Origin of the sequence: Sphingosinicella terrae, from assembly GCF_003347635.1 — a bacterium.
In the GTDB taxonomy this organism is placed as follows: domain Bacteria; phylum Pseudomonadota; class Alphaproteobacteria; order Sphingomonadales; family Sphingomonadaceae; genus Allosphingosinicella; species Allosphingosinicella terrae.
Map to the genome: position 1 here is coordinate 54390 of NZ_QDFY01000011.1, position 55287 is coordinate 109676.

Consider the following 55287-nt stretch of genomic DNA (forward strand, 5'->3'; position numbering starts at 1 on the left):
TCGTCGACGGCCATATCGTCCTTTCAAGGACCCTCGCGGAGCAGGGCGTCTATCCGGCGATCGACGTCGGCAAGTCGCTGAGCCGGGTCATGGCCGACATCGTCACGCCCGAACATGGCGCCGCCGCCGCCGCGCTGCGGCGGCTCTGGTCCGCCTTCGAGGAGAATCGCGATCTCATCCTTATGGGCGCCTATGCGCCCGGCAGCGATCCGCTGATCGACGAGGCGATCGTCCGGCGGCCGGAGCTGCTCGACTTCCTGCGCCAGGCGCCGGGCGAGCGGATCGGCTTCGAGGAATCGGTGGCGACCCTGATCGGGACGATGGCGCCATGAGCCGCCTCCTCCAGCAGCGGACGCGGATCCTCAGGGTGAGGCGGCTCCAGCACGACATGGCCGCCGGCGCGGCCGCCGAGGCCGCCGGCAAGGTCCAGCAGCTCGAGACGAGCCGGCGGCGGCTGACCCAGATGCGCGACGAGCTCCGGCCGGCGCCGGGGGCCACCGACGGTTCCGGACTCGCCCGCATCGGCGAGCTGGCCATGCGTCTCGAGGCCGCTCGCCAGGGTCTCGGCCAGACCATCGATCATGCCCGCGCCGCAGCCGCTCAGAAGGAGCGGGTGAGGATCGGCAAGCGGCGCGACCAGGAAAGCGCCGAGAAACTCCAACAGGCGGCCGCAGCGGCCGCGGAGGCCCTGGCCGAGCGCCAGCTGGCCCGAGCGCCGCTGCGCAAGCCCCGATTCACCCACGAGGGAGGTGACCAGTGATGGCAAGCGTTCCCAATATGCGCCTGATCCCGATCATGAGCCCCGGTCCCGGGGACGGGTCCGGGGAGGCAGGTGCGGCCGCCGGCTTCGCCCGTCTGCTGTCGACCCTGCCCTCCGAGGCGGGCGAAGCGACGATCCTTCCCGTCCAGGGCGACGCGGCCGAGCCGGAACGCGGCGCGGACGAGGCGGAGAGCCTGTCGCCGGCCGACGCGATCCTGAGCCTGGTCGGCCTTGCCGTTCCGGCCCCGCCGGCATCTCCGTCAACGGTGGCTCCACCCGCCGCCGGCGGCGCCTCAACCTCCGCCCCCGCCTCGGCGGGGCCGATCGGCGAGACGCCCGGCAGCGACGTCGCCGAGCTTCACCCCCAGGACCTTGCCGGCATCGTCAAGGCGACAGCGCCAGCGGCTGCCCCGGCCGCGCCGGCGGCGGCGCCCGATGGCACCGCGCCCAGCGCCGAGGAGGCCCCTGGCACGATGCCGGTGCCTGCCGCGCCGCCGACCGAGACGGCGCGCGCGGGCCCCGGCGACAGGCCGATCCTCGCCGCCCAGGGCACTGGTTCGGCCCTATCCCGCATCGGCATCGACCCGCAGGCGGTACCGCTTCGTCCTGGCCATGCCGGCTCGCCGGTCACGGACACCCGGGGCGAAACCCCCGCCGATTTCCAGCCTAGGCCGGACGTCGTCGTCGGTGTCCTTCGGCCGGAACTCGCGTCCGGCCCGGCGGGCAGGCTTGCCGGCCGCCGAGCCGCCGAAGCCTCGGACGCGCCGCCGCCGAGCACGGCGGTGGACGCGAAAACGCCCGCCGGTCCCGCTATCGCCGATCCGGTCGAGACGCCCGGTCCCGGCCGGATCCACGCGACGACCTCGTCCGTCTTCATCCCGGCGACGGTCGCGGAGCCGGCATCCCCGCTCTCGCCGACGGCTCCGGCCCCGGCGGCGGACCTGCCCGCTCCGGGCGAGGCGGCGATCGAGCGCCAGCTCGACGTCGCGGCCGACGGCGAGTGGCTCGACCAGCTGGCACGCGACATTGCCGGATCGGGCAGCGATGGGAAGCTGCGCTTCCGGCTCAATCCCGAGACGCTGGGCAGGCTCCAAGTCGAGCTCACCCAGACCGAGCAGGGGGCCAGCATCCGCCTGACCACCGAGAGCGAAGCCGCCCGCGCCCTGATCGCCGACGCGCAGCCCCGGCTGATGGCGGAGGCGCGCGCCCATGGGGTGCGGATCGCCGAGACCCATGTCGACCTCAGCGGCGGCCAGACCGGCGACCCCCGTCGCCACGACCCTGAGCGGCGCGATCCGGCGATCCGGACCGCCGGCCGAGACTCCCATCCTGCCGAGACGGCAGATCCCCGGAAGCCGTCCGGGGACCGCTACGCCTGAAGGGAATGAACGATGAGCGATACCGCGCCACCGAAAAAGTCCAAGTCGAGGCTGAAGAAGATCCTCATCCTGTCGCTTGCCCTGATCGTCCTCGCCGGCGGTGCCGGCGGCGGCATCCTCTATGCGACCGGCGGGATGATGCGCCATTCCGGCCCGGCCGCCGATCCCAACGTCCCGCAGCTGGTGCCGCGCGACGGCGTGAGCAGCTATGCGGTCGATGCCGCGCGCGTCGAGGCGGCGCGCGGACGGATCGATCCGCGCCTGTTCCAGGCGACCTATCTGCCGCTCGAGAACGTGTTCACCTCGAACCTGCAGGCCGGAGACGCCTTCGTCCAGATCGGGATCGGCGTGTCGACCTATTACGACCAGCGCGTGATCGACAATGTCCAGCGCCATGAAATGGCGATCCGGTCGGCGATCCTGATGACGCTGGCGGAGCAGGATCCGGCCCAGATCACCACCCTGCGCGGCAAGCAGGCGCTGAAGATCGCGTTACGAAACGCGATAAATAACGTGTTAACCAATCGGGAAGGGTTCGGGGGTATCGACGAGGTCTACTTTACGAGCTTCGTCACGCAATGATCGAACAGCCGACCCTATCAGGAGACGAGATCGCGGCGCTCATGAGCGAGCTCCACGATCATCCTGCCAAGGATGAAGGGACGCCGGCGACGCCGCGTCCCTTCACGTTCGGCAGCGACGCCGCCCGCCCGATGAACGCGCTGCCGGCGCTCGACCGTCTGAACGAGCGGATGTCGCGCCGGCTGCGCGACGTGCTCGAGCCGTTCGCGCGCGGCAAGCCGGTCCTGTCGGCCGAGCCCTCGACCATTCGCCTCTACGGCGACTGGAAGGCCGAGCAGCCCGAATTCGTCAGCCTCAGCCTCTACGCCTTCAAGCCGATGAAGGGCACGATCCTGCTGGCGGTGCGGCCCGAATTCGTCAGCCGGCTCGTCGACATCTTCTACGGCGGCAGCGGCGCCCTTCCGACCGCGGTCTCGCATGAATTCACCGGAACCGAGGAGAGCCTGGTCGCTCGCCTCGCGGACGCCGTGGTCGGCGCGCTCGCATCGGTCTGGGCGGAGGTGATCGCGGTGCGGCCGCAGCTGCGCTCGCGCGAGACCAGCGTCGGTTTCGCCAATCTCGTCCGTGGCGACGAAAGCGTCGCGGTGACCCGCTTTGCCGTCCGCATCGGCGAGGGCGCACCCTCCGAGATCCAGATCGTTTATCCGGTGTCGGCGCTTCGCTCGATCGAGCACGAATTGATGGCGACGTCGCCCGAAGACGTCAGCGCACGCGGCGAGGAATGGCGCGAGAGGCTCGCCGCCGCCCTCGGCCAGGTGCGCGTGCGCGCCCGGACGGTGCTGGCGCGGCCGGAACTGTCCCTGGCCGAGCTGATGCAGCTTCGCCCCGGAGACGTCATCCCGATCAGCCTGCCGGCCCAGGTGCCGCTGCTGGTGGAAGGCCGCCCGTTCGCGCTCGGCACGATCGGCGAGCATGACGGCCGCGCAGCGCTCAAGATCGAGAAGATCGAGAAGATCGAGAAAAGGAGAATGGTCCAGTGAAGGAGGCCCAGGAGATATTGGAGGGCGAGGCGATCGAGGACGAGGGCTTCAGCCGCCGCAACTATGCCCTGCTCGCGGACATCCCGGTGCGGATGTCGGTCGAGGTCGGCAGCACGGCCCTGCGCCTGTCCGAGCTCATGGACCTTGCCGAAGGCAGCGTCGTCGAGCTCGACCGGCAGAGCCACGAGCTGCTCGACATCATGGCCAACGGCACTCTGGTCGCCAAGGGCGAGGTGGTCACCGTCAATGGCCGCTTCGGCATCCGCGTCGTCGAGGTGGTCGCGGCCGGCAACGGCCTCGGCGGGATCGAGCGCCGCAAATGATGACCGCCTACATCCTGCGCCTGCTGGTCCTGGTGCCGCTGGTCGCCGGAATGGCCTGGCTGGCGCTGTGGCTGTGGCGCAAGGTCCAGCCCGGAATGGCGCTCGGCCAGCGCGAGCGGCTGGTGTCGCTCGTCGACGCGGTGCCGCTCGGCGCGACCGGCCGGCTCGCCGTCGTCGAATTCGAAGGGAAGAGACTGTTGCTCGCCGTCTCGCGCGGCCAGATCCAGCTGCTCACCGAAGCCGCGATCGGCTCGAAGGCGGCTACCGATGCTTGAATCGCGCAAGGCCTGGCTGATCGCGGGTCTCGGCGCTGCCGCCGCGGCGCTGCTGGTCGCCAGCCCCGCTCTGGCCCAGGCCGTCCAGACGCCGCCGTCCGCGGGCGGACAACCCGGGGCGCTCGACCGCGCGGTGAACACCATCGCCGGGGACGGACGGCCGCTGTCGCTTTCGCTGCAGATCCTCATCCTGATGAGCCTGCTGACGGTGCTGCCGTCGATCCTGCTGATGATGACCAGCTTCACCCGGATCATCATCGTCCTGTCGATCCTGCGCCAGGCGATCGGCCTTCAGAACACGCCGCCGAACCAGGTTCTGGTCGGGCTCGCCCTGTTCCTGTCGCTGTTCGTGATGCGGCCGGTGGTCGATCAGATCAACGAGGTCGCCTACACGCCCTATGGCGACGGCACGATCTCGATCGAGGAAGCGGTGAGCCGCTCGGGGACCGTGCTCCACGGCTTCATGATCCGCCAGACGCGCCAGACCGACCTCAGGCTGTTCGCCGAACTCGCCGGCGCCGGAAATTTCGCGTCGCCGCGCGACGTCCCGTTCTCGATCCTGCTGCCGGCCTTCGTCACCAGCGAGCTGAAGACGGCCTTTCAGATCGGCTTCCTGATCTTCCTGCCCTTTCTCATCATCGACCTGGTGGTATCGTCGACCTTGATGGCGCTCGGCATGATGATGCTGTCGCCGACCATCGTGTCGATGCCCTTCAAGCTGCTGCTCTTCGTGCTGGTCGACGGGTGGGCGCTGACCATGGGGTCGCTCGCCGCCTCCTTCGCCGGCGGCGGCTAGGGAGCGGGCGATGGAAAGCGCCGATTACTTCATCGGGGTGGCCCAGCAGGCCTTGTGGATCCTCGCGCTGGCGAGCGCGCCGATCCTGATCCCCGCCTTGTTGGTGGGCCTCCTGCTCGGCATGGTCCAGGCGGCGACCTCGATCAACGAGGCGACCCTGACCTTCGTCCCCAAGCTGATCGTCGTCGGCATCTGCCTTGCCCTGTTCGGCACCGCGATCCTGATGTTGCTCGTCGACTTCACCCAGGACGTGTTCGCGCGGATCCCAGAGCTGGTGCGATGATCCCGACCGGGTTTGCCGGGGTCGAGGCGCAGCTCTGGCTGTGGCTGGTCGCGATGATCCGGCCCGGCGCGATGTTCGTCGCCGCGCCGATCTTCGGCGCCGCCTTCGTTCCCCTCCAGGTCCGCTTCATCCTTGCCCTGGCGCTCGGTATTCCCGCGCTCAGCGCGACCAGTTTCGTGCTTCCCGCCGAAGGGCTCGTCTCGTTCGAAGGCGTGGCCCTCGTCGCCGGCGAGGTGATGGTCGGCCTCGCCATCGGCTTCGCGGTCCAGATCGGCTTTTCCGCCGCTTTGGTCGCCGGCGAGCTGATCGGCAATGCGATGGGCCTCGGCTTCGCCGCGATGGTGGATCCGGCGACCGGACAGCAGAATCCGGCGCTTTCGCAGTTCCTCTCCATCATGGGGACCTTCCTGTTCCTCTCGATCGGCGGCCACCTCGCGCTCGCGGCGACCGTCGTCGAAAGCTACCAGGCACTGCCGCCGGGCCAGGCGTGGATCTCCGCCGAGAGTCTCGGCGGACTCGTCCGCTTCGGCGGCGTCCTGTTCGCCGCCGGGCTGTCGATCGCGCTGCCGGTCGCCTTCGCCATCGTCCTCGTCCAGCTGGTCATGGGCATGCTCTCCCGCACGGCGCCGCAGCTCAACCTGTTCGCGGTCGGCTTCCCGGCCGCCCTGCTCGCCGGCATGGTGCTGCTCGCGATCGCCGCGCCGATGATCGGCGAGGGCATCATCGGCGCGCTCCAGCTGGGGCTCGAGGAAGCGCGGCGGATCGCGACGGCGAGCTGACATGGCCGACACCCCCGACAACGACCAGAAAACCGAAGCGCCGACTCCGAAGCGCCGCCAGGACGCGGCGCGAAAGGGCGATGTCCTCCAGTCGCGCGAGCTCGGCACCGCCCTGGTCGTCCTCGGCGGCGCCGCGTGGCTCGCTTTGGCGGGGCCGATGTTCATCGACGCGCTCGAGACGATGGTGATCGACGGGCTCAGCTTCGATTCCGCCGATCTGCGCGAATTCGATCCGGGCAGCGTGATCCTGCGCCTGATCGGAATCGTCGCGCTCCCGCTCGCATCCCTGTTCGCGATCACGCTCGTTGCGGCGATCGGGACGCCGGCAATGCTGGGATCGCTCGGCTTCCGAAGCGAGGCGCTCGGCTTCAAGGGCAGCAAGCTCAACCCGTTGAGCGGCCTCAAGCGCATGTTCGGCACACAGGGCCTCATCGAGCTGGTCAAGTCGATCGCCAAGGTTCTGCTGCTCGGATCGATCGGCGTCTGGCTGCTGCTCGACCAGTCCCGTCTGCTGCTCGGCCTGTCGGCGCAGGATATCGGCGCGGCCCTCGGCAATGTCGGATCGACCTTCGTGCTCGCCTGCCTGATCATGGCGATGGCGCTCGTCCTCATCGCGATGATCGACGTGCCGGCGCAGATCGTCCAGCGCGTCCAGCGCCTGCGGATGACCAAGCAGGAGGTGAAGGACGAGCACAAGCAGACCGAAGGCTCGCCCGAGCTCAAGAGCGCGATCCGCCGTCGGCAGCACGAGGTCCTGCGCAATTCGGCCCGAAGCGCCGTCGCCGAGGCGACGGTCGTCCTCACCAATCCCACTCATTTCGCGGTCGCGCTCCGCTATCAGCCCGGCCGAGATTCGGTGCCCGTCGTCGTCGCCCGCGGCCGCGGCGCCACCGCCGATGCGATCCGCTCGATCGCGGCCGAGCAGCAGGTGCCGATGCTGAGCTATCCTCAGCTCACCCGCGCCCTCTATTTCACCACCCGCACCGGCCAGGTGATCCGCGAGGATCTCTACATGGCGGTCGCGACGATCCTCGCCTTCGTCTTCAACCTCGAGACGGCGCTCGCCACCGGCGCGGCGCAGCCGGCGGTCGATGTGCCTGCGCAGGCGCGTTTCGACGCGCGGGGCATGCCGGAAGGCTGAAGCCCGCTTTCCGCCGCAACGACGTCGAGTCTGCTAAATCTCTTCGTTTCGCCGCCGTTAATCCGTGGTCAGGAGGAATTCGTCGGTGACCAGGGAGCGGCAACAAACCGTCGTGCGCGTCGCGCTGCACGAGATCGAGCGCCTCTTGACCCGCGCCGATGCCAGCGGCGCCCCGGTCGAGGACTGGCTCGAGCAGATGGCCGCCGAGCTGCGAACGGCGATGCCCGAGCTCGACCCGGAAGCGGCCCGCCGCATCGCTCGCTTGATGCTCAGCGAACCGCGACGATCGATCGCCGCGCAGGGCCGCGTCGGCAACGCATCGCTGGCGGCGCTGAAAAGGTGAGAAACAGCCTGCTTTCCCTATAAATCCGCGCCGGCTTCTGCCGTTCTTAGGAAGGACGGAAGGAAGCCGCGATGACCACTTCGATCGGATATGCGCTGGGCATCGGCTCGGGCCTCGACATCAAGGCCCTCGTCGAGGATCTCGCCGGAGCCGCCAAGGCGCCCAAGGAAGCGCTGATCGCGAAGCGCGAGCAGACCAACCAGGCGCGCATATCGGCGCTCGGCGAGATGAGCGGCGCGATCGACTCCTTCGCCGCCGCTTTGTCCAGCCTGATCTCCGGCGGCAGCCTGTTCACGCAGCCGAGCGTCTCCGATTCGTCGATCGTCTCGGCCTCGAGCGTCGCCGGCACGCGGCTCGGCGTCCTCTCCGCCGAAATGGAGGTCGTCCAGCTCGCCAAGGCGCAGACGCTGGAATCGGCCGCGCTGGCCGCGCGCACCGATGCCGTCGGCCAGGGCGATCTCACGCTCGTCACCGCGTCCGGCAGCTTCACCATCACGATCGGAGCCGGCAATGACAGCCTCGACGGGCTCGCCGAGGCGATCAACGCCGCCGGCGCCGGCGTCCAGGCCAATGTCGTCGTCGACACCACCGGCGCCCGGCTGGTGCTCAAGGGCGCCACCGGTGAAGCCAACGGGTTCACGCTCGGCGCCCCCGGCGGGACCACGAGCGGCCTCGAACGCTTTGCCTTCGGGCCTTCGGTGACCGGCGGAATGACCCAGGCCCAGGCGGCCCAGGACGCCATCCTCAATCTCGACGGGGTCGTCGTGAAGCGGCGGACGAACAGCTTCAGCGACCTTGTCCCGGGCGTGCAGATCGACCTCAAGAAGGCAGCGCCGGGGACGATCGTCTCGCTCGGCATCACCCGTCCGACGGGCGCGATCAGCCAGGCGGTGGGCGATTTCGTCGCCGCGTTCAACGAGCTGATGGGCATGATCGCGGAGACCACGGCCGCGGGCGTCAACGGCGCCGGCGGGCCGCTGCGCGGCGATCTCGGCGTGCGCGAGATGCAGCGCCAGCTTCGCGAGCTCACCGCGAAGGAGCTCGTCCACAGCGGCACCGGGCCGCGCACGCTCGCGGAAATCGGCGTGAAGACCAACCGCGACGGCACCCTGAGCCTCGACACGGCAAGGCTCGAGACGATGCTCGCCGACGATCCGGAAGGGGTCGAGGCGCTGTTCAACCCGACGCAGTATAGCAGCAATCCCAACGTCGTGATCTCGAGCGCCGTCGGCCGCGCCAAGCCGGGGATCTTCACGCTCACCAACCTGGTCGCCGGACCGCCGGCCTCGGGCCTGCTCGACGGCCAGGCGATGATCGCCAGCGACAATTTCCTGATCGCGCCGCCCGGATCCAAGGCGGCCGGGCTGCTCGTGCGCATCGATGCCGACACCGCCAGCGCGACCATTACGGTCGAGCCGGGCCTGGGCGGAGCGCTGCAGGCGATCCGCGATAGCCTGAGGGCGTCCAGCGGCCCGTTCGCCACCACGCGGGACCGGCTCGAGGAGGAGGCTGAGGACATTGCCGATGATCGCACCGTCATGGAGACGCGCGCGGATAAATATTACAACCAGCTGCTCAACACCTTCACCGCGATGGAGCGGCAGGTGTCCGCGTTCAAGGCGACGCAGAGCTATCTCGAGCAGCAGGTGAAGATTTGGACGAACGACCGGAGCTGATCGGTCGGGGGAAATGCGGGTCAGGAGTGTGGAATGTTCGTACAGCGGGGACAGTTCAGGGTGGCGCACGCCCATTACCAGAATGTCGATCTGGAAAGCCGGATCGAAGGTGCGTCGCCGCACCAGCTGGTAGCCGTCATGTTCGAGGAGCTGCTCAAGGCGCTCGACGCGATGGTCGTCGCGATCGAGCGACGCGAACATTCGCAGCGGATCAAGCGCCAGTCGCGGGCGATGACCATCCTGCACGGGCTCGAATCCAGCCTCGACTTCGCGAAAGGCGGCGAGATCGCCGAAGGGCTGGCCGCCATCTATCGCGAGGCCCGGCGACTGACCATGCTCGGCTCGCGCGAGAGCGATGCGGAGCAGGTGCGCCGCGCGCGGGAGATGCTCGCCGAGATTGCCGGTGCGTGGTCGCAGATCGGCACGCCGGCCGCGCGGGGCTGAGCCGGGTCGGACACTGGAGGCGGAGGATCGCTTGATGCTTCAGAGGCTGCTCATGTGGACGCTGGACGATGAGGCGACGCCGGAGAGCCTGGGCGGCGAGGAGCGGCGGACCGAGGGACGCCACGACGTCCGCCGGACGATCTTGCCGATCAGGGATCGGCGGGTCCAGTCGGTCTTCCAGATCAAGGACATGTCCTGCCGAGGCGCCTCCGGGATCAGCGACATGCCGCTCGCGATCGGCTCGATCATCTTCCTTCAGCTGCGCAAGGGCCGGTACTGGGCGGCCGAAGTGCGCTGGGTGCGCAACGCATTGACCGGGCTGCGCTTCTTCAAGCCGCTGGACAGCGAGACACTGCACCGGCTGCTGCGCGGTCCGTCGGCCGCCACCGGCGGCGCCGCGCCGAGGAAGCGCCGCCGATAGACTTTACCTCGTCTTAACCATTACGCCCGAAAAACGACCTCACAGAAAAGATGTCCGGGGGGCGTGGGTGTTGGTCTTCTATCGCGCAGAATGCGCGTCCAGATGATGGCGACGACTGAGGCTTCGGCCGGTCTCGAGCGCGTCCTGATCGGCCGGAGCCCGGCCATCCGGGAACTGCGGCGTCTGATCGGTCAGGTCGCACCCAGCGGCGTGTCCGTGTTCGTCAACGGACCGTCGGGGAGCGGCAAGGAAGTCGTCGCCCGCGCGATCCACGAGCTCAGCGGCCGCAAAGGCGGCTCGTACGTCCCGGTCAATTGCGGGGCGATACCCCGCGAACTGCTCGAATCCGAGCTGTTCGGTCACGAGAAGGGCAGCTTCACCGGCGCCCACGCGCAGCGGCAGGGACGCTTCGAGGAAGCCGATGGCGGCAGCCTTTTCCTCGATGAGATCGGCGACATGCCGCACGACATGCAGGTAAAGCTGCTGCGCGTGCTCGAGGAGAAGGCGGTCCAGCGGGTTGGCGGTCGCGGTCAAATCGGGGTCGATGTCCGGATCATCTCGGCGACCCATCGCGACATAGACAAGGCGATCGAGGAGGACCGGTTCCGGGAGGACCTGTTCTACCGGCTCGCCGTCTTCCCGATCGAGATTCCCTCGCTCGCCGAACGCGCCGAGGACGTGCCCCTCCTTGTCGACCATTTCCTCGGCAAGGCCGGCGACCGCCCGCGCGCCCGCTTTTCGAATGACGCGCTCGACCGGCTGGTCGCTTACGGCTGGCCCGGCAATGTCCGCGAGCTGCGCAACGTCGTCGAGCGGGCCGACATCCTGTTTCCTGACCAGATGCTCGGCGGCGAGCAGGCCGAATTGCTGCTCGTTCGCCGCGGCCGGCTCAGCGCCGCCGAACGGGCGGCGCTGTGGCAGGCGAGCGAGCCGGCCGCGGAGGCGATCCCGGCCGCGGCTCGGATCGACGCGGAAGCCGCACCGTCGCCGCTGCTGCTCGATCCCGCGCGTGGCGTCGACCTCAGAACGGTGCTCGGCGAGATCGAGCGCCGCTATATCGAGCAGGCGCTCGACAGCTCCAGCGGCGTCGTCGCGGATGCCGCACGGCTGCTGTCCCTGCAGCGGACCACATTGATCGAGAAGATGCGGAAATACGACGTGCGCGCCGCCTGAGCGGCGCCGGCCTCGTCGCCCGCCCGCAAGGCGGCGCGGCCGCCCTCATCAACGTCGAGGGGTGCAACATTTGCCTCGAATGCGGCTATTCGCGCTGCGGATAAGGGGGAGCGGCCCGAGAAGGCGCGTGCGGGCCGGGCCCTCCTTCATCATCCCACCGAAATACCCGCCACTCGTCATCCCAGCGCAATGATCGGCGGCGCGCGGGCGCGTCGTGTCCCCCGGACACGACTGCGAAGATGCGGGGCACCTTCGCACCTGCGCGCGGCCCATCATGGGATCCCAGTGCCTTACGGCCGATGTCGAAAGGAAATGAGATCCTGGCTTTCGCCAGGATGACGGAGAGGGCCGAAAGGCCGTCTCTCAGTCCTCGGCCGGCTTCGAATTGAGCTGGATGTAGTTCTGAAGGCCCATCCGCTCGATCATGTCGAACTGCTTCTCGAGCATGTCGATATGCTCTTCCTCATTCTCGAGGATGTCGCTGAACAGATCGCGGCTGACATAGTCCCGAACGCTCTCGCAATGGGCGATCGCGTCCTTGAGCTGGCCGACCGCCTCGCGTTCCAGCTCGAGGTCGGCGCGCAGGATCTCCTCGACATTCTCGCCGATGCGCAGCCGGCCGAGCAGCTGGAAATTGGGCAGGCCCTCGAGGAACAGGATCCGCTCGGACAGCCGGTCCGCATGCTTCATCTCGTCGATCGATTCATGCCGCTCGAACTCGGCGAGGCGGCGGACGCCCCAATTGTCGAGCATCCGGTAGTGCAGCCAATATTGGTTGACGGCCGTCAGCTCGTTCTTGAGCGACTCGTTGAGATACTCGATGACCTTGTCGTCGCCCTTCATCCCGGGTCTCCTTTTCGCCTGCACGCCCCGATTAAACGCGTGCGCGGCAAAAAGGAACCTCAGAAAATGGCGGAAATCTGCGAAAAACTCGCGCTTCTGCTAGGCAGTCGCACGTTCCGAGGCGATCAATTCGCGTGCGAATGAGAAGCATTGGCCGCAGCGGGGCTTCCGCCCGCACGCCCGGTAGGCGCTGGTGGGGCAGGACGCACCCTCGCGCGCCGCCTGGCGCACCTGGGTCTCGCGAATCGCGTTACAGACACAAACGATCATGGCGATCGGAATTACCGATAATGCGACTAACTCGCAATAGGGATTCTTCCTGACGCGATCATCCTATCGCCGCTCGCGGCGGATCATCAGCTTGAGGCCCGACCACATGGCATCGACGGCGCAGACCTTGACGTCGACGAGGTCAGTGCCCGGCAGGATCACTTCGCGGATGCCGCCCTCGGTGATGTCGGTGGGCACCTTCGACGCCTTTTTCGGCCAGCTCACCCAGATGAAGCCGGAAGAGGCGAGCAGAGGGCGAAGCGTCGTCAGCTTCGCCTCCATGTCGGCGCGCGCGGTGACGAAGATGTGCGCGGCGTCGAGCGGCGCTGCCGGCGACGCCAGCTCGACGAGGCCGAGCGAGCCGAGCTCGTCGCGCACCGACCCCGGCATTCCGTCGAACCAGGCACGCAGCCCCGGCTTCAGCGACAGCTTCTTCGCCAGTGGCGTTCCCGAATATCCGGAGCTCGACATGTCCACTCCCGTCGTCCAGACGAAAATGTCTGTGGCAGACCAGAAAATCGGTCAAGGCGGCCGCTCAGCAGCCGCGGACTATCTTCCAGCTTTCATCGTCATCCCAGCGAAAGCTGGGATCTCAGTGCCTTGTGATCAGAAGGACAGGTGATCCTGGCTTTCGCCAGGATGACGGAGATGGGTTCGCCACACGCTCTTTTACGGAGATGAAGGAATATTCTACGCCACCGCCGGCTCGTTGCGCATCAAGGCAGGAAAGAAGCCCTGGTGCGCGCGGCGCAGGTCGTCGAGCAGCACCGCGGTGCGCGCTTCATGCTCGACGACGATCGCGTCGCCGCCGGTGCGGCCGATCACCGCCGCGAACAAGCCGTCGGCTCCCGCCTTCGCCATCACCGCGTCGGCATCGCGCGTCGTCACCGCGTACCGGCCCTGATCCTCGCCGAACAGGACAGGCGCGAGCGGGGCCGATGCCGGGACGCTGACCGTCGCGCCGACGCCGCCGGCGAGCGCCATCTCGGCCAGGGCGATGATGGCGCCGCCGTCCGCGCAATCGTGCACGGCGGTCACCTCGCCGCTGGCGATCAGCGCCCGGACCAGCTCGCCCGCCTTGCGTTCGACCGCCAGATCGACCGACGGCGGCGGACCTTCCTCGCGCCCGTGGCACTCGCGAAGCCAGAGCGACTGACCGATATGGCCGTTGGTGTGACCGATCAGGACGATCGTCTCTCCCTGGGCCTTGAACGCGATCGTCGCCGCCTTCGTCCAGTCGTCGATCAGGCCGACGCCGCCAATGGCGGGGGTGGGGAGGATGGCGCTGCCGGTGCCGTCCTCGTTCTTGGTCTCGTTGTAGAGCGAGACGTTGCCCGAGACGATCGGGAAGTCGAGCGCGGCGCAGGCCTCTGCCATGCCCTCGATGCAGCCGACGAACTGGCCCATGATCTCGGGCCGCTGCGGATTGCCGAAATTCATGCAGTCGGTGGCGGCGAGCGGCCGGGCGCCGACCGCGCACAGATTGCGCCAGGCTTCGGCGATCGCCTGCTTGCCGCCCTCGTAGGGATCGGCCCTGCAGTAGCGCGGGGTGCAGTCGGTGGTGATCGCCAGCGCCTTGTCGGCGCCGTGGACGCGGACGACCGCGGCATCGCCGCCCGGCGGCTGCACGGTGTCGGCGCCGACCTTATAGTCATATTGCTCCCAGATCCATCGCCGGCTGGCGAGGTCGGGCGAGGCCATCAGCTTGAGCAGGTCGGCGGCGATGTCGGTTGATTGCGGGACGTCGGCGAACGGCGCCGGCGGCTCGGTCTTCACGTATGGCCGCTCGTAGCAGGGCGCGTCGTCGCCGAGCGGCCCCAGCGGGATGTCGGCGGCGGTCTCGCCCTGCCATTTGAGCACCAGCCGCCCGGTGTCGGTGACCCGGCCGATCACGGCGAAATCGAGCTCCCATTTGCGGAAGATCGCCTCGGCCTCGGCCTCGCGGCCGGGCTTCAGCACCATCAGCATCCGCTCCTGGCTCTCGGAGAGCATCATCTCGTAGGGCGTCATCCCCTCCTCACGGCAGGGAACGGCATCCATGTCGAGCTCGAGGCCGACGCCGCCCTTGGACGCCATCTCGACCGAGGAGGAGGTGAGCCCGGCGGCGCCCATGTCCTGGATGGCGACGATCGCGTCCGAGGCCATGAGTTCCAGACAAGCCTCGATCAGCAATTTCTCGGTGAAGGGGTCGCCGACCTGCACCGTCGGCCGCTTCTCCTCCGAATCCTCGGAGAAGTCGGCCGAGGCCATGGTCGCGCCGTGAATGCCGTCGCGGCCGGTCTTGGAGCCTACATAGACGACCGGATTGCCGATGCCGGCGGCCGCCGAATAGAAGATCTTGTCGGTCTGGGCGATGCCCACGGTCATCGCGTTGACCAGGATGTTGCCGTCATAAGCGGGGTGGAAGTTCACCTCGCCGCCGACCGTCGGCACGCCGACGCAATTGCCGTAGCCGCCGATCCCGGAAACCACGCCGGCGATGAGGTGGCGCATCTTCGGATGGTCGGGCCGGCCGAAGCGCAGCGCATTGAGGTTCGCCACGGGCCGCGCGCCCATGGTGAAGACGTCGCGCAGGATGCCGCCGACGCCGGTCGCGGCGCCCTGATAGGGCTCGATGTAGGAAGGATGGTTGTGGCTCTCCATCTTGAAGATGACGGCCTCGCCATCGCCGATGTCGACGACGCCGGCATTCTCGCCGGGACCCTGGATCACCCAGGGCGCCTGGGTCGGCAGCTTCTTCAGGTGGACCCGCGAGCTCTTGTACGAGCAATGCTCCGACCACATGACGGAGAAGATGCCGAGCTCGGTCAGGTTCGGCTCGCGCCCCATGGCATGGAGCACGCGCTGATATTCCTCGTCGGTGAAGCCGTGCTCGGCGACGATCTCGGGACTGATCTGGGATTCGGCCATGGCGGGCGCATAGCGGCGCGCCCTTCGCTCGCCTAGCCCACCGCCTTCCTTGGTTCCGAGGACCGCCGGTGGAGGCAGGCCCGGCGGTGGATGATGTGAGCGATCGTGAGCAGGTCGGGCATTCCGTCGTTCCGGACCTCCATTGGCAAATCGATCGACTCGCCGCTGTGGAGGGTCACAGTTAGCGGTTCGCTCGTGCCAGACGGCCTTGCGGCTTTTGCTCGCCTGATATTCTGCAGATTGTAGTAGCCGCCATCCGAGATCTGCTCATAAGGGATGAAGCGCTCGCTTCCTCCCGGCTCCAGCAGGATTCCGTCGCGACAAAGCGCGAACGGAGTCTCCCCCGAACGCAGACGGTAGGTGGCCAGCACTTCGTGAGCTGCTGAAGCACCGCCAGCTTCGAGGCCGGTCTCATACCGAAGCATCCATCTCACGACAGGATCCGGATCGTCCTTGGTCACGTTGCTACCGTTAGCACAACCACGTCATGTCCCGACTGGTTAGGTTCGCAATGTGCGCCGACATGAAAAGGGCCGGCCCCGTCGGAGCCGGCCCTGGTGAGGGTGGATCAGGAAAAGCTCAGGTATGGCAGGTCTGCGTGCCCTTGTCCGGCGCGGTGAACTGGATCTCGTCCGCGTTCGCGCTGACCGAGTAGCCTTCGGCGGTGAAGGGCGGATTGCCGCCCTCGGCGGTGAGGGTGGCGACCGGCGGCTGGCCGCGCTCGGTGCGGACGGCGGCCGTGTTGTTGGTGTAGAAGTCGATGAAGACCAGGCTGTTGTCGCGACACCGGAAGGTGCGGCTGTCCTGAATCATCGGCGGCGGCTCGACCGGCCCGGCGTTCTTCAACGCTTCGGCCATCGGGTCGTACTTGTTGATGGTGACGACCTCGGGCTCGCTGTTGCAGGCCGCGAGTGCGAAAACCGCCGCGACGGTGGCGGCGGCAAGGACATGGGTCTTTTGCATGGCGCTCCCCCTTCGCGAGCGCAGCAACGCTCGTCAAGCGCAACTTTGTGGCAAATTGTCGCCTGTCCCGCCAGCCTTTCGATCGGCAGCGGGCCGGGTTCGACAAAGTCCGCCGGCATGGTAGACTCGCGCGTCCGCCATGGGAAGGGAATGTCGCCGGGAATGCAGAGGGTACGGATCGGACTGACCGGACTCGCCTTCGTCTTCCTGGCCGTCATGCTGGCGATGGTGTTCACCCGCCAGCCGTCGGTCGAGGAACCGATCACGGCGAACCTGCTCGAGCAGCAGCGGACGGGTCAGCCCAGCGTCGGGTCGCCGGCGGAACCGGAGACGAGCCCTGCCGAGCCGCTCGCCGAACTCGGCGTCGCGCCGGGCAAGGCGGAGACGAACACGGCCGCGCCCGACGCTCAGCCTGTTGTCGAGCCGCCTCAGGACTGAGCCGTCGCACCTGCGCGGCGATCCGGCGGCGCTGGTCGCGGCGGCTTGTGCCTTTGCGGCGGCGGAGCTTGGCGCGGGCCTCCTGCTCGGAGGATTCTTCGCCCAGGGACGGGCGGAGGCGCTCCTCTTCCTCGCCTTTAGACCATGGCTGCTCCTGGCCGCCGCTGCTTTCGCCTCGCGCCTGCCCTGGCGCCGGAGCCTGGGCTTCTACCTTCTCGCTCTGGCCGTGGCCGGGACGGCCGAGGCCCTGCTCCTGCTCGCGCTCGGCGGAGTTCCGCTGGCGGAGAGCGTCCGCGGATGGGGCGCAGGCCTCGCCTTCGTCCTGATCTTCGATCTGCTGCTGCGTCTCGCGCGCAGGATCGCCGGGCGGTGGGCGGCGGCGGCGATGGCCATCGGCCTGGTCGTATTGCTGCTGATCGTCCCGGGCAGCCTGCGTCCCTACGAAAGGCTGGTGATCGGGGATACAGCGCCCGTCGCCGCCGCCGATCGGCCGCGGCTGCTGCTCATGACGGGCCTGCCGCTGATCTGGGGCGAGGCCGGTCCATTCGCTCCCGACAGCCGGCCGGCGGCCGCCTATGTCCAGCTCCAGCAGGAATTTGCGATAAGGCCGATCGACCATGTCGACGAGGCCGCGCTCGCCGGCGAGCGGCTGATGCTGCTGGCCCAGCCGCGAGGGCCCGAGCCCCGCGAGCTCGTGGCGCTGGACCGCTGGGTCGCCGAGGGCGGCCGCGTGCTGGTCCTCGCCGATACCGAACTCGCCTGGCCGAGCCGGCTTCCTCCTGGGGACAGCCGCCGACCGCCGTCCGCCACGGGGCTGGCGCCGCTGCTGCGCCATTGGGGGCTTCGACTCGACCGCTCCGCGCCGCGCTCGATCCGGTCGGAGCGCGTCGCCGATGGCGACAGGACGAGGCGGCTCGTCCTGCATTCGCCCGGGCGGTTCACCGCCTTGGACGAAGCTTGCCGCGTGGGACCGGAGGACTGGCTCGCCCGCTGCGGGATCGGCAAAGGCGAGGCGTGGATCGTCGCCGACGCCGACCTGCTTCGGGACGATCTTTGGGTCGGGCCAGGCCCGCGTGGCCCGGAGCGCCACGGCCGGAGCGCCGACAATCCGATCCTGGTCGCCGCATGGCTGGACTCGCTGGCCGGCCTCGAGCGCGAGCGGACCGCCTTGCCGGTCCACTGGCAGGACCCTGAGGCAAGTCCCGGGCTCGCCCTCCTGCTCGCGTCGTTCCCGGTAGCGGCGGGACTCGGACTGGCCGGGATTCTCCGTCGCCGCCGCCGGCTCTGAACTCACCGACTTATCCACAAGCTGGGCTGTCCGAACAAGGCTGGAACATGTCCGTGAACAAACCACGAATATCCAGGGCTATCCCATGTGATCCCCATAAAAACCCATAAGACGGCATGAAATCCCCTTCCAATCCCACGCCTTTTCGGTTATCCACCGCGGCTGATTAGGGGCATTTCCTGTTCAGCCGCGGATGAGACGTGGGCGCGCCGAGACGCGCGTCCGTGAACGGGGAAGGCCTGTGTGCGTTAGGGCAGGGCCTTCGGGTGGAACTTGAGCATCTCTTCAATGGAAGCGCGCTCAACGCGGTCGACGCCAAGGGGCGTTTGTCCGTGCCTGCCTTCATTCGCTCGGTGATCGAGCGCCGCTCGGACGCGAAGGCGATCATCCTCGGCGCCCACGAGGTCGACCCCTGCCTCACCGCCTATGATCGCAACTATGCGCGTAATCTCTATGCCGAGAACGAGCGCCGCCGCCTCAACGAGGAGGCGGCGGATCCGCAGGCGCATTTCGCCCGCGCCCGCCGCACCTTCGGCATCACCGAAGAGGTTCCCTACGACAGCAGCGGCCGCATCATCCTGCCCCCGATGATGCGCCGCAAAGGCCAGATCGAGGACCTTGCCTTGTTCGTCGGAGTCGGCGGAACGTTCGAGATCTGGAATCCCCGCCTGGCGCTCGAGAGCGGCGACTCGGACCTGCGCGAGCTCGCTGCCTATCGGCTCGAGGAGAGGGGTGTCGCGCCATGACCGCCTCGGCCTCGCCCCATCATGTCCCCGTCCTCCTGAACGAGGTCGTCGAGGCGCTCGCCATTGCCCCTGGCGAGACCCATGTCGACGGCACGTTCGGCGCGGGCGGCTACAGCCGAGCCATACTCGAAAAGGGGGCGGCGCGCGTCTTCGCCTTTGATCGCGATCCCGAGGCGATCCAGTGGGGCGAAGCGCTCGTCGCTTCGAGCGGGGAGCGCCTGACGCTTGTTCCGGAGCGTTTTTCCCGGATGCGTCAGGCGCTTGCCGACCGCGGCGTCGACGCGGTCGACGGCGTCACGCTCGACATCGGCGTCTCCTCGATGCAGCTCGACCGGGCCGAGCGCGGCTTCTCCTTCCAGGTGGACGCGCCGCTCGACATGCGCATGTCCGGCGAGGGCGAGAGCGCTGCCGAATTCCTGAACCAGGCCGACGAGGCCGAGATAGCCGACATCCTCTTCCATTATGGCGAGGAGCTTAAGGCGCGCCGCATCGCCCGCGCGATCGTCGCCGCCCGCCCGATCGAGCGGACCGGACAGCTGGCCGAGATCGTGCGTAAGGCGGTCGGCCACCGTCCGGGCGCGAAGAAGGACCCGGCGACCCGCACGTTCCAGGCGATACGCATCTATATTAACCAAGAACTCGACGAGCTCGAGGGCGGGCTGGCGGCCGCCGAACAGGTGCTTGCACCCGGCGGCCGCCTAGCCGTGGTCACTTTCCACAGTCTCGAGGATCGGATCGTCAAACGTTTCCTGAAAGCCCGCAGTGGCGCCCTGCCGGCAGGCTCGCGCCATCTGCCCGAGGCGAGGGCGTCCGGCCCGGCGGCCACGTTCGAAGCGGTCGCAAAGCCGGTCCGGCCCGGGGAGGCGGAAGTCGCCGCCAATCCGAGGGCCCGTTCCGCCACCCTGCGCGCCGCGCATCGCACGGTCGCTCCCGCCTGGTTCAGTTCGAAGGAAGGATCGCCGAAGTGATCGTCAGCGGATTCAAGCCCGTCGGTTGGGTGGCCGGCATCGGAGCGGCCGCCTTGTGCTGTTACATGCTGTCGCTCCAGGTCGCCTCCGAGCGGAGCGAGCTCGCCTCGCTCGAACGGCAGATCGTCCACACCCGCCAGGAAATAAGATCGCTGCAGACCGAGCTCGGCACGCGCGGCCGGCTCCAGCAGCTCGAGCAATGGAATGCCGAGGTGTTGGCCCTTTCGGCGCCGGTGGCCGACCAGTTCCTGGAAAGCAATGTCAGCCTTGCCCGCTTCGACGTGCAGCAGCCGTCGCTCGATGATCGGGCGCGGCTGCGTATGGCCGCCGCCGACACCGCCCAGCCTCCGGCGGCGCCTGCTGCGCCGGCAGCCGCGCCGACAGCGCAGCCGGCCTTGAGGCTCGCCTCGGCTCCCGTCGCCGTCCAGAACGGGACCGCCTCTCCGACGCGTCCGCTCGTCCGCCGCGCCAGCCTCGTCGTCGATCCCGCGCCCGCGCCCGCGCCGCCGCCGGCTCCCACGCCGGCCCGTTCGGCCTCGCGCCCCGCCGCTCCGGCCGACAGCGGCGCTTCGCCCCTGCTCGACGACTCGACCCTGCGCGACCTCGGCGCCCAGTCGCGCTCCGAACGCGGCGGAGGCGCCCGCAACTGATGGCCACGCTTGCCGCCCATGCCGCCGGGCCTCTTCCTTATCGTGACGAGGACAGCGACGGGCTTTCCCTGACCTATCACCGGCTGATGCTGGTGCTGCTGCTGTTCGCCGGCGTCACCGCGCTCGTCGTGCTGCGGCTCGCTTATCTGCAGGTCTCCACCGATCGCTCCGGCGTCGCCGCGATCGGCAATCCGCTGATCCCGCCGCGGGCGGACATCGTCGATCGCAACGGCGTGCCCCTGGCCCGCACCATCGATGCCTGGTCCATCGGTGTGCATCCGCGCCGCGTCATCGGCGACAAGGCCGCGCTCGCGGCGCGCCTCGCCGAGCTGATGCCGGAGCGGAGCACCGCCCACTATCTCGCCTTGCTCAACGCCGACAGCAATTACCGCTATCTGGCCCGCCGCGCCGTGCCGGAGCTGGTCGCCGCGGTGAACGCGATCGGCGAGCCGGCGATCGTCTTCAACCGGGAGCCCGAGCGGCTCTATCCGCAGACCGCCTTGGCCGGCCACATCCTCGGCTGGACCGACTTTGACGGGCGCGGCGTTGCCGGCATGGAGCGGGTGCTCGACGGGCGGCTGACGGACCAGGCCCTGCGCGGGCAGCCGGTGGCGCTGTCCATCGACAGCAGGGTCCAGTCGACGATGGAAAGCGAGCTGGCTGCCGCGGTTGCGGCGCAGAGCGCCGAGGGCGGCACGGGCATCGTCCTCGACGTCCAGACCGGCGAGATCGTGGCCATGGCTTCGGCGCCGACCTTCAACCCCAATGCCGCCGGGCGCTCCGATCCGAGCGCGCTCTACAATCGCGCGACGATGGGCGTCTACGAGCTCGGTTCCGTGTTCAAGCCGATCACCGTCGCGGCCGCGCTCGAAGCAGGCGTCGTCACCTCCATGGCCCAGCGCTGGGACGCCGGCTCGCCCGTCGCCATCGGCCGGTTCCGGATCAGCGACGATCATCCGCTCGGCCGTGCCATCACCGTCCCCGAACTGCTGATCCACTCCTCGAACATCGCGACGGCGCGGATCGCCGACCAGATGGGGCCGGAGCGGATGCAGGCGGCCTTCCGGGGGTTGGGCTTCGACCAGGCCCCCCCGATCGAGCTCAACGAGCGCGCGCGCCCGCTCTGGCCGCGCGATTGGGGCCGGGCGACGGTGCTCACCAGCGGCTTCGGCCACGGCATCGCGGTGACGCCGCTCCATCTCGCCAGCGCCTATGCGGCTCTGGTCAATGGCGGCATCTGGCGCCCCGCGACCCTGATGCGGCTGGAGCCCGCCGCCGTCCCCGACGGCCGGCGCGTCTTTTCGGAGGCGACCAGCCACCGGATGCGCCAGCTGCTCCGGATGATCGTCACCCACGGCACCGGCCGTCGTGCCGACGCGCCGGGTTTCCGCATCGGCGGGAAGACCGGCACCGCCGAGAAAGTGTCGTCGACCGGGGGATATTCCCGCCGCCTGAACGTTTCCACCTTTGCCGCGGCCTTTCCGATGGATCGGCCGCGATATGTGGTGGTGGTGATGATGGACGCGCCCAGGGGCAATGCAGAGACTTTCGGCCTGACCACCGCGGCCTGGACGGCGGCACCGGTCGTGAAGAGCGTCATCGCCCGCACCGGGCCGCTGCTCGGCATCATCCCCGACGACAATCGGGACATCGACACTTCGGAGCTGCTGCCGCTCGTCGGCGGTTCGGGGCACTGATGCGACTGGGTGCGCTGACCGGCAGCGACGACAACATTCCCGTCACCGGCTTCGCGATCGACCACCGCAAAGTGGCGCCCGGCACCGTGTTCGGCGCCTTTCGCGGCACCCGGTTCAACGGCGAGGACTTCATCCCGGCGGCGGTCGCCGCGGGGGCGGTCGCCGTGGTGGCGCGTCCCGAGGCGCCGGTCTCAGGCGCGGCCCACATTGCCGCGGAGGAGCCGCGACGCACCTTTGCCGAACTCGCCGCGCGCTTCTTCAAGCCCTTCCCGCAGGTCGTCGTCGCGGTCACCGGCACCAATGGGAAGACCTCCAACGTCGAGCTCTGCCGGCAATTGTGGCGGATGGCCGGACATCCCTCCGCGAGCATCGGCACGCTCGGGGTCACCACGGCCGACGACCAGGTGACCACCGGCCTCACCACGCCGGACATCGTCACCTTCCTGTCGAACATGGCGGGGCTCGAGCGTATGGGGATCAGCCATGCCGCCTTCGAGGCGTCGAGCCACGGCCTTGCCCAGTATCGGACCGAGGGGCTGCCGGTCCACGCCGCCGGCTTCACCAATTTCAGCCGCGATCATCTCGACTACCACCTCACCATGGACGCCTATTTCGAGGCGAAGATGCGGCTGTTCGGCGAGGTCGTCGAGCCGGACGGCATCGCCGTCGTCTGGGCCGACGACGCCAAGTCGGACGAGGTGGTGCGGCGCTGCCGGGAGCGCGGGCTCGAGGTGATGACCGTCGGCCGCGCCGGCGAGACCCTGAGGCTGGTCTCGCGCGAGACCAGCGAGCTCGGACAGAAGCTGGTCCTCGAGATGGAAGGCCGGACCCACAAGGTGACGCTGGCGCTGATCGGCGCCTATCAGGCCGCCAACGCCCTGACCGCCGCGGGACTGGTGATCGCCACCGGCGGCGATGTCGAGCGGACCCTCGCCAATCTCGGGCGGGTCCATCCGGTCCGCGGCCGGCTCGAGCGCGCGGTGATCACGCGCGCCGGCGCCCCCGTCTATGTCGACTATGCCCACACGCCCGACGCGATCGAGTCCGCGATCGAGGCGCTGCGGCCGCACGCCCGGTCGCGGCTGATCACGGTCTTCGGCGCCGGCGGCGACCGCGACGTCGGCAAGCGCGCCGAGATGGGCGCGGTCGCGACGCGGCTCTCGGACCTCGTCATCGTCACCGACGACAATCCCCGCAGCGAGGATCCCGCCGCCATCCGCCGCGATATCCTGGAAGGTGCGCCCGCGGCCGTCGAGGTAGCGGGGCGGCGGGAAGCGATCGAGGCGGCGATGGCCGAGGCCGGGCCCGGCGACATCATCCTGCTCGCCGGCAAGGGCCACGAGCAGGGTCAGATCGTCGGCGACATGGTCCTTCCCTTCGACGATGTCGTGGTGGCGCGGGAATGCGCGGCATGACCCCGCTCTGGACCTCCGAGGAGATCGCCCGGGCGGTCGGCGGCACCGCCCAGGGCGGCTTCGAGGCTGGCGGCGTGACCTTCGATTCGCGCGAGGTCGAACCCGGCGACCTGTTCATCGCGCTGCGCGGCGAGGCGACCGACGGCCACCGCTTCGTCAGTCAGGCCTTCGCGCGGGGCGCGGCCGGCGCGCTCGTTTCCGAGCCGGTCGAAGGCGCGCATGTCCGCGTCGCCGACACCGTGCAGGCGCTGGACGCGCTCGGCCGCGCAGCGCGCGAGCGCTCGTCCCAGGCACGGATCGTCGGCGTCACCGGCTCGGTCGGAAAGACCAGCACCAAGGAAGCCCTGTTCGCGGCGCTCGATCGCGGCTCGCCGGACCGGGTCCACCGGTCGCTTAAGAGCTACAACAATCATACCGGCGTGCCGCTCAGCCTCTCCCGGATGCCGCGCGAAACGCGCTACGGCCTCTTCGAGATGGGGATGAACCATGCCGGCGAGCTGTCGGCGCTGACCCGCCTGGTCCGGCCGCACGTCGCCTTGGTGACCACCGTCGCTTCCGCCCATCGCGAATTCTTCGCCAGCGAGGAGGCGATCGCCGATGCCAAGGGCGAGATCTTCTCGGGCCTGGAGCCGGACGGCGTCGCGATCATCCCGTTCGACAATCCCCACCGGGACCGTCTGATCGCGGCGGCCCGGCCGCATGCCGCGCGGATCGTCACCTTCGGCCTCGGCGAAGGCGCCGACGTGCGCGCCGGCTATGTCGTCCGCGGGCCCAAGGGAGGCACGATGGCGACCGCTCTCCTGCCCGAGGCCCAGCTCAGCTTCACCGTCGCCCAGCCGGGCGAGCATTGGGTGATGAACGCCTTGGCGGTGCTCGCGGTCGTCGAGGCCGTCGGCGGCGATCTCGCCGCGGCCGGGCTCGCCTTGGCCGATCTCGGCGGCCTCAAGGGTCGCGGCGAGCGCCTGCGGGTGCCGCTTGCCGATGGCGAGGCGTTGCTCATCGACGAAAGCTACAATGCCAATCCGGCCTCGATGACGGCGACGCTCAAGGTGCTCGGGGACGAGCCGGTGACGGGGCGGCGGATCGCGATTCTGGGTGCGATGCGCGAGCTCGGTGCCGAGACCGACGATTTCCATGCCGCCCTCGCCGGCCCCGTCGAGGCGGCGAAGGTCGACTTCGCCATTCTGGTCGGGCCCGAGATGGGGGCGCTTGCGAAAGCGCTTGGCCCCGGCACCGATTTGGCGCATGTGCCCGACACGGCGGCGGCCATCGAGCGCGCGCGCGAGGCGATCGGCCCCGGCGACGCGGTGCTCGTCAAGGGATCGAACTCCATCGGACTTGCCGCCCTCGTCGAGGCGCTGGCAGGCGGGGAGAGATAATGTTCCTGTGGATCGCAGAGCAGCTGGGCTTCCCGGGTCCGCTCAACATTTTCCGTTACATCACCTTCCGCGCCGGCGCCGCGACCGCGACCGCGCTGCTGCTCGGCCTGATCATCGGCCCGAAGTTCATCGGCTGGCTGAGGGTCCGTCAGGGCAAGGGCCAGCCGATCCGCGCCGACGGGCCGCAGACCCACCTTTCCAAGCGCGGCACGCCGACCATGGGCGGGCTGATGATCCTGACGTCGCTGACGGTGGCGATGCTGCTGTGGATGGACTTCGCCAATTCCTATTTGTGGGCCTGCCTGTTCATCACCGTCGGCTTCGGCGTGATCGGCTTCCTCGACGACTATGACAAGGTGAAGAAGAGCCACCACCAGGGCGTGTCGGGCCGCACCCGCCTGCTCGCCGAGTTCGTCGTCGCCGGCATCGGCTGCTCGATCATCACCTGGGGGGCGGGGACGGAGCTCTACATCCCCTTCTACAACGGGCCGGTGCTCGATCTCGGGCCGTTCTACATCCTGTTCGCCGCCTTCGTCGTCGTCGCGTTCGGCAATGCGGTCAACCTCACCGACGGCCTGGACGGGCTCGCGACCATGCCGGTGATCATCGCCGCGATGGCGTTCCTGCTCATCTGCTACCTGGTCGGCCGCGCCGATTATGCCGCCTATCTCGGCATCCCGCACGTGCCCGGCGCCGGCGACCTCACGGTCCTGTGCTCCGCGATGGTCGGGGCCGGCCTCGCCTTCCTATGGTTCAACGCGCCGCCGGCCGCCGTCTTCATGGGCGATACCGGCAGCCTCGCCCTCGGCGGCGCGCTCGGCGCGATCGCGGTGTCGACCCAGCACGAGATCGTGCTCGGGATCATCGGCGGCCTGTTCGTCGTCGAGGCGATGTCGGTGATCATCCAGGTCTTCGTCTACAAGCGCACCGGCCGACGGGTCTTCCGGATGGCGCCGATCCACCATCATTTCGAACAGCTCGGCTGGTCGGAGCCGACCGTGGTGATCCGCTTCTGGATCATCAGCTTCGTGCTCGCCATGGCGGGCCTGTCGACGCTGAAGCTGAGATGATCTCCAGCCCCGCCTTCTCCGGAAAGCGCTACGCCGTGCTCGGCCTTGCCCGATCGGGGCTGGCGACGGTGCGCTCGCTGCTTGCCAGCGGCGCCGCGGTGACCGCCTGGGACCAGAAGGAAGAGGCGCGGGCGCAAGTGCCGGCGGCGGGCGCCGGGGAGGATCTGGTCCTCGCCGATCCGCTCGCCATCGACCTCTCCGGCTATGACGGCATCGTCGTCTCGCCCGGAATTCCGCTCAACCGCCACCCGATCGCCGAGAAGGCGCGGCAGGCCGGCGTTCCGGTCATCGGCGACATCGAGCTGTTCGCCCTGGCGCGGCCTTCGCTGCCGCCGCACAAGGTTGTCGGAATCACCGGCACCAACGGCAAGTCGACGACGACGGCGCTCCTCCATCACATCCTGAAATCGGCCGGGGTCCCCAGCCTGATGGGCGGCAATATCGGCCTTCCGATCCTCGCCCAGGAGCCGTTGCCGGAGGGCGGCGTCTACGTCCTCGAGCTCAGCTCCTATCAGATCGACATCACCTTCAGCCTCGATTGCGAGGTGGCGGTGCTGCTCAACGTCACGCCCGACCATCTCGACCGCTACGACAGCTTCGAAGCCTATCGGGATTCCAAGAGCCGGCTGTTCGAGATGCAATCGGCCGGGCATGCTGCGCTCATCGGCGAGGATGACCCGGTCGCGGCCGAAGTCGCCGACGACCTCGTGAGAAGCGAGCGGCGCGCAGGCGTTCGCCGGTTCCGCCGGAATGCGATTCCCGATCTGTCGGGCTCGCCTGCGCTCCAGGGCCCGCACAATGCCCAGAATGCCGCGGCTGCGGCCATGGCCGCCGAGGCGCTCGGAATCCCGGCCGAGGCCATCGCCGAGGGCCTGCGCACCTATCCCGGCCTTCCGCACCGGATGGAGCTGGTCGGCGAGAGGAACGGCATCCGCTTCGTCAACGACAGCAAGGCGACCAATCCGGATTCCGCCGCGCCGGCGCTGGCCGCCTATCCGGCCATCCACTGGATCCTCGGCGGCCTGCCCAAGTCGGACGATCTCGGACCGTGCACGGCCCATCTCGATCATGTCCGCGCCGCCTACACGATCGGCGAGGCAGGCCCCACGTTCGCGCGCCTGCTGAAAAGCAGGATTCCGGTTATCGAATGCGAGCGATTGACCGAGGCGGTGCGGCGCGCGGCGGGGGCCGCGGCTCCGGGGGAAGTGGTCCTGCTGTCCCCGGCCTGCGCCTCCTTCGATCAGTTTCGCGATTATGAGGCGCGCGGCGAGGCCTTCCGCGCGGCGGTGGAGGCGCTGGCATGAGCATCGGGGGGGCGAGCCTCGGCACGGCTTCGAGCGGCGCCCGATCGGCGCGGCTGGGCCGTTCCGACATGAGCGCGGTCGGGCGCTGGTTCTGGGAAATCGACAAGCCCCTGCTGATCCTGGTGGCGGTGCTGATCTCGATCGGCCTCATCGCCGTCGCCGCCGCCTCGCCGGCGGCAGCGACCCGCTATTCGGGCGGCGACGTCAGCTTCGCGCCGCTCCATTATTTCTATCGCCAGCTGATCTGGACGATGCTCGCCGTCCCGGTGCTCATCGTCGTGTCGATGCTGCCCAAGCCGACGGCGCGGCGGCTTTCCTTGGTCGGCGCGGTCGTCTTCACCGGCCTGCTCTTCCTGGTGCCGGCTTTCGGTCAGGAAGTGAACGGAGCCCGCCGCTGGCTCGGCGTCGGCTTCACCCAGTTCCAGCCCTCCGAGTTCCTGAAGCCGCTCTACATCGTCGCCATCGCCTGGCTGCTCTCGCTCAAGGACAAGGATGCGTCGCTGCCGATGGTGCCGCTGACCGGCATCATCACCGCGCTGATCGCGCTCCTGCTCATGCAGCAGCCCAATTTCGGCGAGACGATCATCTTCGTGGCGATATGGGTGCTGCTGCTGGCGCTCTCCGGAGCCTCGCTTCGCTTCCTCGGCTTCCTCGGCGGCGCCGGGCTGGGCGCGGTGGTGCTCGCTTATTTCTTCTATCCGGTGGCGACCGCGCGCATCGACGGCTTCCTGTTCGCCGAAGGCGACAATTACCAGGTCGAGGCGGCCCTGCGGACCCTGACGGCCGGAGGCCTGTTCGGGGCGGGGCCGGGCGCCGGCACGCGCAAATTCTCCCTGCCCGAGCCGCATACCGACTATATCTTCTCGGTGATCGGCGAGGAGTTCGGCATCATCGCCTGCCTCGCCATCGCCATCCTCTATCTCACCATCGTCGCCCGCGTATTGATCCGGCTGCTGCACGAGGAGGACCGCTTCCTCGTCCTCGCCACCGGCGGCCTCGTCGCCCAGTTCGGGCTCCAGGCGCTGATCAACATGGCGGTGAACGTCAATCTCGCCCCGTCCAAGGGAATGACGCTGCCGTTCATCTCCTATGGCGGATCCTCGATGATCGCCTTGTCGATCGGCTTCGGACTGCTGCTCGCCTTCAGCCGGCGCAATCCCTATCTGCACCGCTCCCCCTATGTGGTGAAATGGAGCGGCCTCAAATGAGCCTGTCCCGGCACTATGTCCTCGCCGCCGGCGGCACCGGCGGCCATATGATGCCGGCCCATGCCTTGGCCGAGGAGCTGATGCGGCGCGGCCACCGCGTCGCCCTGGTCACCGACGATCGCGGCGCGCGCATCCCCGGCCTGTTCGACAAGGTGCAGGTGCACGTGCTGCCGGCGGGGCGCCTCAGCGGCGGGCCGCTCGGCTGGTGGCGCTCGGCGCGGGCCATCCTGACCGGACGGACGATGGCGCTTAGGCTCTACGAGACCTTCCGGCCGTCGGCGGTGATCGGCTTCGGCGGCTATCCCGCTTTTCCGGCCCTGCTCGCCGCCCGCCGCGATCGCATCCCGACCCTGATTCACGAGCAGAATGCCGTGCTCGGCCGGGTCAACCGCCTCGTCGCCGCGCGCGTGGACTCCATCGCCACCTCTTACGAGAAGGTCGACCGGGTCCCGTCATCGTCCCGCGACAAGGTCGACCATGTCGGCAATCCGGTTCGCGAGGAAGTGCTCGCGCTTCGCGACCAGCCCTTCCCGCCGCTCGGACCGGACGGCATCTTCCGCTTGCTGGTGATCGGCGGCAGCCAGGGTGCGTCGATCCTTTCCGAGGTCGTTCCGGAGGGGCTCGCCCTGCTGCCGGAGCATTTCCGGCGCCGCCTCCAGGTCACCCAGCAGTGCCGGGCGGAGGATATCGAGCGGGTCCGCGCCCGCTATGCCGCGCTCGCCATTCCGGCCGATCTCGCCACCTACATGCCCGATCTGCCCGAGCGCCTGTCCTGGTCCCATCTGGTGATCGCCCGCGCCGGCGCCTCGACCATCGCCGAGCTGACCGCTGCCGGCCGGCCGGCCATCCTCGTCCCTCTGCCGAGCGCGACCGACGATCACCAGACCGCCAATGCGCGGGAGATGGCCCGTTCGGGCGGCGCCCGCATGGTCCCGCAGTCGCGCTTCACGCCGATCGAGCTCGCCAAGCAGATGCAGAAGCTCGCGCTCGATCCCGACGCGCTCGCCAATGCCGCGGCCCGGGCGCGATCGGCGGGGAAGCCCGATGCGGCGCGGGCGCTGGCGGACCTGGTCGAAAGGATCGGGCGCCATCCCGGCGCGGATCCGCAATTCGTCCGCGACAACATTCTCCAGCCGCTTCCCGGCGGGGTGCCCGCGTGAAGGGTGTCGCGACCGACATCGGCACGATCCACTTCGTCGGCATCGGCGGGATCGGCATGTCCGGCATCGCCGAAGTCATGCACATATTGGGCTATCGCGTGCAGGGATCGGACGTCGCCGACTCCTATGTCGTCGAAGCCTTGCGCGAGCGCGGCATCCCGGTGGCGATCGGGCATGAGGCCGGCAATCTCGGCGAGGCCGCGGTCGTGGTCGTCTCGACCGCGGTGAAGAAGGACAATCCCGAGGTCCAGGCGGCCTATGAGCGGCGCATTCCGGTGGTGCGCCGCGCCGAGATGCTCGCCGAGCTGATGCGGCTCAAATCGACGGTCGCGGTCGCGGGCACCCACGGCAAGACCACCACCACCTCGATGATCGCCGCCCTGCTCGACGCCGGCGGCATCGATCCGACCGTCATCAACGGCGGCATCATCAACGCCTACGGCTCCAATGCGCGGCTCGGCAGCTCCGACTGGATGGTGGTCGAGGCCGACGAGAGCGACGGCAGCTTCCTCCGCCTCGACGGAACCGTGGCGGTCGTCACCAACATCGATCCCGAGCATCTCGACCATTATGGCTCGTTCGACGCGGTCAAGGACGCCTATGTCGAGTTCGTCGAGAACGTGCCCTTCTACGGCGCCGCCTTGCTCTGCGTCGATCATCCCGAGGTCCAGTCGATCATCCCGCGGCTGAGGGATCGCCGCGTCGTCACCTACGGCTTCGCCGCGCAAGCCGACATTCGCGGCGAGAACGTCACCCCGGTCGCCGGCGGCAACCGCTTCGACGTGTCGGTCCGCGACCGCGCCGGCCAGGTCCGCACCATCTCCGGGATCGAGCTGCCCATGCCGGGCCGGCACAACGTCCAGAACGCGCTCGCGGCGATCGGCGTCGCCGCCGAGCTCGGCATCTCCGACGACCGCATCGCCCAGGGCTTCGGCCGCTTCCACGGCGTCAAGCGGCGCTTCACCAAGGTCGGCGAGGTGGACGGGGTCACCGTCATCGACGATTACGGCCATCACCCCGTCGAGATCAGGGCGGTCCTGTCGGCGGCGCGCGAGGCCGCCTCGGGCCGGGTCATCGCCGTCGTCCAGCCGCACCGCTACACCCGCCTCGCCAATCTGATGGAGGACTTCCAGAGCGCGTTCAACGATGCCGATTTCGTGCTCGTCGCGCCGGTCTATGCGGCCGGCGAGGCGCCGATCGAGGGGGTCGACCACGAGGCGCTCGTCGAGGGTCTGAAGGAACGCGGCCATCTCGGCGCGCAGGCCGTCGCCGATGCCGACGCGGTCTGCCGGCTGCTGCGCGATCTCGCCGCGCCGGGCGACATGGTCATCTGCCTGGGCGCCGGCGACATCACCAAATGGGCGGCGGGGCTGGCCGACGGCATCGCCAAAGCAAGGGCCAGCCGGTGAGCGCGCTGATCGACATGCCCCGGGTCAAGGGCCGGCTCCAGACCGGCGGCGCGCTCGCGCCCCTGGTCTGGTTCAAGGCCGGCGGTCCGGCCGAGTGGCTGTTCGAGCCCAAGGACGAGGACGATCTCCAGGATTTCATCGCCGCCCTCGATCCGGCAGTCCCGGTGATGGCGCTCGGCCTCGGCTCCAACCTGATCGTCCGCGACGGCGGCGTTCGCGGCGTGGTCGTCCGGCTCGGCAAGGCCTTCGCCAAGGTGGACCGGCTCGACCCCGTCACCCTGCGCTGCGGCGGCGGCGCGTCGGGCATCCTCGTCTCCTCGACCGCGCGCGATCTCGGCATCGCCGGCATCGAGTTCCTGCGCTCGATACCGGGCACGGTCGGCGGCTTCGTGCGGATGAACGGCGGCGCCTACGGCCGCGAGGTCAAGGACATATTGGTCGAGTGCGAAGTCGTGCTCCGCTCCGGCGAGCGGCGGGTGCTCCCCGCCGAGGCGCTCGGCTACAGCTATCGCCACAGCGCGCTGCCGGAGCAGGCGATCGTCGTCTCCGCCACCTTCCGCGGCGAGCCCGGCGATCCGGCCGCGATCCAGGCCGAGATGGACCGGATCGCGCGCTCCCGCGAGGAATCGCAGCCGCTGCGCAGCCGCACCGGCGGCTCCACCTTCAAGAACCCGCCCGGCACCAGGGCCTGGCAGCTGATCGATGCCGCTGGATGCCGCGGCCTGCGGGTCGGCGACGCCCAGGTCTCGGAGAAGCACTGCAATTTCCTGCTGAATCTGGGCCAAGCCAGCGCCGCCGATATCGAGGGACTGGGCGAGGAGGTGCGGCGCCGGGTCCGCGAGCATTCGGGTGTCACCCTCGAATGGGAAATACAGCGCGTGGGTGTCGATCATGGATAAGCTCCACATCGCGGTGCTGATGGGCGGCTGGTCCGCCGAGCGCGAGGTCTCGCTGTCCAGCGGCGCCGGCATCGCCGACGCGCTCGAGAGCCGCGGCCATCGGGTCTCCCGCATCGACATGGGGCGCGACGTCGCCCAGCGCCTGGCCGAGCTTCGACCCGACATCGTCTTCAACGCCCTTCACGGCACGCCGGGAGAGGACGGCACCGTCCAGGGCATGCTCGACCTGATGGGGATCCGCTATACCCATAGCGGCCTCGCCACCTCCGTGATCGCCATCGACAAGGAGCTGACCAAGATGGTCCTCGTTCCTGCCGGCATCCGCATGCCGGAAGGGAAAATGGTGGAGAGCGAGAGCCTCTATTCGGCCGATCCGCTGCCGCGGCCCTTCGTCCTGAAGCCGGTGAACGAGGGCTCGTCGGTCGGCGTCGCCATCGTCCGCGAGGGCGGCAATTACGGCGCCCCCATCTCCCGCGACAGCGCCGGGCCCTGGCAGGAATTCGACCGCCTGCTCGCGGAGCCCTTCATCCGCGGGCGCGAGCTCACCTCGGCGGTGCTGGGCGGCGAGGCGCTGGCGGTGACCGAGTTGCGGCCGCGCTCCGGCTTCTACGATTACGACGCCAAATATACGGAAGGGATGACCGAACATGTCTGTCCGGCCGAGATCCCGGACGAGATACGCGACGCCGCCATGGCGATGGCGCTCGAGGCGCATCGCCTGCTCGGCTGCCGCGGCGCCTCGCGCTCCGACTTCCGCTGGGACGACGAGAAGGGCTTGGACGGCCTCTATCTGCTCGAGGTCAATACCCAGCCGGGCATGACGCCGCTCAGCCTGGTGCCGGAACAGGCGCGGGCGCGGGGCATCGATTATGCCGAGCTAGTCGAGCGGATCGTCGCCGAGGCCATGGCCGAAGGTCCGAAGGCATGAGCGCGCGCATCGCCCGCGGCAATGGCGGCGGCGGCGGCGGCCGCGGAGGCGCGCGTTCGGGCGCGCGGCCGCGCCAGACCGGCCGCTCGGTCAATACGCGGCGGCCGAAGAACCAGAGCCTGCTCGATTCCTTCGGCCTGCCGGCCGGCGCCGGCCGGCGGATCGGCGGCTGGGCCTTCGCCCTCATCGGCCTGGTCCTGGTCGTCACCCTGGTGCTCGCCTTCCGGCTGCCGCAGCTTGCCGGCGCCGCTCTGGCGGAGAGCATCGGCGGGGCCGGATTCACCATGCAGCGGGTCGAGATCAAGGGCGCCGAGCGCGTGTCGCGGCTCGACATCTACAATGTCGCCTTCGACCAGCCGTCGATGGCGATGCCGCTGGTCGATCTCCAGGGCACAAGGGAGCGGCTGCTCCAGTTCGGCTGGATCAAGGAGGCCCGGGTCCATCGCCGCCTCCCCGATACTTTGGTCGTCGACATCGTCGAGCGGCGGCCGGCCGCCATCTGGCAGAACAATCGCAGGCTCAGCCTGATCGATGCCGAGGGCGTCGTGCTCGAGCCGGTGCGGATCGATGCCATGCCGGAGCTGCCGCTGGTGATCGGGCCCGGTGCCAATCGCCACCTCAACCTGCTCGACGCGCTCCTCGCCTCGACGCCGCATCTGCGGCCGCAGGTCGCCGGCGCCGCCTGGATCGGCGGACGCCGCTGGGACATACGGTTCCAGACCGGCGAGGTGCTGTCGCTGCCCGAGGGCGACCGGCCGTCGCGCCGCGCCATCCTCCATTTCGCGCGGATGGACCAGCAGACCCAATTGCTCGGCCGCGGCTTCGTCCGCTTCGACATGCGCATTCCGGGCCGCTTCATCGTCCGTGTCTCGCGCCAGCCCGGCACCAGTGTGCCGGAGCTGGTCCCCCCCGATCCCGGCCCGACCCCGCCGGACCTGGCGAGGACCATCTAGTTGCGCAGAGCTCCGCCGCCCCCCACCCGCAATCTCGTCGCCGCCCTCGACGTCGGCTCCTCGAAAATCTCGGCGATGATCGCCGAGCCGCAGGAGAATGGCGGCCTGCGCATCCTCGGCACCGGCCAGCGCGAGAGCCGCGGCGTCAAGCGCGGCTACATCGCCGACATGGAGAAGAGCGAGATCGCGATCCGTGAGGCGGTCGAGCAGGCGGAGCGGATCGCCGGCACCAATATCGACCAGGTCTTCGTCGGCTTCTCCGCCGGCGGGCTGGTCAGCAACGTCGCCCGGGTCGAGGTGTCGATCGGCGGACGTCGGATCTCGCGCGAGGACATCGATGCCCTGCTCTCGGCGGGCAAGGAGTCGATCGATCCGGAGGGCCGGATGGTCCTGCACGCGATGCCGGCGCTCTACACGATCGACGGCATGACCGGGGTCAAGCAGCCGCGCGGCCTGCACGCCGACAAGCTCGCCGTCGACATCCATGTCGTCGCTGCCGATCCCTCCCCGGTCAAGAATCTCGACCTGTGCGTCCGCTCCGCCCATCTCGGGGTCGAAGCGATCGTCGCCTCGCCGGTCGCCGCCGGCAAGGCCTGCCTGGGCGAGGAGGAGCGCGAGCTCGGCGTCGCCTTGGTCGAGCTCGGCGCCGGCGTGACCAACGTCTCGGTCTTCGCCGGCGGCATGCTGGTCGGCCTCAAGTCGCTCCCCTTCGGCGGCAGCGACATCACCGACGACATCGCCGCCGCCTTCGGCACGCGCCGGACCGAGGCGGAGCGGATCAAGTGCTTCTACGGCTCGGCGATGACGAGCCCGCGCGACAATCACGACATGATCGAGCTCGCGCCGATCGCGGGCGGGCAGGAGGGGATCGAGTCCGCGCGCATCACCCGCGCGCAGCTCGTCTCGGTAATCCGGCAGCGGCTCGAGCATCTCACGGCGGAGATCGAGGATGCGCTGAAGGCGCTCGGCTTCGCCGGGCCGTTCGGGCGGCAGGTGGTGCTCACCGGCGGCGGCGCCGAATTGAAGGGCATCGCCGATTACGCGCAGGGCGTTCTCGGCCGCGCCGTCCGCGTCGGCCGGCCGTCCATGGCCGGCCTTCCGGAGGCGCATAGCGGCCCGGCTTTCTCGACCCTCGCCGGCCTTGCCCAGTTCGCCGCCTCGGACGAGCTCGACCTTCGCGTCGGCTTCGCCGCGCCCGGCGGGTCGGAGCGCCCCGCGGGGAACATGTTGCAGCGGCTGATCGCTTTGTTTCGGACCCAGTATTGAGGAAAAATGTGTGTATCGCGTTAACTTTTTACTCGCACCGCAGAATCGCATCGTGCAAAAGGGCTTAGAGGGCATCGTGCGGCCGCCGGTTCACCGGATTTCCGCTTCGGCGATGCCCATCGGACAGACCAGGAGCCGCACGGCTCCAAAGGGTGCGCGGAGTATGGCGCAAGGGCAGAGGGGAGACATTGCATGAGCATCGATTTCATCCGTCCGGAGGTCGAGGAGCTTCGCCCCCGCATCAGCGTCATCGGGGTCGGCGGCGCCGGCGGCAACGCCATCGCCAACATGATCCAGTCGGAGGTGCAGGGCGTCGACTTCATCGTCGCCAACACCGACGCGCAGGCGCTCAACCATTCCCTCGCCGACCGCAAGATCCAGCTCGGGCTCAAGATCACCCAGGGCCTCGGCGCCGGCTCGCGTCCGGAAATCGGCAAGGCCGCCGCGGAAGAGGCGATCGATGAGATCGAGCAGGCGCTGGATGGCGCCCATATGTGCTTCATCGCGGCCGGCATGGGCGGCGGCACCGGCACCGGCGCGGCGCCGGTCATCGCCAAGGCGGCGCGCGACCGCGGCATCCTCACCGTCGGCGTCGTGACCAAGCCGTTCAGCTTCGAGGGCGCCCGGCGCGCCCGATCGGCGGAATCCGGCATCGACGAGCTGCAGCAGCATGTCGACACGCTGATCGTCATCCCGAACCAGAACCTGTTCCGCATCGCCAATCCGAACACGACCTTCAAGGAAGCGTTCATGATGGCGGACGAGGTGCTGCAGCAGGGCGTTCGCGGGATCACCGACCTCATGGTCATGCCCGGCCTCATCAACCTCGATTTCGCCGACGTCCGATCGGTGATGAGCGAGATGGGCAAGGCGATGATGGGCACCGGCGAGGCCTCGGGCGACAATCGCGCGATCGAGGCGGCCGAGCAGGCGATCGCCAATCCGCTGCTCGACGGGGTCAGCATGAAGGGCGCCAAGGGCGTGATCATCTCGATCACCGGCGGCGAGGACATGCGCCTGATGGAGGTCGACGAGGCCGCGAACCACATCAAGGACCTGGTCGATCCGGACGCGAACATCATCTGGGGATCGGCGTTCAACAACGATCTCGAAGGGAAGATCCGCGTGTCGGTCGTGGCGACCGGCATCGACGTCGAGGAGGCGACCCAGGCGCCGCCGCTCCAGGCGAAGGTCTTCGCCTTTCCGGGCGGCAGGAACGGCGAGGTCGGCCGGGGCGAGCCGTCGGCCGCCGCTGTCCCGGAGCGGATCAGCCTGACCCCGCCGGCGGCGAGCGCCGATCCGGTCGAGGCGGAAGAGCCGGTCAGTTTCATCGATGAGCCGACCGAGGCGCCCTCGGAGCTCGCCCTCGATCCGCCCGCCGGGGAGGATGAAGGCGACGAGCTGCTGCTCGATCACGTCGATCAGCCGACGCCGCCGGACGAGATCGAGACATCCTCCGCGGGCCGCCGCTCCTGGCTCACCCAGGACGAGCCGCAGTCGGCGCCGGCGGCGTCGAAGCCGGCGCGCGAAGGCGGTACGCTGTTCGAGCGCATGTCGAACATCGCCCGCGGTGCCGCCAAGGCGCAGGTCGACGAGGAGACCGGGCCCCGGATGCGCACCAGCCGGGATTCGCTGGACATCCCGCGTTTTCTGAACCGGCAGAACAACCAGTAGGCGACCGCACCTCCCCCGGGCCAGCTGCGCTGCCCCGGGGGAGGGACGGCATTTCATCGCCCGGACCTACCGCCTGAGCGCACGCGCCCGGCAGGGTCATTGCGGGTACAGCTTCGGCCCTGTCTATCCGCGGCATGACTTCATCGATGATGCGGGGCGTCCGCCGCAGCCTCGCGTTGCTGGCGGCCGGGACCGCATTTCCAGGCGGGGCCGCAGCCCAGTCCCCGCAGGCCCAGCTGCCCCCGGGCGCTATCGTCCAGCCGCTGTCGCCGGACGGCGGCGCGGAGCTGCGCGGCCATCTCGTCACGCTGGCCCAGAATCCGCGGAGCGTCGACGCGCTGGTCGGCGCGGGCCGCGCCGCCCTGCGGAGCGGCGATGCGCAGGCGGCGCTCACCTTCTTCGGCCGCGCCAATGAGATCAGCCGCAGCGATGCTCGCGTCCGCGCCGGCATAGCCTCGGCCCTCGTCCACTTGGGAGAGGCCGACACGGCCCTGACCCTATTTGCCGAGGCGGTCGGCCTCGGGGCGCCGGAAGTGGAGATCGCGTCGGAGCGGGGGCTCGCTCACGAACTGGTCGGCGACGTCCGGCGCGCGCAGCAGGATTATATGCTCGTCCTGCGCCGCGGGGACGATGCCGAGGTGAGGCGCCGCCTGGCCTTGTCGCTGGCGATCAGCGGACGTCGCGATGCCGCGCTCCGGCTGATCGACGCGCAGCTTCGGGCCAATGAGCGGGCGGCGTGGCGGACTCAGGCCTTCATCCTCGCTTTGACCGGCGACGCGGCCGGCGCGACCCGGACCATGCAAGGCTTCATGCCGCCGGCCGACGCCCAGGCGATGGCGCCCTTCCTCCAGCGGCTGGCCGCCCTCAATCCCGCTCACAAGGCCGGAGCGGTCCATCTCGGTTATTTCCCGAGCGCCGGCCAGGCGGGCGGCGCGTCGGCCCAGGCCGAGATCGCCGCCGATCCCGGTGCCCTCGCCTTCGCCATGGGCGGTGCTCCGGCCGCCGCGCCGCGGACGCAGACCGCCCAAGCCCCGACCGCCGACACAGGCGGCCGTCGCCGGCCCAACGCGGAGAACGACCCCGCCGACCGCTTCGGCCTGCGCAGCCGCGCGCGTGCCGAGCGCCGCCGCAATCGCGCGGCCGAGGGCACAACGTCGCGGAGCACCGCCGCGGCGGCGACATCCCGGCCGGCGCCCCCTGCGGCGACGACGCGCCCTCCAGCCGCGACGCCGGCGCCGGCGCGGGCCCAGTCTCAGACGCAGCGAACCGTCACGGCAGGCAGCGCCGTCCCGAGCCCCTCGTCCCAGCCGATCCAACCCCCGGGGCAACGGTCCCAGCCTCCCGCCGGCGGCGTTCCGGCCTCCCGCCAGGTCGAGATCGCCGAGGTCAGCACGCGCTGGGCCGGCGCCCCTTACCCGGGCGCGCAAGGAACCGGCGCGCCGGCGCCGCCCACCCGGACACTGCCCCCGCCCGCCCAGCCGGCCTCCACGCCGCCGCCCTCTCAGGGGCAGACTTCGCGCCCGGATCCCGCCTCCAGTCCCCGCACAGGTCGGCCTTCGGTCAGTACGACCGAGATCCCGGCGTCGACGATCGTGCCCACTCCCGGATTCAGCCTCCAGCCGAGCGCGTCGGCGCCCGCTTCGGCTTCGACGCCGCCGCCGGCCACACTTGCCGATATCGCCGCGCTCGTCGAGGCGTTGCCGGTCGAGACGCCTGCGCCGGCCCCGCCAGCACCGCCGCCTCCGCCGCCGCCGGCACGGGCGGCCGCGGCGCGCAGCGAATCCGCCCAGCCCGAGCGGCGCGCGGCGCGGAGCCGCCGCGCCGAGCCGGCCCATCCGGCCCGTCACTGGGTCCAGATTGCCGGCGGCGCGAACAAGGCCGGCCTGCCGCGCGAGTTCGCGCGGCTGCGTGGCCTGGCGCCGGAACAGCTCAACGGCCGCACCGCCTATACGACTCCGCTGCGGGCCACGAACCGCTTGCTGGTCGGACCCTTCGCCAGCCCGCGCGAGGCACAGGAGTTCGTCAACCAGCTGGCACGGCACGACGTCACCGCCTTCGCCTGGACAAGCGAAGCGGGCCAGGAGATAGAGCGCCTGCCGACCGGCCGGTGAGCCGGCCATGCTGAAGCGGATCCGATGAACCTCGCTCCCTATGCGTCCGATCCGGCCCGTTCGCGTGGTCGCCTGCATGCGGAGGAAGCGCGGGTCACCCGCGGGCCGCGGGACGTCTTCCAGCGCGACCGCGATCGCATCATCCATTCGGTCCCCTTTCGCCGCCTCCGTCACAAGACCCAGGTCTTCGTCGCGCCGGACGGCGATCATTTCCGGGTCCGTCTCACCCACAGCCTCGAGGTCGCCCAGATCGGCCGCACCATCGCCCGCGTCCTCGGCCTCAACGAGGATCTCACCGAGGCGCTCTGCCTGGCTCACGACATCGGCCACCCGCCGTTCGGCCATGCCGGCGAGGACGCGCTCCAGGCGGCGATGGTCGAGGCCGGCGGCTTCGATCACAACGCGAACACGATCCGCCTGCTGACCCGGCTCGAATGTCCCTATCCCGATTTTTCCGGCCTCAACCTCAGCTGGGAGACCCTCGAGGGGCTCGCCAAGCATAATGGTCCCGTCGCGGCGCCGACCTGGGCGCTCGCCGATGCCGATCGCGCGTTTCCGCTCGACCTCGAGACCTGGCCGAGCCTGGAGGCGCAGGTCGCCGCCTTGTCGGACGATATCGCCTACGACAATCACGACGTCGACGACGGCCTCCGCGCCGGACTTTTCACCTTGCGCGATCTGCTCGAGGTCCCGCTGGTCGCCCGGGGCTGGGAGGCGGTTCGCGCCCGGCACCCCGATTGCGACGAGAAGAGGCTGCTGCCCGAGCTGGTGCGCGAGCAGATCGGAATCATGGTCAACGACCTGATCGGGGAGACGCGTCGCCGCATCGGCGGGATCGCCAGCGTCGAGGCCGTGCGCGCCGCCGGGCGGCCGCTCGTCGCCTTCTCGGAATCGCTCCGCGCGGAGGAACGCCAGCTCAAGCGCTTCCTCTATGCCCGTATGTACGATGCACCCGAGGTGAGGGCGGTGAAGGAGCGGGCGCAGCGCGTGCTCGCCGGCCTGTTCGCGGCCTATCGCGCCGATCCCCGGCGACTGCCCGCCGAATGGCGGCCGGCGTCGGATGATCGGCCGGCGATCCTGCGCGCGATCGGCGATTTCGTCGCCGGCATGACCGACCGATACGCGATCCGCCGCTACGAGGAACTGGTCGGACCCGCCGAGCTGCCGGAAGGCTTCTGACGTGCGCGTGGCGCTGATCGGCGGGACCGGTCTGATCGGCGCCTCGCTCGCCCGGCGTCTGGCGGCCCTGGGTCACGACCTCCATCGGCTGCAGCGGCGTCCCAGTGTCGGACCGGGCGCGCTGCACGTCGCCGAAGCCGATGCCTGGCCTGACATCGTCGCCGCCCTTGCGCCGGAGGCCGCCATCTCCACCCTCGGCACGACGATGCGCGAGGCCGGCTCGAGGCAGGCCTTCCGCGCCGTCGATCGGGACATGGTGCTCGCCTTCGCCGGCGCGGCCCGGACGGCGGGGGCACGCCGGATCGCGGCGGTCTCGTCGGTCGGCGCCGATCCCGGCTCCCGGATCTTCTACCTGCGCGTCAAGGGGGAGACGGAGCAGGGCCTCCGGGCGCTGGGCGCCCCGCGGCTGGACATCTTCCGTCCGGGCCTGCTGCTCGGCGCGCGCAGCGGCGACCGGCGGCCCGCGGAAAAACTCGCCGTCGCCCTCAGCCCGATCGCGAGCCGGCTCCTGCGCGGCCGGCTCGATCGCTTCGCCGCCATCGACGCGGACCGGGTGGTCGAAGCGCTCGCCGCCACCCTTGCCCTGCCCGAGGACGGGACCCATCTTCACCACAATCGCGAGTTACGCGCGCTGGCGGGTCGCTGACCTTCAAATCGGCGGGCCCATCCGCTACAGCCGCGCCTCCTCATCGACGGAAATCAACGTGACCCTCTACGCCCGCTTCGCCGCGCATATCGACAATTTGCTCGACACGCTCGAGGCCGAAGGCCGCCTCGCCGCCGGCATCGATCGCGCCGCCGTCGCGGTCGAGCCGCCGCGCGATGCGACGCATGGCGATCTCGCCACCAACGCCGCAATGGTGCTCGCCAAGCGCGCCGGCACCAACCCGCGGGCGCTGGCGGAACTGATCGCGCCCCGGCTGCGCGAGATCGGCGAGGTCGAGAGCACCGAAGTGGCTGGACCAGGCTTCATCAACCTCCGGCTGAGCCGGGCCGTGTGGGAGGAGGAGCTCCGCGCGATCCTCGCCGGCGGCGCCGATTACGGCCGGTCCGACATGGGCCGCGGACAGCGGGTCAATGTCGAATATGTCTCGGCCAACCCGACCGGCCCGATGCATATGGGCCATTGCCGCGGCGCGGTCGTCGGCGACGCGCTCGCCAGCCTGCTCGAATATTCGGGCCACCAGGTGACCCGCGAATATTATGTCAACGATGCCGGCGCCCAGGTCGATGTGCTCGCTCGCTCGGCGCACATGCGCTACCGCGAGGCGCTCGGCGAGGCGATCGGCGAGATCCCCGAGGGCTTCTACCCCGGCGATTATCTGATGCCGGTGGGCCAGGCGCTCGCCGCCGAGCATGGCGATCTTTTCGTCGATGCGCCGGAGAGCGAATGGCTGGTGCCGTTCCGCAAGCGTGCCGTGGCGATGATGATGGACCAGATCCGCGGCGATCTCGCCTTGCTCGGCATCCATCACGACGTCTTCGCCTCGGAGGCCGAGGTCCATGAGAAGGGCCTGGCCGACGCGGCGCTGGAGACGCTGCGGAGCCGTGGCCTGATCTACGAGGGCGCGCTCGAGCGGCCGAAGAGCCTGGACCCGCACGACGAATGGGAACCGGTCGAGCTCACCTTGTTCAAGGCGAGCGAATATGGCGACGATCAGGACCGGCCGGTCCGGAAGTCGGACGGCAGCTGGACCTATTTCGGCGGCGACCTCGCTTACCATTTCCAGAAGGCGCAGGCGTGCGATCAGCTGATCGACATCTGGGGCGCCGATCATGCCGGAACGGTGAAGCGCATCCAGGCAGCGGTCGCCGCGCTCACCGAGGGCAAGGTGCCGCTCGACGTCAAGCTGGTCCAGATGGTCCGGCTGCTGCGCGCCGGCGAGCCGGTGAAGATGTCGAAGCGCGCCGGCAATTTCGTCACCCTCGCCGAGGTGGTGGGCGAGGTCGGCAAGGACGTCGTTCGCTTCACCATGCTCACCCGCAAGGCCGACGCGCAGATGGACTTCGACTTCGCCAAGGTGGTCGAGGCGTCGAAGGACAATCCCGTCTTCTACGTCCAATATGCCCATGCGCGGATCTCGTCGTTGAACCGCAAGGCGCCGGAGGCCGGCGTCGACATGGCCGACGAGGCCGATCTGTCGCGGCTCGACGAGGACGAGCTGGCGCTGGTCAAGCTGGCTGCCCAATTCCCCCGAATCGTCGAGGGCGCGGCCACCGCGCACGAGCCGCACCGGATAGCTTTCTACCTCGGCGATCTCGCCGCGGCGTTCCATGCGCAGTGGAACAAGGGCAATGATGATCCCGAAAAGCGTTTCCTCCTGGCACACAATCCCGAAATGACACGGGCGCGTCTGGAACTGGCGAACGGGATCGGGCAGATTGTCCGCAACGGCCTCGCGCTGATGGGCGTGAAGGCGGCCGAGGAAATGCTGTGAGCCGCTGACGCGGCGCAGCCGGAAGTCCGGCGCTGCGGCGGCGGTGGGAGATACGGAAATGAGCGACGACGCGCGCGCGGAAGGAATGGGCGAGGAGGACCGTCTGCCCTGGCTGGAGGCCGTCGAGGAGGATGAGGGGCCGAGCGCTCCCTCCGCGGCGAAGCTGGTCGGCGCGATCGTCATCGGCCTCATCGCCATCGGCGTGATCGTCGGCGGCCTGTTCTGGTTGGGAAATCGCAGCGGCGGCGGCGGCGAGGGCGAGATCATCGCTGCGCCCGAGGGCGATTATAAGGTTCCGGCCCGCGATCCGGGCATGAACGTGGCCGGCGAAGGCGACACCGCTTATGCGGCCAGCGAGGGCGCCGAGCCCAAGGGACGGCTCAATACCGACGCGGTGCCCGAGGCGCCCGTCACCCGGGCGCCTCCGCCGGCCCAGCCGCGTCCGCAGGCTCCGGCTGCGACCCCGGCGCCCGCCCCGGCGCCGCGGCCCGCCCCGGCGGCGGCCGGCGCCACGATTCAGCTCGGTGCCTTCTCGAGCCAGGCGCTCGCCAATCGCGCCTGGACCGGCCTGTCCGGCCGCTTCCGCTATCTGGCGCCGCTCAGCCATTCGATCGTCCCGGTGCAATCGGGCGGTCGCACACTCTACCGGCTGCGCGCGAGTGGCGCCGACGCGGCGGGCATCTGCCGGCGGCTGCAGATCGCCGGCGAGGATTGCGCGCTCGTCGGCTGAAGGATCCCGGTCCCAGGCGCCAGTCGAGCCTGGCCGGATCGACGAGGGCCGGCCGATCCGGCTTCGACGTGTCGGCCGCGCGCCGTGGAAAGCGCCTGAAGCCGTTCCTCATCGAGCGGGATCGAGATCGGGATGCGCGCGAGCCCGATCGGCTGCGTAGCGACGCGATCCGGCATTGCCGTGGGCGGCGCGGCGCCGGCGGCTTACCCTCGGCGATCTCCGGCCTTTCGGCGTTTCTATCCGGGCGCTAGTGGCCGGCCATGCTGCCTGTGATCTTCGGCCTCGAAAGTGAGACGCTGGGCGCGGAAGAACGCGCCTTCTTCGCCGATGCCGACCCGGCCGGCTATATCCTGTTCGGCCGCAACATCAGGGACCGCGGCCAGCTGCGCCGCCTCACCGACGACCTGCGCTCGCTCGCCGGGCGCACCGACCTGCCGATCCTGGTCGACCAGGAGGGCGGCCGCGTGGCGCGTCTCGGCCCGCCCGAATGGCCGGTCTTTCCGGCCCCCGATCGCTTCTGCCTGCTCTACCGGAAGGCGCCGATCAGCGCGATCGAGGCGGCGCGGCTGAATGCGCTCGCCATGGCCGTCCTCCTCGCCGAGGTCGGCATCAACGTCGATTGCACGCCCGTCCTCGACCTGCGCCACGAGCTTGCGCACACGGTGATCTCCGATCGATCGCTCGGCAGCGATCCGCTTCAGGTCGCCGCGCTGGGGCGGGCCGTGCTCGACGGCCTCGAGGAAGGCGGGGTGTGCGGCATCGTCAAGCACATGCCGGGTCATGGCCGCGCGAAGGCGGACAGCCACGAGGCGTTGCCCCGGATCGACGCCGACGAACAGGCGCTCGCGGTCGATCTCGCCCCCTTCCGGGCGCTCAGCGATGCGCCGATGGCGATGACGGCGCATCTGCTGTTCACGGCGTGGGACGAGGGGAACTGCGCCACGCTGTCGCCGACCATCATCAATGAGGTGATCCGCACCCGGATCGGCTTCGACGGGCTGCTGATCAGCGACGATCTCAGCATGGGAGCGCTTGCCGGACCGCCGGAAGCGCGGGCGCGCGCGGCGATCGCCGCGGGATGCGATGTCGTGCTGCACGGACCCGGTGCCATGGCCGAGAATGAGCGAATAGCCGCGGCGCTGGCGCCGATCGGCAGCGCCGCGCGTGATCGGCTCGATCGCGCGCTCGCTCGGATCGCGGGCAGGTCGGCTTCTCAAGATTATGACGCGCTCGCCGCCAGGCGCGACGCGCTGCTCGCTTATGCCTGAAGCGCGGATTCGGCTCTGCGCGCGCGGATCAGGCCGCGCACGCTGTTGCCGATCAGGAATCCGCCGGCGAGGTCGGCTTCGGTGAGGTCATGCTCCTCGGCGCGGCCTTCCTCGATCAGCCGCTCGCGCAGGATTCCGGGAAGCAGGCCGCGCGTGGCAGGCGGCGTGAGCAGCGTGCCGCCCCGCTCGACGAACAGGCTGGTGAAGCTGCCTTCGGTGAGGAAGCCGTCCGCGTCGCGGAACAGGATCTCGAACGTCCCGGCAGCGGTGCGGGCCTCGTCGTAAAAGGCGCGATCGCTGGTCTTGTGGCGAAGACGGAAGTCCTCGGCGTCGACCGGAAGCGGCAGGATCGCCACCGGCGCCGGCTGGGGCGGATGCGCCGGCAGCGGACGTAGCTCGATCGCCATCGCGCCGCTGCGCGACAGACGAAGCCTGATCCGGCTTGGCCCGGCACGGAAGGTCGCCGCCTGCAGCTCGTTGCGGGCGACGTGGCGATCATAGGCGAAGCCGAGCAGGTCGGCGCTCGCCTTCAGCCGGCGAAGGTGGCGCTCGAGCTCGGTTATTCCTTCCTGTGGGTCGAAGGCCATCGTCTCGATCAGGTCGAATCGACGCTGGGTTTCCACGAACGCCCCTTTCGTCAGACATTCGCGCCACTCGTCCCCGGCGCGGCTGTCCGCCACGATTCCCGATCCGAGCCCCAGCCGCGCGACCTTTTCCCCAGCCTTCAGCGTCAGCGTTCGGATCGCCACATTGAACGACGCTCCGCCGTCGGGCGCAACCCGTCCTATGGCTCCGCAATAGACCCCGCGAGGCTCGGGCTCCAGCGCATCGATGATCTCCATCGCCCTGATCTTCGGCGCGCCGGTGATCGATCCGCAGGGGAAGATGGTCTCGAGCAGATCGATGGCGTCGCGGCCAGCCTCGAGCTCGGCGGTGACGGTGGACGTCATCTGGAGGAGCGTCGGGTAGGTCTCGACGGCGAACAGGTCGGGCACCTTCACGCTGCCGGGTCGGGCGAGCCGCGAAAGATCGTTGCGCAGCAGGTCGACGATCATGAGATTCTCGGCGCGTTGCTTGGGGTCGTCGCGCAGCACCGAAGGTTCGGCCCCGCGCGGCGCCGTCCCCTTCATCGGCCGGGTCGTCACCTTTCCGCCTTCGACGGTGAAGAACAGCTCGGGCGAGAGGCTCAGGATCCAGTGCCGGCCGGTGAAAAGCAGCGCGCCGTGACCCGCCATGGAACGCGCCCGCAGCGCTGCGTAGAGGGCGGCCGGGGCACCGGCGAATTCGACATCGGCCTGGAAGGTATAGTTGGCCTGGTAGATATCGCCGGCGACGATATGGTCCAGGATCCGCTCGATCGCCTGGGTATATTCCGCCTCGTCGATCCTGGGGCGAGGCCGGCCGGCCCAGGCGCCGGCCGCGTCGGGAAGAAAGGCGCGGGCGTCGACCTCGCGCACCGAATCGAACAGGCCGAACCAGAGCAGGGGAGGGTCCTCCGCCTCCGGCATCCCGGCCAGAGGCTGCAGCTTCGGCTCGAGCGCATGGCCGCTCTCATAAGACAGGAATCCGGCGGCGTCGCGGCCCCGGAGCCGCTGCAGGCAGGTGGGCATCATCGCCGGATCGCGCGTCTCGACGATCTCCGCGGGCGCTTCGTAAAGACGGGCACGGCCGTCCGGACGCGAATCGTCGAGGAGGACGAAGGGGCGCATTTCGCTTGTCATCCTCCGGCCCCGCTCCCAAGTCGGCACGGTCCGCCCCCCGTCCGGAGAAAGTCCTTGGTCTGCAGCACTTTCGATCTGTTCAAGATCGGCGTCGGTCCATCCAGTTCACACACGATGGGTCCGATGACGGCGGCGTGCCGCTTTGTCGAGGGGCTGCGCGGCGGCGCCGGGCTCGACAGGGTGGAGCGGATCGAGGTCGATCTCTATGGATCGCTCGCCTTGACCGGAAAAGGGCACGCGACCGATCGGGCCATTCTCCTCGGTCTTTCCGGCGAACGGCCTGACCGGATCGATCCCGACGCCGCCGAGAGGACGGTCGCGCACATAAGGGAAACCGGTATGCTCCGGCTCGGCGGCGATGCGGAGATTGCCTTCGACGAGCCGCGCGACCTGCGCTTCCATCAGCGCGAGCGGCTGGCGCATCATTCGAACGGCCTGCGCTTCACCGCCGCCTTGATCGGCGGCGGAAGCGAGAGCGCCGTCTATTACTCGGTCGGCGGCGGCGCCGTGGTGGGTGAAGCCGAGGTGGCGCGCAACGCTCCGCCCGAGGGCGGCTGGGACGTACCGTTTCGCTACTCGTCGGGCGATGAGCTCCTCAGGATCGCGGCGCGCGAGGAGATGAGCATCGCCGACATCGCCCGCGCGAACGAGCGCGTGGCTCTGGACGACGCGGAGATCGATCGCCGGCTCGACGCGATCGTCGAGGTCATGTCCGCCTGCATCGACCGCGGCATGGCGGTTGACGGGATCCTGCCCGGGGGCCTCAACGTGAAGCGGCGCGCGCCGGCTCTCTACCGGCTGCTGACCGAACGGGCCGAGCGCGCGCTTTCCGACCCGCTGACCGTCATCGACTGGGTCAATCTGTGGGCGCTCGCGGTCAACGAGGAGAATGCCGCGGGCGGGCGCGTCGTCACGGCCCCAACCAACGGTGCCGCCGGCATCGTCCCCGCGGTGCTGCGTTACTATCAGCGCTTCACGCCGCGGGCGACCGACGAGGGCGTGCGGACCTTCCTGCTGACGGCCGCGGCGATCGGCTCCCTGTTCAAGGAAAATGCGTCCATCTCCGGGGCCGAGGTCGGTTGCCAGGGCGAGGTCGGGGTCGCCTGCTCGATGGCCGCCGGCGGGCTCACCGCCGCGATGGGCGGCACGCCGGCGCAGGTCGAGAATGCGGCCGAGATCGGCATGGAGCATAATCTCGGCCTCACCTGCGATCCGGTCGGCGGGCTCGTCCAGGTGCCTTGCATCGAGCGCAATGCGGTCGGCGCGATCAAGGCGATCGAGGCCTCGCGCCTCGCGCTCGTCGGCGACGGATCGCATCGGGTCAGCCTCGACCAGGTGATCGAGACGATGCGGCGCACCGGCCTCGACATGAACGAGCGCTACAAGGAGACCAGCCTCGGCGGCCTCGCCGTCAATGTCGTCGAGTGCTGAGCCGACCTTACGCAAATTCGTACGAATTCGTAGATAGGGCTCGTGGCGCAGCTGAATATCTCGTTGCCGGACAAGCTCAAGGCGTGGGCCGATGCCCGCGTCGCCGAAGGCCGGTACAGCAGCGCGAGCGATTATGTTCGCGACCTCATGCGGCGCGACCAGGATGCCGCGGAGGCGAAGGCTCGTCTTCAGGCGGCCATCGATGCCGGGGCGGGCCTCGCCGTCGAGTGAACAGACGATCGAGGGCATCATCGCTGCCCGGCGTGGCTGAGGTTCGACTTCGCACGGCCGCTGCGGCGGATCTATCGGAAATCCTCGAATATAGCGTCGCCAGATTCGGCCGGACGGTGGGCGAGGATTATCTCCGGAGCTTCGAGAAGTCCTTTGCCTTGCTGGGCCGGCATCCCAGGGCCGGCGTCCGCATCGACGTGACTCCCGCCATAAATTGCCTCCCGCACCGCAGCCACCGCATCCTCTACGACCTCGATGACGAGACGGTCCGGATCGTGCGGGACCTCCATCATTCGATGGACGCGGAGCATTGGCTTTCCGAGTGACTGGGAACCCCGGCCCTCAGAACAGCCGCGTTATCCAATAGAAGGCGGCGGCGATCAGGCCGGCCGCCGGCATCGTGACCACCCAGGCGAGGACGATATTGCCGGCGACGCCCCAGCGGACGGCCGAGAAGCGACGGGCGGCGCCGACGCCCATGATCGCCCCGGTGATGGTGTGGGTGGTCGACACCGGGACCCCGAGCGAGGTCGCCGAGAACAGCATGATGGCGCCGCCCGTCTCCGCGCAGAAGCCCTGGTGCGGGCTCAGCCGGGTGATCTTGGATCCCATCGTGTGGACGATCCGCCATCCGCCCATCAGCGTCCCGAGCGCCATCGCGGCCTGGGCGGAGATCACCACCCAGAAGGGCACGTGGAAGCTGTTGCCGAGCATCCCCTGGCTGAACAGCAGGACGGCGATGATCCCCATCGTCTTCTGGGCGTCGTTGGCGCCGTGGCCGAGCGAATAAGCGGCGGCCGAGATCAGCTGGAGGCGGCGGAAGATCCGGTCCGAATAGGAGGCGTTGACCGGCTTGAACAGCCAGGAGCTGAGCACGACCAGGATCAGGGCGACGAGCATGCCCAGCATCGGCGACAGGAAGATGGCGACGCTGGTCTTGAGCACGCCGGAAGATTCGACGACGGCGAGGCCGCCTTTCGAGATGCCGGCGCCGAGCAGGCCGCCGATCAGCGCATGGCTGCTGCTCGACGGGATTCCGAGCAGCCAGGTGATCACGTTCCAGGCGATCGCCCCCATCAGGGCGCCGAACACCACCGCCGGATCGATGATCAGGGGGTCGACGATGCCACGGCCGATCGTCTCGGCGACGTGCAGCCCGAAGAACAGGAAGGCGATGAAGTTGAAGAAGGCGGCCCACAGCACCGCGATCTGGGGCGTCAGCACCCGCGTCGATACCACGGTGGCGATCGAATTGGCGGCGTCGTGGAGCCCGTTGAGGAAATCGAACAGCAAAGCGACGCCGATCAGCGCGACCAGCAGCGGGAAGGCCAGGGTTGGTTCCATCAGGGTTCAAACTCGATCAGGAGGTGACCGCGAAGCGGCGGGCCGTGCGCAGGTGCGGATTGCCCCCGGCAATCCGCAGCCATGTCCGGGGGACATGGCGACCTGCTGCACCTTGCCCCCCGGGCAGCGTCGCTGCGTCGGTCACGATGCATCGGCATCGCTCCCTCCTTCCTCCTTGCCGGAGAGCAAGATCCGATCCGTCACGGCCACCTCCTGGTCGAGTTTGGACCCTTAAGCGTGGTCGATCACGATGCCTTGGATCTCGTCGGCGACGTCCTCGAGCCGGTCGAGGACGCGCTCGACGTGACTGTATATCTCGCGCCCGACGAAGAAGGCCATCGGCCGATCGGTGACATGGGCCTGGTAGAGCGCCTTCAGCCCCTTCTCGTGCAGGCCGTCCGCCTTGCCTTCGAGGTGGACGATCTTCTCGGTGATCTCGTGGAGCCGGGCCGCGTTGCGGCCGACCTTGCGCAGCAGCGGCACCGCTTCGCGCACGAGCCGGGCAGCCTCGGCGGCGTGCCGGCTCATCTCCAGCATCTCGGGCTCGAAGCTGGTCACCTCGTAGAGCGTGATCGCTTTCGCCGTCTGCCACATCTCGTCGAGTGCATCGTCCATCGAGGAGGCGAGGGCGGTAATGGCGCTGCGGTCGAACGGCGTGATGAAGGAGCGCCGCACGGCGACGAGGACGTCCCGCGTGACGTCGTCCGCCGCATTCTCATGCTCCTCGATACGGCGACAGGATTCGGGAATGCCCTGCTCGCCCGCGAACATCGCCGCCATCGCGTCCGCGCCCTCGACCAGGATCTCGGCATGCCGCTGGAACATGTCGAAGAACCGGTCTTCCTTGGGCATGATCGCCCGGATGAAGTTCACCATTCCTGACCCCCTGGCGACTCGATGGCCGCCCATATCAACCGCCGCCCCATCCGCAAACTTCTGCGGATTCTCGCCGAGCGCCAGGATCAGCTCCCGCAGGCCCGGCTCGTCGACCGCCATCGCCGCCTTGCGGGGCTCCAGCCAGCGCAGGGTGCGCTGGTGGCGCTCCGGCCAGGCGTGGTGCTGACGGGTGACGAGCATCGGATAGACGGTGACGAAGGCCGTGGCGTCCGGCCCGGACCGCCGGCGCTTCTCATATTCGTAATGGCCGATCGGCACGGCGCTGACATGGCCGTCGATCCCGGCTTCCTCATGCGCCTCGCGCGCGGCCGTCTCATGCCCCTTGAGACGCGGCATCGGATTGCCCTTCGGAATCACCCAGCGGCCGGTGTCGCGGGAGGTGATGACCAGGACCTGGACGCCCTTATCCGGATCGACACGCCAGGGCAGCGCCGCGAACTGGACGATCAAGCCGGCCTCGTTTCTCTACCGGCGCGTTGCGCGGGCGATGCGGCGCGCCGGGCCGAACGGGAGATCTTTGCTTCGATCATGATCGTCCACTTTCCGCCGGTCACGGTCGCCTGGCAAGGCGGATGTCCTCCATCGAAACGAATGCGCTGCCGGAAGGTCCCGGCGCTCGGCGAAGGTCGCATCAGGGCAGGCGTGCCGCGCGCCAGTCCTGCGGCCCCTCCGCCTGCGGATCGGGAACGATCGCGGCGTCCTCGACGAGCGCCAGGAAGGTCCGGGTGCCTTCGGGGAGATCGATGGTGAAGCGCAGATGGCGTCCGCTCAGCGTGGCGTCGCGCAGCGGCCGACCATCGAGCGATCCGCCGACATCCTGGAAGCGCTGCTCGAGCTCGAGCAGCGTCTCTCGCCCATCCGCCATCTGCAGGCGCCATCGACCCTCGGCCGGGGCGGGAACGACCCACAGGAACAGCCGGGAATTGCCGACCTCGCGCCGAGCGTCGGGGCGCCAGTCGCCCATGTCGAAATTGTGGCTGACGACGCGCGTCCCGGGCCGCAGCTCGGTGAGCAGCCGCGGGCGCAGCCGCAGGTTCAGCTCGGGCATCAAATAGAGGGCGACGATCGTCGCATCCCGTAGCGGCGTGACGAACAGGTCCTGACGCCGGAAGAGAACGCGGTTCTCGACCTGGGCCAGCCGCGCGGCGGCGCCGGCCTCGGCGACGCGGGCGGGATCGATATCGACTCCGAGCGCCCGGGCGCCGCGCTGCGCGGCCATGATCGGGATGCGCCCGTCCCCCGATCCGAGATCGATCAGATAATCGGACGGGTCGATCGCCGCCATGTCGAGCATCGCCTCCACGGCCGGGCGCGGCGTCGGCACATAGGGGACCTCGAGCTCGTCCTCGGATGGCGCGGCGGGCGCGGGGGTGAACGGAGCGATCCCGCTTCCCCCGAAGGTGCAGCCGGAAAGAAGGAGAAGGGCGGCGAGGAGGGACGAGGCGCGCATCGGCATAGCCCAGGGTCCAAACTCGCTTAGGAGGCGGATCGGGATCGGCCGGAGGAGGCGGCTGGATAGGAGAGCGGCGCAGGCCGGGCTGGACGCCCGGCCAAACCGATCGACGAAGCCAGCCGCCGCCTCCGGCCGACCGCGAAGCGGCGGGCTCGCTTTTGCCGCCCGGACGGCGTCGCGGCGTCGGTCACGATGCACAAGCATCGCTCCCTCCTTGCTCCTTGCCGGACAACAAAATCGAACCCGTCACGACCGCCTCCTAATCGAGTTCGGACCCTAGCAGCCGTCTTCGCGCTTGTATCGCGCCGCGGCGCGCGCCATCTCGCCGGCATGACCAATCCTCCGATGAAGGTGGCGATCATCCCGGTCACGCCGCTCCAGCAGAATTGCTGCCTGATCTGGTGCACGGCGACGATGAAGGGCGCGTTCACCGATCCGGGCGGCGACCTCGACCGCCTCAAGGCGGCGGCGCGCCAGCATGGCGTGACGGTCGAGAAGCTGCTGCTCACCCACGGCCATATCGATCATTGCGGCTCGGCCAAGCTGCTCGCCGAGGAACTGGGCGTGCCGATCGAGGGACCGCACGAGGCCGATCGCTTCTGGATCTCGCGGCTGGAGGATGACGGCCGCAATTACGGCATCACCGGCAAGACCTTCGAATCCGATCGCTGGCTCGTCGATGGCGACCGAGTGACGGTCGGCGACCTCGTCTTCGACGTCTATCATTGCCCCGGCCACACGCCCGGCCACGTGGTCTTCCACCACCCCTCGTCGAAGCTCGCCATCGTCGGCGACGTGCTGTTCCAGGGGTCGATCGGCCGCACGGATTTCCCGATGGGCAATCACCGGGACCTGATCGAGGCGATCACCGGCAAGCTCTGGCCGCTCGGTGAAGACACCGCCTTCGTCCCCGGCCACGGTCCGATGAGCACCTTCGGCCAGGAGCGCCGCACCAACCCGTTCGTCGGCGATCGCGCGTTGGCGCGGACCTGACCGGCGGCGGCGGGATCAGATCTGCGCGGCGGCGCGCTGCCTGGGCGAGATCTCGATGCCGCCCCTCAGGCCGGGACTCTGATAGGCGATCAGGATCGCGAAGAGGCCGAGCCCAAGCAGCACCAGCCAGCTCAGGGTGATGCCGCCCACGCGGAGCGGATTGGCGCCGGGCCGGTCCATGCCGAAGGCGTGGGCGATGCGGGCCAGGATGAAGAGGATCGCGGCGCCCCACAGCCACAGGCTGCCGCCGGTCGCCAGCTCGAGCGCGAACAGCAGGATGAGGAAGATCGGCACGTTCTCGGCGAAATTGCCATGGGCGCGCATCCGGCGCGCGATCATCTCGTTGCCGGCATCGCCGACGCCGATCTGGAGCCGACGCCTCAGGCTGCTGACCCGAACGCTCAGCCAGATGTGCAGGATCGCCGCGGCCCCGGCGATGGTGAGGGTGATCGGCAGGATCATCTTTTACCCCTTCCTCGTCTCGCCTGCCGTTCGCACGTGGTGGCCGCGCTTGCAACTCTGGCCGGAATCGCTATAGGCCGCTGCCTTCACGCGAGAAGCTCACGGCCGCGAGGCCAGCGGCCGGTAGGGCCGTTGATCTCGGGGCTTGCGCTCGCCACATCATGCAACCGAACCTTCAAGAGCAGGTGCCACATGGCCGTTCCCAAAAGAAAGACCTCGCCGTCGCGGCGCAACATGCGTCGCAGCCACGATGCGCTCAAAGTCACGCAGTTTCAGGAATGCCCGAATTGCGGCGAGCTCCGCCAGCCGCACAATGTGTGCCAGGCGTGCGGCCATTATAAGGGTCGCGAGATCCTGAAGACCGAGGCGTGACACGCATCTTTCCTTAAGAGGGGAGGCGGCAGCTTTGGCCAGCGGGCCCCGGATCGCGATCGATGCCATGGGGGGCGATTCCGGTCCCCCGGCCATGGTCGCCGGCGCCGCTAGCGCCTTCGAGCGTCGGAGCGACCTCACATTCCTGCTGTTCGGCGACCAGTCGGCGATCCGCGCCGAGCTGGACGGCCACGCGGCGCTCGCCGCGGCCTGTCAGATCGTCCATTGCGACGACGTCATCGCCGGCACCGAGAAGCCGAGCCAGGCGATCCGGCGCGCCAAGACCAGCTCGATGGGCCGCGCTATCGCGGCCGTGAAGGCCGGTGAGGCGCAGGCGGCGGTCTCGGGCGGCAATACCGGGGCGCTGATGGCGATGGCGAAGCTGGCACTTCGCACCATGCCGGGCATCGACCGCCCCGCTCTGGCGGCGCTGCTGCCGACGCTGGGCGAGAACGACCTCGTCATGCTCGATCTCGGCGCCAATACCGAGTGCGACGTCCAGAATCTGGTCCAGTTCGCGGTCATGGGCGCGGCCTATGCCCGGGTCGTGCTCGACCTCGATCGGCCGCGGGTCCAGCTGCTCAACATCGGCACCGAAGAGCTCAAGGGGACGGACGAGCTCAAGGAGGCGGCGGCGATCCTGCGACGCTCCACCGACGTGGGCATGAGCTTCGACGGGTTCATCGAGGCGGACAAGATTTCGCGTGGCGGGGCCGACGTGGTCGTCACCGACGGCTTCTCCGGCAATATCGCGCTCAAGTCGGTGGAGGGCACGGCGCGATTCGTCACCGATCTCCTGCGGCGCGCCTTCACCAGCTCGGTGCGGTCGAAGATCGGCTTTCTCATTTCGCGCCCGGCCACCGAACTGCTGCGTCACCATCTCGATCCGAACAATCATAATGGCGCCGTCTTCCTCGGTCTCAACGGGCTGGTCGTGAAGAGCCACGGCAGCGCCAACGACAAGGGCGTCGCCAACGCGATCCGGGTCGCGGCGCGGATGGTGCGCGAGGACCTCACCCGGAAGATCAGCGAGGATCTCGCCAGCGTGTCCCTGCCCAACAGCCAGGCGGCGCAATGACCCGCCGCGCCGTCATCGTCGGCACGGGAGCGGCGTTGCCGCCGCGCCGCGTCACCAACCAGGAACTGGCCGAGCGGGTCGAGACGACCCATGAGTGGATCGTCGAGCGGACCGGCATCGAGGCGCGTCACATCGCCGCCGACGGCGAGACCACGGCCACGCTCGCGACCGAGGCGGCGCGAAAGGCGCTCGACGCCGCCGGCATCGCCGCCGACCGGATCGGCCTCATCGTCCTCGCCACGGCCACGCCCGACCAGACCTTTCCCTCCAGCGCCACCCGGGTCCAGACCGCGCTCGGGATCGACGACTGCATCGCCTTCGACGTGCAGGCGGTCTGCACCGGCTTCCTCTACGCCCTGTCGATCGCCGACAACATGGTGAAGGGGGGGATGGCCGATCATGCCCTGGTGATCGGCTCGGAGACCTTCAGCCGGATCCTCGACTGGGAGGATCGCGCGACCTGCGTCCTGTTCGGCGACGGCGCCGGCGCGGTCGTGCTCGAGGCGCGCGATGTCGAGGACGAGGGCATTCTCGCCACCCGCCTCCACGCCGACGGCCGGCACAACGACCTGCTCTACGTCGACGGCGGCGTCTCCACCACCGGCACGGTCGGCAAGCTCAGGATGAAGGGCAAGGAGGTGTTCCGCCACGCCGTCGTCAACCTCGCCGAGGTGCTCGGCGAGGTGCTGGCCGCCGCCGGTCATCGCACCGAGGAAGTTGACTGGGTCGTTCCCCACCAGGCGAACAAGCGCATTCTCGACGCGACCGCGAAGAAGCTCGGGCTCG

58 protein-coding genes (2 of these 58 running past the window's edge) are annotated in these 55287 nt (G+C 69.2%); 47 read left to right on the top strand and 11 right to left on the bottom strand.

All coding sequences use genetic code 11. The features are described from left to right. From DDE10_RS18060 to DDE10_RS18135, 16 genes are all read left to right on the top strand, one after another. Positions 1-332, top strand: partial view of a FliI/YscN family ATPase gene (locus DDE10_RS18060; protein WP_284734760.1) — the end only. The gene continues 988 nt to the left of window position 1, outside the view; 332 of the gene's 1320 nt are visible here — the last part of the coding sequence; the start codon falls outside the window, past its left edge; its stop codon occupies positions 330-332. Further along, positions 329-760, top strand: coding sequence for a hypothetical protein (locus tag DDE10_RS18065; protein ID WP_114954191.1), 432 nt, complete (start codon positions 329-331; stop codon positions 758-760). The genes DDE10_RS18060 and DDE10_RS18065 overlap by 4 nt, the downstream gene beginning before the upstream one ends. After that, positions 760-2139 (top strand): flagellar hook-length control protein FliK, encoded by a 1380-nt coding sequence (locus tag DDE10_RS18070; protein WP_114954192.1) that lies wholly within the window; start codon positions 760-762, stop codon positions 2137-2139. Before DDE10_RS18065 ends, DDE10_RS18070 begins: the two co-directional genes overlap by 1 nt. A gap of 12 nt (positions 2140-2151) precedes the next feature. Continuing rightward, a complete protein-coding gene (locus tag DDE10_RS18075; RefSeq protein ID WP_114954193.1) occupies positions 2152-2721 on the top strand; it encodes a flagellar basal body-associated FliL family protein in 570 nt (189 codons plus the stop codon). Next, positions 2718-3701, top strand: coding sequence for a flagellar motor switch protein FliM (gene fliM / locus DDE10_RS18080; protein ID WP_114954194.1), 984 nt, complete (start codon positions 2718-2720; stop codon positions 3699-3701). Before DDE10_RS18075 ends, fliM begins: the two co-directional genes overlap by 4 nt. Continuing rightward, positions 3698-4024, top strand: a complete 327-nt coding sequence (gene fliN / locus DDE10_RS18085; RefSeq protein ID WP_432653743.1) for a flagellar motor switch protein FliN — start codon at positions 3698-3700, stop codon at positions 4022-4024. The genes fliM and fliN overlap by 4 nt, the downstream gene beginning before the upstream one ends. After that, positions 4021-4299, top strand: coding sequence for a flagellar biosynthetic protein FliO (locus DDE10_RS18090; protein WP_114954195.1), 279 nt, complete (start codon positions 4021-4023; stop codon positions 4297-4299). Before fliN ends, DDE10_RS18090 begins: the two co-directional genes overlap by 4 nt. Further along, the gene (gene fliP / locus DDE10_RS18095; RefSeq protein WP_114954196.1) at positions 4292-5095 is read left to right on the top strand and encodes a flagellar type III secretion system pore protein FliP; all 804 of its coding nucleotides are present in this window, start codon (positions 4292-4294) and stop codon (positions 5093-5095) included. The genes DDE10_RS18090 and fliP overlap by 8 nt, the downstream gene beginning before the upstream one ends. Positions 5096-5105: 10 nt before the next feature. Continuing rightward, on the top strand, positions 5106-5378 hold the full coding sequence (locus tag DDE10_RS18100) for a flagellar biosynthetic protein FliQ (protein ID WP_114954197.1): 273 nt from the start codon (positions 5106-5108) through the stop codon (positions 5376-5378). After that, the gene (fliR, locus tag DDE10_RS18105; RefSeq protein WP_114954198.1) at positions 5375-6157 is read left to right on the top strand and encodes a flagellar biosynthetic protein FliR; all 783 of its coding nucleotides are present in this window, start codon (positions 5375-5377) and stop codon (positions 6155-6157) included. The genes DDE10_RS18100 and fliR overlap by 4 nt, the downstream gene beginning before the upstream one ends. 1 nt (position 6158) lies before the next feature. Next, positions 6159-7298 carry a flagellar type III secretion system protein FlhB gene (gene flhB / locus DDE10_RS18110; protein WP_114954199.1) on the top strand — a complete coding sequence of 380 codons (1140 nt, stop codon included), beginning with the start codon at positions 6159-6161 and terminating at the stop codon, positions 7296-7298. A gap of 85 nt (positions 7299-7383) precedes the next feature. After that, positions 7384-7641, top strand: a complete 258-nt coding sequence (locus tag DDE10_RS18115; protein ID WP_162806714.1) for a hypothetical protein — start codon at positions 7384-7386, stop codon at positions 7639-7641. A 71-nt stretch (positions 7642-7712) separates the two neighbouring features. Continuing rightward, positions 7713-9317, top strand: coding sequence for a flagellar filament capping protein FliD (gene fliD / locus DDE10_RS18120; RefSeq protein WP_284734756.1), 1605 nt, complete (start codon positions 7713-7715; stop codon positions 9315-9317). Positions 9318-9350: 33 nt separating this feature from the next. Next, on the top strand, positions 9351-9761 hold the full coding sequence (locus DDE10_RS18125) for a flagellar export chaperone FliS (protein WP_114954201.1): 411 nt from the start codon (positions 9351-9353) through the stop codon (positions 9759-9761). 34 nt (positions 9762-9795) lie between these two features. After that, complete coding sequence (locus tag DDE10_RS18130; RefSeq protein ID WP_114954202.1) at positions 9796-10182, top strand: hypothetical protein; 387 nt, start codon at positions 9796-9798, stop codon at positions 10180-10182. Positions 10183-10284: 102 nt separating this feature from the next. After that, entirely contained in the window at positions 10285-11355 is a 1071-nt protein-coding gene (locus DDE10_RS18135; protein WP_114954282.1) for a sigma-54 interaction domain-containing protein, read from the top strand. 363 nt (positions 11356-11718) lie between these two features. On the opposite strand, the gene bfr is transcribed toward DDE10_RS18135, so the two are convergent. The 6 genes from bfr to DDE10_RS18165 form a co-directional block, all read right to left on the bottom strand. After that, a complete protein-coding gene (bfr, locus tag DDE10_RS18140; RefSeq protein ID WP_114954203.1) occupies positions 11719-12198 on the bottom strand; it encodes a bacterioferritin in 480 nt (159 codons plus the stop codon). Between the two features lie 99 nt (positions 12199-12297). Then, complete coding sequence (locus DDE10_RS18145) at positions 12298-12468, bottom strand: (2Fe-2S)-binding protein (protein WP_114954204.1); 171 nt, start codon at positions 12466-12468, stop codon at positions 12298-12300. A 63-nt stretch (positions 12469-12531) separates the two neighbouring features. Beyond that, a complete protein-coding gene (locus tag DDE10_RS18150; protein WP_114954205.1) occupies positions 12532-12939 on the bottom strand; it encodes a hypothetical protein in 408 nt (135 codons plus the stop codon). 219 nt (positions 12940-13158) lie between these two features. Continuing rightward, entirely contained in the window at positions 13159-15378 is a 2220-nt protein-coding gene (gene purL / locus DDE10_RS18155; RefSeq protein WP_114954206.1) for a phosphoribosylformylglycinamidine synthase subunit PurL, read from the bottom strand. A gap of 32 nt (positions 15379-15410) precedes the next feature. Further along, complete coding sequence (locus DDE10_RS18160) at positions 15411-15839, bottom strand: hypothetical protein (RefSeq protein WP_162806715.1); 429 nt, start codon at positions 15837-15839, stop codon at positions 15411-15413. Positions 15840-15957: 118 nt separating this feature from the next. Further along, positions 15958-16341 (bottom strand): hypothetical protein, encoded by a 384-nt coding sequence (locus tag DDE10_RS18165; protein ID WP_114954208.1) that lies wholly within the window; start codon positions 16339-16341, stop codon positions 15958-15960. A 162-nt stretch (positions 16342-16503) separates the two neighbouring features. Between DDE10_RS18165 and DDE10_RS18170 the strand changes: the two genes are divergently transcribed. From DDE10_RS18170 to nagZ, 24 genes are all read left to right on the top strand, one after another. After that, the gene (locus tag DDE10_RS18170) at positions 16504-16779 is read left to right on the top strand and encodes a hypothetical protein (RefSeq protein ID WP_284734757.1); all 276 of its coding nucleotides are present in this window, start codon (positions 16504-16506) and stop codon (positions 16777-16779) included. Further along, positions 16757-18067, top strand: coding sequence for a Gldg family protein (locus DDE10_RS18175; protein ID WP_114954209.1), 1311 nt, complete (start codon positions 16757-16759; stop codon positions 18065-18067). The genes DDE10_RS18170 and DDE10_RS18175 overlap by 23 nt, the downstream gene beginning before the upstream one ends. Positions 18068-18399: 332 nt before the next feature. Then, positions 18400-18813 carry a division/cell wall cluster transcriptional repressor MraZ gene (locus tag DDE10_RS18180; RefSeq protein WP_162806716.1) on the top strand — a complete coding sequence of 138 codons (414 nt, stop codon included), beginning with the start codon at positions 18400-18402 and terminating at the stop codon, positions 18811-18813. Continuing rightward, positions 18810-19781, top strand: coding sequence for a 16S rRNA (cytosine(1402)-N(4))-methyltransferase RsmH (gene rsmH / locus DDE10_RS18185; protein ID WP_114954211.1), 972 nt, complete (start codon positions 18810-18812; stop codon positions 19779-19781). Before DDE10_RS18180 ends, rsmH begins: the two co-directional genes overlap by 4 nt. Next, complete coding sequence (locus DDE10_RS18190) at positions 19778-20431, top strand: hypothetical protein (protein WP_114954212.1); 654 nt, start codon at positions 19778-19780, stop codon at positions 20429-20431. The genes rsmH and DDE10_RS18190 overlap by 4 nt, the downstream gene beginning before the upstream one ends. Next, positions 20431-22128: a peptidoglycan D,D-transpeptidase FtsI family protein gene (locus DDE10_RS18195; RefSeq protein WP_114954213.1), complete on the top strand. Its 1698-nt coding sequence runs from the start codon at positions 20431-20433 to the stop codon at positions 22126-22128. The genes DDE10_RS18190 and DDE10_RS18195 overlap by 1 nt, the downstream gene beginning before the upstream one ends. Next, complete coding sequence (locus DDE10_RS18200; protein ID WP_114954214.1) at positions 22128-23543, top strand: UDP-N-acetylmuramoyl-L-alanyl-D-glutamate--2,6-diaminopimelate ligase; 1416 nt, start codon at positions 22128-22130, stop codon at positions 23541-23543. Before DDE10_RS18195 ends, DDE10_RS18200 begins: the two co-directional genes overlap by 1 nt. Next, complete coding sequence (locus DDE10_RS18205) at positions 23540-24922, top strand: UDP-N-acetylmuramoyl-tripeptide--D-alanyl-D-alanine ligase (protein ID WP_114954283.1); 1383 nt, start codon at positions 23540-23542, stop codon at positions 24920-24922. The genes DDE10_RS18200 and DDE10_RS18205 overlap by 4 nt, the downstream gene beginning before the upstream one ends. Next, on the top strand, positions 24922-25992 hold the full coding sequence (gene mraY, locus DDE10_RS18210) for a phospho-N-acetylmuramoyl-pentapeptide-transferase (RefSeq protein WP_114954215.1): 1071 nt from the start codon (positions 24922-24924) through the stop codon (positions 25990-25992). Before DDE10_RS18205 ends, mraY begins: the two co-directional genes overlap by 1 nt. Further along, positions 25989-27296: a UDP-N-acetylmuramoyl-L-alanine--D-glutamate ligase gene (murD, locus tag DDE10_RS18215; RefSeq protein ID WP_114954216.1), complete on the top strand. Its 1308-nt coding sequence runs from the start codon at positions 25989-25991 to the stop codon at positions 27294-27296. The genes mraY and murD overlap by 4 nt, the downstream gene beginning before the upstream one ends. Continuing rightward, positions 27293-28504 carry an FtsW/RodA/SpoVE family cell cycle protein gene (locus DDE10_RS18220; RefSeq protein WP_114954217.1) on the top strand — a complete coding sequence of 404 codons (1212 nt, stop codon included), beginning with the start codon at positions 27293-27295 and terminating at the stop codon, positions 28502-28504. The genes murD and DDE10_RS18220 overlap by 4 nt, the downstream gene beginning before the upstream one ends. Next, entirely contained in the window at positions 28501-29664 is a 1164-nt protein-coding gene (gene murG / locus DDE10_RS18225; protein ID WP_114954218.1) for an undecaprenyldiphospho-muramoylpentapeptide beta-N-acetylglucosaminyltransferase, read from the top strand. The genes DDE10_RS18220 and murG overlap by 4 nt, the downstream gene beginning before the upstream one ends. Further along, the gene (murC, locus tag DDE10_RS18230) at positions 29661-31073 is read left to right on the top strand and encodes a UDP-N-acetylmuramate--L-alanine ligase (RefSeq protein ID WP_114954219.1); all 1413 of its coding nucleotides are present in this window, start codon (positions 29661-29663) and stop codon (positions 31071-31073) included. The genes murG and murC overlap by 4 nt, the downstream gene beginning before the upstream one ends. A 14-nt stretch (positions 31074-31087) precedes the next feature. After that, positions 31088-31972 carry a UDP-N-acetylmuramate dehydrogenase gene (murB, locus tag DDE10_RS18235; RefSeq protein WP_114954284.1) on the top strand — a complete coding sequence of 295 codons (885 nt, stop codon included), beginning with the start codon at positions 31088-31090 and terminating at the stop codon, positions 31970-31972. Continuing rightward, positions 31965-32900, top strand: coding sequence for a D-alanine--D-alanine ligase (locus DDE10_RS18240; RefSeq protein ID WP_114954220.1), 936 nt, complete (start codon positions 31965-31967; stop codon positions 32898-32900). Before murB ends, DDE10_RS18240 begins: the two co-directional genes overlap by 8 nt. Beyond that, positions 32897-33853, top strand: coding sequence for a cell division protein FtsQ/DivIB (locus DDE10_RS18245; protein ID WP_114954221.1), 957 nt, complete (start codon positions 32897-32899; stop codon positions 33851-33853). Before DDE10_RS18240 ends, DDE10_RS18245 begins: the two co-directional genes overlap by 4 nt. After that, positions 33854-35119 carry a cell division protein FtsA gene (ftsA, locus tag DDE10_RS18250; RefSeq protein WP_284734758.1) on the top strand — a complete coding sequence of 422 codons (1266 nt, stop codon included), beginning with the start codon at positions 33854-33856 and terminating at the stop codon, positions 35117-35119. Between the two features lie 192 nt (positions 35120-35311). Next, on the top strand, positions 35312-36793 hold the full coding sequence (ftsZ, locus tag DDE10_RS18255; RefSeq protein WP_114954222.1) for a cell division protein FtsZ: 1482 nt from the start codon (positions 35312-35314) through the stop codon (positions 36791-36793). Between the two features lie 146 nt (positions 36794-36939). Beyond that, positions 36940-38904 carry an SPOR domain-containing protein gene (locus tag DDE10_RS23555; RefSeq protein WP_162806717.1) on the top strand — a complete coding sequence of 655 codons (1965 nt, stop codon included), beginning with the start codon at positions 36940-36942 and terminating at the stop codon, positions 38902-38904. Between the two features lie 24 nt (positions 38905-38928). Then, complete coding sequence (locus tag DDE10_RS18275) at positions 38929-40083, top strand: deoxyguanosinetriphosphate triphosphohydrolase (protein WP_114954226.1); 1155 nt, start codon at positions 38929-38931, stop codon at positions 40081-40083. Position 40084: 1 nt separating this feature from the next. After that, positions 40085-40729, top strand: coding sequence for an NAD-dependent epimerase/dehydratase family protein (locus DDE10_RS18280; protein ID WP_114954227.1), 645 nt, complete (start codon positions 40085-40087; stop codon positions 40727-40729). Positions 40730-40787: 58 nt separating this feature from the next. Further along, on the top strand, positions 40788-42521 hold the full coding sequence (argS, locus tag DDE10_RS18285) for an arginine--tRNA ligase (RefSeq protein ID WP_114954228.1): 1734 nt from the start codon (positions 40788-40790) through the stop codon (positions 42519-42521). A gap of 58 nt (positions 42522-42579) precedes the next feature. Then, on the top strand, positions 42580-43251 hold the full coding sequence (locus DDE10_RS18290) for an SPOR domain-containing protein (protein WP_114954229.1): 672 nt from the start codon (positions 42580-42582) through the stop codon (positions 43249-43251). Positions 43252-43511: 260 nt separating this feature from the next. Beyond that, positions 43512-44519, top strand: coding sequence for a beta-N-acetylhexosaminidase (gene nagZ, locus DDE10_RS18295; protein ID WP_114954230.1), 1008 nt, complete (start codon positions 43512-43514; stop codon positions 44517-44519). Here the strand turns inward: nagZ and pabB are convergent. Beyond that, positions 44510-46228 carry an aminodeoxychorismate synthase component I gene (gene pabB / locus DDE10_RS18300; RefSeq protein WP_284734759.1) on the bottom strand — a complete coding sequence of 573 codons (1719 nt, stop codon included), beginning with the start codon at positions 46226-46228 and terminating at the stop codon, positions 44510-44512. The genes nagZ and pabB overlap by 10 nt on opposite strands. Positions 46229-46294: 66 nt before the next feature. On the opposite strand from pabB, the gene DDE10_RS18305 reads away from it, so the two are divergent. From DDE10_RS18305 to DDE10_RS18315, 3 genes are read left to right on the top strand one after another with little or no spacing between them, the layout of a single operon-like run. Next, entirely contained in the window at positions 46295-47671 is a 1377-nt protein-coding gene (locus DDE10_RS18305; RefSeq protein WP_114954232.1) for an L-serine ammonia-lyase, read from the top strand. A gap of 42 nt (positions 47672-47713) precedes the next feature. After that, positions 47714-47902, top strand: coding sequence for a type II toxin-antitoxin system ParD family antitoxin (locus tag DDE10_RS18310; RefSeq protein ID WP_114954233.1), 189 nt, complete (start codon positions 47714-47716; stop codon positions 47900-47902). 32 nt (positions 47903-47934) lie between these two features. Further along, the gene (locus DDE10_RS18315; RefSeq protein ID WP_162806718.1) at positions 47935-48228 is read left to right on the top strand and encodes a type II toxin-antitoxin system RelE/ParE family toxin; all 294 of its coding nucleotides are present in this window, start codon (positions 47935-47937) and stop codon (positions 48226-48228) included. A 16-nt stretch (positions 48229-48244) separates the two neighbouring features. Here DDE10_RS18315 and DDE10_RS18320 read toward each other — a convergent pair whose 3' ends face one another. The 3 genes from DDE10_RS18320 to DDE10_RS18330 all read right to left on the bottom strand — a co-directional run bounded on the left by DDE10_RS18320 (position 48245) and on the right by DDE10_RS18330 (position 51593). Next, entirely contained in the window at positions 48245-49246 is a 1002-nt protein-coding gene (locus DDE10_RS18320) for an inorganic phosphate transporter (RefSeq protein WP_114954235.1), read from the bottom strand. A 231-nt stretch (positions 49247-49477) separates the two neighbouring features. Then, on the bottom strand, positions 49478-50590 hold the full coding sequence (locus tag DDE10_RS18325; protein WP_114954286.1) for a DUF47 family protein: 1113 nt from the start codon (positions 50588-50590) through the stop codon (positions 49478-49480). A 184-nt stretch (positions 50591-50774) separates the two neighbouring features. After that, positions 50775-51593 carry an SAM-dependent methyltransferase gene (locus DDE10_RS18330; protein ID WP_162806719.1) on the bottom strand — a complete coding sequence of 273 codons (819 nt, stop codon included), beginning with the start codon at positions 51591-51593 and terminating at the stop codon, positions 50775-50777. A 333-nt stretch (positions 51594-51926) separates the two neighbouring features. Between DDE10_RS18330 and DDE10_RS18335 the strand changes: the two genes are divergently transcribed. Next, positions 51927-52589, top strand: coding sequence for an MBL fold metallo-hydrolase (locus tag DDE10_RS18335; RefSeq protein ID WP_114954237.1), 663 nt, complete (start codon positions 51927-51929; stop codon positions 52587-52589). A gap of 15 nt (positions 52590-52604) precedes the next feature. Here the strand turns inward: DDE10_RS18335 and DDE10_RS18340 are convergent, their stop codons facing one another. Next, positions 52605-53051: an MAPEG family protein gene (locus DDE10_RS18340; RefSeq protein WP_114954238.1), complete on the bottom strand. Its 447-nt coding sequence runs from the start codon at positions 53049-53051 to the stop codon at positions 52605-52607. Between the two features lie 192 nt (positions 53052-53243). On the opposite strand from DDE10_RS18340, the gene rpmF reads away from it, so the two are divergent. The 3 genes in view from rpmF to DDE10_RS18355 are tightly spaced (at most 34 nt apart) and all read left to right on the top strand, a layout consistent with a single transcriptional unit that may run on beyond the window. Continuing rightward, a complete protein-coding gene (gene rpmF / locus DDE10_RS18345; RefSeq protein WP_114954239.1) occupies positions 53244-53423 on the top strand; it encodes a 50S ribosomal protein L32 in 180 nt (59 codons plus the stop codon). A 34-nt stretch (positions 53424-53457) separates the two neighbouring features. Then, a complete protein-coding gene (plsX, locus tag DDE10_RS18350; RefSeq protein WP_114954240.1) occupies positions 53458-54501 on the top strand; it encodes a phosphate acyltransferase PlsX in 1044 nt (347 codons plus the stop codon). Beyond that, positions 54498-55287: the 5' portion of a beta-ketoacyl-ACP synthase III gene (locus DDE10_RS18355; protein WP_114954241.1), read on the top strand. 173 nt of this gene lie beyond the right edge of the window; 790 of the gene's 963 nt are visible here — the first part of the coding sequence; its start codon is at positions 54498-54500; its stop codon lies off the right edge, out of view. Before plsX ends, DDE10_RS18355 begins: the two co-directional genes overlap by 4 nt.

What these genes read in the sequence shown, in the direction of transcription:
- DDE10_RS18065 (WP_114954191.1), top strand. Translation starts at nt 329, where the DNA reads ATGAGCCGCCTCCTCCAGCAGCGGACGCGGATCCTCAGGGTGAGGCGG.
- DDE10_RS18070 (WP_114954192.1), top strand. Translation starts at nt 760, where the DNA reads ATGGCAAGCGTTCCCAATATGCGCCTGATCCCGATCATGAGCCCCGGT.
- DDE10_RS18075 (WP_114954193.1), top strand. Translation starts at nt 2,152, where the DNA reads ATGAGCGATACCGCGCCACCGAAAAAGTCCAAGTCGAGGCTGAAGAAG.
- fliM (WP_114954194.1), top strand. Translation starts at nt 2,718, where the DNA reads ATGATCGAACAGCCGACCCTATCAGGAGACGAGATCGCGGCGCTCATG.
- DDE10_RS18090 (WP_114954195.1), top strand. Translation starts at nt 4,021, where the DNA reads ATGATGACCGCCTACATCCTGCGCCTGCTGGTCCTGGTGCCGCTGGTC.
- fliP (WP_114954196.1), top strand. Translation starts at nt 4,292, where the DNA reads ATGCTTGAATCGCGCAAGGCCTGGCTGATCGCGGGTCTCGGCGCTGCC.
- DDE10_RS18100 (WP_114954197.1), top strand. Translation starts at nt 5,106, where the DNA reads ATGGAAAGCGCCGATTACTTCATCGGGGTGGCCCAGCAGGCCTTGTGG.
- fliR (WP_114954198.1), top strand. Translation starts at nt 5,375, where the DNA reads ATGATCCCGACCGGGTTTGCCGGGGTCGAGGCGCAGCTCTGGCTGTGG.
- flhB (WP_114954199.1), top strand. Translation starts at nt 6,159, where the DNA reads ATGGCCGACACCCCCGACAACGACCAGAAAACCGAAGCGCCGACTCCG.
- fliD (WP_284734756.1), top strand. Translation starts at nt 7,713, where the DNA reads ATGACCACTTCGATCGGATATGCGCTGGGCATCGGCTCGGGCCTCGAC.
- DDE10_RS18125 (WP_114954201.1), top strand. Translation starts at nt 9,351, where the DNA reads ATGTTCGTACAGCGGGGACAGTTCAGGGTGGCGCACGCCCATTACCAG.
- DDE10_RS18130 (WP_114954202.1), top strand. Translation starts at nt 9,796, where the DNA reads ATGCTTCAGAGGCTGCTCATGTGGACGCTGGACGATGAGGCGACGCCG.
- DDE10_RS18135 (WP_114954282.1), top strand. Translation starts at nt 10,285, where the DNA reads ATGATGGCGACGACTGAGGCTTCGGCCGGTCTCGAGCGCGTCCTGATC.
- bfr (WP_114954203.1), bottom strand. Translation starts at nt 12,198, where the DNA reads ATGAAGGGCGACGACAAGGTCATCGAGTATCTCAACGAGTCGCTCAAG.
- DDE10_RS18145 (WP_114954204.1), bottom strand. Translation starts at nt 12,468, where the DNA reads ATGATCGTTTGTGTCTGTAACGCGATTCGCGAGACCCAGGTGCGCCAG.
- DDE10_RS18150 (WP_114954205.1), bottom strand. Translation starts at nt 12,939, where the DNA reads ATGTCGAGCTCCGGATATTCGGGAACGCCACTGGCGAAGAAGCTGTCG.
- purL (WP_114954206.1), bottom strand. Translation starts at nt 15,378, where the DNA reads ATGGCCGAATCCCAGATCAGTCCCGAGATCGTCGCCGAGCACGGCTTC.
- DDE10_RS18165 (WP_114954208.1), bottom strand. Translation starts at nt 16,341, where the DNA reads ATGCAAAAGACCCATGTCCTTGCCGCCGCCACCGTCGCGGCGGTTTTC.
- DDE10_RS18170 (WP_284734757.1), top strand. Translation starts at nt 16,504, where the DNA reads ATGCAGAGGGTACGGATCGGACTGACCGGACTCGCCTTCGTCTTCCTG.
- rsmH (WP_114954211.1), top strand. Translation starts at nt 18,810, where the DNA reads ATGACCGCCTCGGCCTCGCCCCATCATGTCCCCGTCCTCCTGAACGAG.
- DDE10_RS18195 (WP_114954213.1), top strand. Translation starts at nt 20,431, where the DNA reads ATGGCCACGCTTGCCGCCCATGCCGCCGGGCCTCTTCCTTATCGTGAC.
- DDE10_RS18200 (WP_114954214.1), top strand. Translation starts at nt 22,128, where the DNA reads ATGCGACTGGGTGCGCTGACCGGCAGCGACGACAACATTCCCGTCACC.
- DDE10_RS18205 (WP_114954283.1), top strand. Translation starts at nt 23,540, where the DNA reads ATGACCCCGCTCTGGACCTCCGAGGAGATCGCCCGGGCGGTCGGCGGC.
- mraY (WP_114954215.1), top strand. Translation starts at nt 24,922, where the DNA reads ATGTTCCTGTGGATCGCAGAGCAGCTGGGCTTCCCGGGTCCGCTCAAC.
- murD (WP_114954216.1), top strand. Translation starts at nt 25,989, where the DNA reads ATGATCTCCAGCCCCGCCTTCTCCGGAAAGCGCTACGCCGTGCTCGGC.
- DDE10_RS18220 (WP_114954217.1), top strand. Translation starts at nt 27,293, where the DNA reads ATGAGCATCGGGGGGGCGAGCCTCGGCACGGCTTCGAGCGGCGCCCGA.
- murG (WP_114954218.1), top strand. Translation starts at nt 28,501, where the DNA reads ATGAGCCTGTCCCGGCACTATGTCCTCGCCGCCGGCGGCACCGGCGGC.
- murB (WP_114954284.1), top strand. Translation starts at nt 31,088, where the DNA reads ATGCCCCGGGTCAAGGGCCGGCTCCAGACCGGCGGCGCGCTCGCGCCC.
- DDE10_RS18240 (WP_114954220.1), top strand. Translation starts at nt 31,965, where the DNA reads ATGGATAAGCTCCACATCGCGGTGCTGATGGGCGGCTGGTCCGCCGAG.
- DDE10_RS18245 (WP_114954221.1), top strand. Translation starts at nt 32,897, where the DNA reads ATGAGCGCGCGCATCGCCCGCGGCAATGGCGGCGGCGGCGGCGGCCGC.
- ftsZ (WP_114954222.1), top strand. Translation starts at nt 35,312, where the DNA reads ATGAGCATCGATTTCATCCGTCCGGAGGTCGAGGAGCTTCGCCCCCGC.
- DDE10_RS23555 (WP_162806717.1), top strand. Translation starts at nt 36,940, where the DNA reads ATGATGCGGGGCGTCCGCCGCAGCCTCGCGTTGCTGGCGGCCGGGACC.
- DDE10_RS18275 (WP_114954226.1), top strand. Translation starts at nt 38,929, where the DNA reads ATGAACCTCGCTCCCTATGCGTCCGATCCGGCCCGTTCGCGTGGTCGC.
- DDE10_RS18290 (WP_114954229.1), top strand. Translation starts at nt 42,580, where the DNA reads ATGAGCGACGACGCGCGCGCGGAAGGAATGGGCGAGGAGGACCGTCTG.
- nagZ (WP_114954230.1), top strand. Translation starts at nt 43,512, where the DNA reads ATGCTGCCTGTGATCTTCGGCCTCGAAAGTGAGACGCTGGGCGCGGAA.
- pabB (WP_284734759.1), bottom strand. Translation starts at nt 46,228, where the DNA reads ATGCGCCCCTTCGTCCTCCTCGACGATTCGCGTCCGGACGGCCGTGCC.
- DDE10_RS18320 (WP_114954235.1), bottom strand. Translation starts at nt 49,246, where the DNA reads ATGGAACCAACCCTGGCCTTCCCGCTGCTGGTCGCGCTGATCGGCGTC.
- DDE10_RS18330 (WP_162806719.1), bottom strand. Translation starts at nt 51,593, where the DNA reads ATGCGCGCCTCGTCCCTCCTCGCCGCCCTTCTCCTTCTTTCCGGCTGC.
- DDE10_RS18335 (WP_114954237.1), top strand. Translation starts at nt 51,927, where the DNA reads ATGACCAATCCTCCGATGAAGGTGGCGATCATCCCGGTCACGCCGCTC.
- DDE10_RS18340 (WP_114954238.1), bottom strand. Translation starts at nt 53,051, where the DNA reads ATGATCCTGCCGATCACCCTCACCATCGCCGGGGCCGCGGCGATCCTG.
- rpmF (WP_114954239.1), top strand. Translation starts at nt 53,244, where the DNA reads ATGGCCGTTCCCAAAAGAAAGACCTCGCCGTCGCGGCGCAACATGCGT.